The organism is Microbulbifer litoralis, assembly GCF_023634065.1.
GTDB classification, from domain to species: Bacteria; Pseudomonadota; Gammaproteobacteria; order Pseudomonadales; family Cellvibrionaceae; genus Microbulbifer; species Microbulbifer litoralis.
In genome coordinates, this window is sequence record NZ_JALKCV010000013.1 from 115,343 (window position 1) to 169,428 (window position 54,086).

General features: G+C 62.5%; 28 protein-coding genes (1 of these 28 cut by a window edge). 8 read left to right on the plus strand and 20 right to left on the minus strand.

Features of this window, described 5'->3' with window-relative positions; all coding sequences use genetic code 11:
- Positions 1–1,294, plus strand: partial view of a cellulose binding domain-containing protein gene (locus MWN76_RS17010; protein WP_250463552.1) — the final stretch only. The gene continues 1,415 nt to the left of window position 1, outside the view; 1,294 of the gene's 2,709 nt are visible here — the last part of the coding sequence; the start codon falls outside the window, past its left edge; it ends in the stop codon at positions 1,292–1,294.
- Between the two features lie 78 nt (positions 1,295–1,372).
- Here the strand turns inward: MWN76_RS17010 and MWN76_RS17015 are convergent, their stop codons facing one another.
- The 9 genes from MWN76_RS17015 to MWN76_RS17055 form a co-directional block, all read right to left on the minus strand.
- Entirely contained in the window at positions 1,373–3,103 is a 1,731-nt protein-coding gene (locus tag MWN76_RS17015; RefSeq protein ID WP_250463555.1) for a glycoside hydrolase family 43 protein, read from the minus strand.
- Positions 3,104–3,279: 176 nt separating this feature from the next.
- Positions 3,280–4,860, minus strand: a complete 1,581-nt coding sequence (locus MWN76_RS17020) for a sodium/sugar symporter (RefSeq protein ID WP_250463558.1) — start codon at positions 4,858–4,860, stop codon at positions 3,280–3,282.
- Between the two features lie 23 nt (positions 4,861–4,883).
- Positions 4,884–7,112 carry a beta propeller repeat protein gene (locus MWN76_RS17025; RefSeq protein ID WP_250463561.1) on the minus strand — a complete coding sequence of 743 codons (2,229 nt, stop codon included), beginning with the start codon at positions 7,110–7,112 and terminating at the stop codon, positions 4,884–4,886.
- A 130-nt stretch (positions 7,113–7,242) separates the two neighbouring features.
- Positions 7,243–8,748, minus strand: coding sequence for a tryptophan halogenase family protein (locus MWN76_RS17030; RefSeq protein WP_250463564.1), 1,506 nt, complete (start codon positions 8,746–8,748; stop codon positions 7,243–7,245).
- Positions 8,745–10,715, minus strand: a complete 1,971-nt coding sequence (locus MWN76_RS17035) for a glycoside hydrolase family 97 protein (protein ID WP_250463567.1) — start codon at positions 10,713–10,715, stop codon at positions 8,745–8,747. The genes MWN76_RS17030 and MWN76_RS17035 overlap by 4 nt, the downstream gene beginning before the upstream one ends.
- A gap of 98 nt (positions 10,716–10,813) precedes the next feature.
- Positions 10,814–13,729, minus strand: a complete 2,916-nt coding sequence (locus tag MWN76_RS17040; RefSeq protein WP_250463570.1) for a TIM-barrel domain-containing protein — start codon at positions 13,727–13,729, stop codon at positions 10,814–10,816.
- A 316-nt stretch (positions 13,730–14,045) separates the two neighbouring features.
- Positions 14,046–15,746 carry a GH35 family beta-galactosidase gene (locus MWN76_RS17045; RefSeq protein WP_250463573.1) on the minus strand — a complete coding sequence of 567 codons (1,701 nt, stop codon included), beginning with the start codon at positions 15,744–15,746 and terminating at the stop codon, positions 14,046–14,048.
- A 61-nt stretch (positions 15,747–15,807) separates the two neighbouring features.
- Complete coding sequence (locus MWN76_RS17050; RefSeq protein ID WP_250463576.1) at positions 15,808–18,792, minus strand: TonB-dependent receptor; 2,985 nt, start codon at positions 18,790–18,792, stop codon at positions 15,808–15,810.
- A 67-nt stretch (positions 18,793–18,859) separates the two neighbouring features.
- The gene (locus tag MWN76_RS17055; RefSeq protein WP_250463579.1) at positions 18,860–21,364 is read right to left on the minus strand and encodes a glycoside hydrolase family 95 protein; all 2,505 of its coding nucleotides are present in this window, start codon (positions 21,362–21,364) and stop codon (positions 18,860–18,862) included.
- Between the two features lie 358 nt (positions 21,365–21,722).
- Between MWN76_RS17055 and MWN76_RS17060 the strand changes: the two genes are divergently transcribed.
- Entirely contained in the window at positions 21,723–22,460 is a 738-nt protein-coding gene (locus MWN76_RS17060; protein WP_250463582.1) for a FadR/GntR family transcriptional regulator, read from the plus strand.
- 92 nt (positions 22,461–22,552) lie between these two features.
- Here MWN76_RS17060 and MWN76_RS17065 read toward each other — a convergent pair whose 3' ends face one another.
- The 5 genes from MWN76_RS17065 to MWN76_RS17085 all read right to left on the minus strand — a co-directional run bounded on the left by MWN76_RS17065 (position 22,553) and on the right by MWN76_RS17085 (position 31,677).
- Positions 22,553–24,277, minus strand: a complete 1,725-nt coding sequence (locus tag MWN76_RS17065; RefSeq protein WP_250463585.1) for a glycoside hydrolase family 43 protein — start codon at positions 24,275–24,277, stop codon at positions 22,553–22,555.
- Between the two features lie 62 nt (positions 24,278–24,339).
- Positions 24,340–25,968, minus strand: coding sequence for a GH35 family beta-galactosidase (locus MWN76_RS17070; RefSeq protein ID WP_250463588.1), 1,629 nt, complete (start codon positions 25,966–25,968; stop codon positions 24,340–24,342).
- 17 nt (positions 25,969–25,985) lie between these two features.
- Entirely contained in the window at positions 25,986–26,963 is a 978-nt protein-coding gene (locus MWN76_RS17075) for an aldo/keto reductase (protein ID WP_250463591.1), read from the minus strand.
- A gap of 54 nt (positions 26,964–27,017) precedes the next feature.
- Positions 27,018–28,994, minus strand: coding sequence for a sialate O-acetylesterase (locus MWN76_RS17080; protein WP_250463594.1), 1,977 nt, complete (start codon positions 28,992–28,994; stop codon positions 27,018–27,020).
- 115 nt (positions 28,995–29,109) lie between these two features.
- Complete coding sequence (locus MWN76_RS17085) at positions 29,110–31,677, minus strand: glycoside hydrolase family 9 protein (RefSeq protein WP_250463597.1); 2,568 nt, start codon at positions 31,675–31,677, stop codon at positions 29,110–29,112.
- 353 nt (positions 31,678–32,030) lie between these two features.
- Here MWN76_RS17085 and MWN76_RS17090 point away from each other — a divergent pair, with 353 nt between their 5' ends.
- Complete coding sequence (locus MWN76_RS17090) at positions 32,031–32,873, plus strand: helix-turn-helix transcriptional regulator (protein WP_250463600.1); 843 nt, start codon at positions 32,031–32,033, stop codon at positions 32,871–32,873.
- Between the two features lie 153 nt (positions 32,874–33,026).
- A complete protein-coding gene (locus MWN76_RS17095; protein ID WP_250463603.1) occupies positions 33,027–34,466 on the plus strand; it encodes a ThuA domain-containing protein in 1,440 nt (479 codons plus the stop codon).
- A 508-nt stretch (positions 34,467–34,974) separates the two neighbouring features.
- Here MWN76_RS17095 and MWN76_RS17100 read toward each other — a convergent pair.
- The 3 genes from MWN76_RS17100 to MWN76_RS17110 all read right to left on the minus strand — a co-directional run bounded on the left by MWN76_RS17100 (position 34,975) and on the right by MWN76_RS17110 (position 43,131).
- Positions 34,975–36,780: a PQQ-dependent sugar dehydrogenase gene (locus MWN76_RS17100; RefSeq protein ID WP_250463606.1), complete on the minus strand. Its 1,806-nt coding sequence runs from the start codon at positions 36,778–36,780 to the stop codon at positions 34,975–34,977.
- 137 nt (positions 36,781–36,917) lie between these two features.
- Positions 36,918–39,797 (minus strand): glycosyl hydrolase 115 family protein, encoded by a 2,880-nt coding sequence (locus MWN76_RS17105; RefSeq protein WP_250463608.1) that lies wholly within the window; start codon positions 39,795–39,797, stop codon positions 36,918–36,920.
- Positions 39,798–39,942: 145 nt separating this feature from the next.
- Positions 39,943–43,131, minus strand: a complete 3,189-nt coding sequence (locus MWN76_RS17110; protein WP_250463610.1) for an endo-1,4-beta-xylanase — start codon at positions 43,129–43,131, stop codon at positions 39,943–39,945.
- Between the two features lie 480 nt (positions 43,132–43,611).
- On the opposite strand from MWN76_RS17110, the gene MWN76_RS17115 reads away from it, so the two are divergent.
- Both MWN76_RS17115 and MWN76_RS17120 read left to right on the plus strand, forming a co-directional pair.
- Entirely contained in the window at positions 43,612–46,800 is a 3,189-nt protein-coding gene (locus MWN76_RS17115; protein WP_250463612.1) for a TonB-dependent receptor, read from the plus strand.
- A gap of 211 nt (positions 46,801–47,011) precedes the next feature.
- Positions 47,012–48,529 carry a tryptophan halogenase family protein gene (locus MWN76_RS17120; protein ID WP_250463614.1) on the plus strand — a complete coding sequence of 506 codons (1,518 nt, stop codon included), beginning with the start codon at positions 47,012–47,014 and terminating at the stop codon, positions 48,527–48,529.
- 124 nt (positions 48,530–48,653) lie between these two features.
- On the opposite strand, the gene MWN76_RS17125 is transcribed toward MWN76_RS17120, so the two are convergent.
- Positions 48,654–49,550, minus strand: coding sequence for a LysR family transcriptional regulator (locus MWN76_RS17125; RefSeq protein WP_250463616.1), 897 nt, complete (start codon positions 49,548–49,550; stop codon positions 48,654–48,656).
- 114 nt (positions 49,551–49,664) lie between these two features.
- On the opposite strand from MWN76_RS17125, the gene MWN76_RS17130 reads away from it, so the two are divergent.
- Positions 49,665–50,591, plus strand: a complete 927-nt coding sequence (locus tag MWN76_RS17130; protein ID WP_250463617.1) for an NmrA/HSCARG family protein — start codon at positions 49,665–49,667, stop codon at positions 50,589–50,591.
- A 228-nt stretch (positions 50,592–50,819) separates the two neighbouring features.
- Positions 50,820–51,101, plus strand: coding sequence for a DUF2798 domain-containing protein (locus MWN76_RS17135; protein WP_250463619.1), 282 nt, complete (start codon positions 50,820–50,822; stop codon positions 51,099–51,101).
- 99 nt (positions 51,102–51,200) lie between these two features.
- On the opposite strand, the gene MWN76_RS21050 is transcribed toward MWN76_RS17135, so the two are convergent.
- Together MWN76_RS21050 and manD are read right to left on the minus strand one after the other, a co-directional pair.
- Complete coding sequence (locus MWN76_RS21050) at positions 51,201–52,667, minus strand: glycoside hydrolase family 11 protein (RefSeq protein WP_284500646.1); 1,467 nt, start codon at positions 52,665–52,667, stop codon at positions 51,201–51,203.
- 453 nt (positions 52,668–53,120) lie between these two features.
- On the minus strand, positions 53,121–54,086 hold a 966-nt coding region (gene manD, locus MWN76_RS17150), incomplete at its 5' end, for a D-mannonate dehydratase ManD (RefSeq protein WP_250463621.1).

Below are 54,086 nucleotides of genomic sequence, written 5' to 3' on the forward strand. Positions count from 1 at the left end.
CAAACACACCGACCTGGATGCGGTGCCGGACCTGATGTACCAGATGCCGTACCTGACCAGCACTACCGGTATCGATTTCGCCGCGCTGGATCCGTCCATCATGGTGCGGGTCGGCAATGCGGATGAGGCGCATATCGGCGTTTCCACCTCCGCCGGCGACAGCTGGTGGCAGCCGCAGGAACCGGCCGGCGTGACCGGCGGCGGCAATGTGGCAACCAGTGCGGACGGTGGCAGCATCGTCTGGAGCCCCGAGGGCGCAGCGGTGCACTATTCCACCACCTTCGGCAGTTCCTGGACCGCCGCCAGCGGCGTGCCGGACGGCGCGCGAATCGAGAGCGACCGGGTAAACCCGGGCAAGTACTACGGTTTCGCCGGCGGTACTTTTTATGTTTCCACCGATGGCGGTGCGACTTTTACAGCCACCGCTGCCAGCGGCCTGCCGGAATCCGGCAAGTTCCTGGCCGCACCGGGAATCGAGGGCCATATCTGGCTCGCCGGTGGCGGTGTCGACACCGACGGCACCGAGGTGACCGGCCTGTGGCGCTCTACCGATTCCGGTGCCAGCTTCGGGAAAGTCGCGACTGTCGGCGAGGGAGTGAATATCGGCCTCGGTGCAGCCGCCCCGGGTGCCGCTTACCAGACGCTCTACCTGGTGGGCACGGTAGACGATGTGACCGGTATCTTCCGCTCCACCGATGAAGGCGCCAGTTGGGTGCGCATCAACGACGACCTGCACCAGTACGGCAATATGGGCGAGGCCATCAGCGGCGATCCGCGCCTCTACGGCCGCGTCTATCTCGGCACCAACGGCCGCGGCCTGCTGTATGCCGATCCGGTGGGCGGTGGTTCCAGTTCGTCGTCCAGCAGTTCCAGTTCATCGAGTAGTTCCTCGTCCAGCTCGAGCTCTTCCAGCAGCAGCTCGTCCAGTTCGAGTTCCTCGAGCAGTTCCAGCTCGTCGAGTTCCAGCAGCTCCTCGTCGTCCAGCTCCGGCGGTTCCGGCGAACTCGCCTGCGGTGTCGGTGCGCTGAACGACTGGGGTGGCGGTTTTGTACAGAACTTTACCGTGACCAACGATGGCAGTACGGCGGTGAGCGGTTGGACGGTACAGCTGGATTTCGGCCAGTCCGTGACCGTCACCAACGCCTGGGGGATCAGCCTGGGGGCTACCAGCGGCAGCCTGCTGAGCGGCGGCAATGTCGGCTACAACGGCGAGTTGCAGCCCGGCGACAGCGCCAGTTTCGGGGTGCAGGGCAATCCCGGGGATCTGGGTACCGTCAGTTGTACTGCGCAGTAATGCCGGGATCTGCTTAACGACGGGAAAAACAGTTGTAGGTTTTCCCTGGACATCAGGGCCGGCTTAGCGCCGGCCCTTTCAATCGGACGCAGCGCTTCCCTCCGCATACATTCCCACCACAGCACCGACAAAACCGCCTGCCATTGCCGAAGTCAGTACCCTGGCGTCGGCGTTGTCGAGCAGCACCTGGTAGTTCTTCCGATCGAGGCTGTAGGAGAAGTCCAGCTCTGCGTTGTCCACATCCATACGCAGGTAGATCGGGGTATCGGGTTCGATGGCAATTTTCGCCTCGGCAATGGTGTCGCCGTGGGTCGCATCGTCCTTGCCCGCCTTCTTGCGTACCCGGAGAACGGTCTCGCCGGAGGCGTTCCTGCCCAGGCCGAAGACGTAGAAGTAGTTGTCGCCCTGCAGCGCGAGTAGCCCGGCCTCGTCGCCTGGATCCCGCGGATTGAAATACATCTCGGTAGCGAAGGATGCTTTCATATGGGCCAGCCTGCGGCCGACGAAAGAGGGTTGTTTGCGTTCACCGATGCGATCCTGCCGGGCCCGCAACTTCAGCGCCCCTTTTCCCGTACTCCACCAGCGGGAATCCGGTGTGCGGATAAACATCCAGTGCGGGTCGAGTGTCTCGCGGGTAAATTCCTCCCGCACGGAGAAGTTGCCGGTCATGGCGCGGTCGGCAGGCCTGTCCTGCGGCAGATCGGGTTTCTTGACCGTATAGGGAACTGCGCGGCCCTTTTCCAGGATTACCGGCCAGCCATCTTGCCAGTTTACCGGCAGCAGGAATGTCTCCCGGCCGGTATGAAAATTGCCGGGATCCTGCGGTGGCGTATCCAGGTCGTAAACGCGCGTGCCCAGGAATACCGCCCACCAGTCGCCGTTGCTGTCCCGGAACATATCCGCGTGGCCGGTCGCGGTCACCGGATATTTACGATCGTCGGGCAGGCCGTGCTGGGTGAGTATCGGGTTATCCGGGTTGGCGGTATAGGGCCCGAAGACATCGTCGGACCTGAACACCAGTTGCTGGTGATAATAGCCGGTGCCGCCACCCGGTGCAGACAGGTAGTAGCTGCCGTCGACCTTGTAGAGGTGCGGCCCCTCGAGGTAGTCCGTATTCCAGCGCGGCACATCGCCGCCGTCGACCAGCAATACATCCTCGGACAGCGGTTTGAAGGTACGCGGGTCCACCTCGACGACGCGAATGGCGGTATGTGCCGGATAGCGTTTCTTCTCCGGCTCGCCGTGATGCACGACATAGGTCTTGCCGTCATCATCGAAGAAAATGGAGGGATCGATGCCGTCCAGGTACGGCATCCAGATCGGGTCCGACCAGGGGCCCGCGGGGTCGGTTGCGGTAACGACAAAGTTGCCGCCGCAGCCGACGCAGGTGTTGATGACATAGAAGGTGCCGTCGCTGTACTCGATCGCCGGCGCATAGACGCCGGCGTTGGTGAGCGGCAGGCCGTCAAACGAAACCTGGCCCGGCCGGTGCAGGGCGTTGCCGATCTGTGTCCAGTTGACCAGGTCGCGACTGTGGAATACGGGGATGCCGGGAAAGAAACCGAAGGTGGAGTTGACCAGGTAGTAATCCTCTCCCACACGCACGACGCTCGGGTCTGGGTGGTAGCCGGCCAGGATCGGGTTGCGGTACTCGTCCTCCGACAGCGGCATCTTGAAGACGTCGTCGTCGCCGCTGTATTCAAACCACGAAAAGCGGGCCTCGGCAGTGTCGCCGTCCCGGCCGATGGCGGCGGGGCCGGAAAACAGCGGTGCCAGACAGAAAAAAACGATCAGAAGGTTTTTATTCACTGAAATACTCCGGGAATAAGGTGCTGTGTTCGGCACACCGCGAACTGTGCGAGAGGGGCAACGGAGCGCAGCGACGTGCCCATCTTCCGCCGCCTTGATGGATACGCTGCGCTTTGTCCTTCTTGCGAAAACTGCCATGTCACCGCTTGGCTCCATACCTTCCGGTTTGGGCTGGCTCACCACCAGGTAGCGTAGAGTGCCGCCAGAATCAGCGTCACGCCCAGGGCGGCCAGGTTGAAACCCTGGCTGGTGGTGAAACTGATCTCGCCGATGGCGACCGCCTCGCCGCCGCCCCGATGAGTTGCTGCGGTATCGCGGGTTTCCAGCAGCGAAATGATCACCGCCAGCACCAGGCAGATCAGGAATACCAGCCCCATGCGATCGATAAACGGCAGCTCCGGCCACCATTTCCACATTACCAGTGACAGCAGCGCCGAGCTGATGGCGGCCACCAGGGCGCCGTTGGCGGTTGTGCGCGACCAGAAGACACCGAGTACGAACAGCACGGTAATACCCGGTGTAAAGAAGCCGGTGAATTCCTGGATATACTGGAAGGCCTGCTCGAATTGCCCCAGCAATGGTTGCGCGCAGATCATGCCCAGTACCAGGGAAATCACCGCGGCGGTGCGGCCAACGCGCACATAGTGTTTTTCACTTCTGCCCGGCTGGTAGCGGGCGTAGATATCCATTGTGAAAATGGTGGAGATGCTGTTGGTCATGGATGCCAGCGAGGAGACGATGGCGGCCACCAGCGCCGCGAACACCAGCCCCTTGAAGCCGACCGGCATCAGGTTCATCAGCTGCGGATAGGCCTGGTCCGGCCGCTCCAGGTTCGGGATCAGCACCACGGCGGCGATACCCGGCAACACCACGATCAGCGGCATCAGCAGTTTCAGGTAGGCGGCGAAGGCGATGCCCTTCTGGCCCTCCTCGATATTCTTTGCCGCCAGCGCCCGCTGGATGATGTACTGGTTGAAGCCCCAGTAGGCGAAATTTACCACCCACATGCCGCCGAGTAGTACCGAGAGCCCCGGCAGGCTCATATAGTGGGGATTGTCTTCCGCCAGGATCATGTCGAATTTTTCCGGCGCCCGCTGCGTAAGCTCGATAAACCCGGCAATGATACCCCGGCCGTCCGCAATCAGGTCCAGGGCCAGGTAGGACAATACCAGCCCGCCGAGCACCAGCAGCACCACTTGGATGATATCGGTCAGAGCCACGGCCTTGAGTCCGCCGTAGAGGGAGTAGGCCGCCGAGAACAGGCCCAGGAACAGCAGCCCGAACAGTAATTCGACGCCGGCGATGGCATTGATGGCCAGGGCACCCAGCCACAGCACCGAGGTCAGGTTTACGAACACATAGACACCCAGCCAGAAGACGGCCAGCACGACTTTTACCCGGCTGTCGTAGCGCTGCTCCAGGAACTGGGGCATGGTGTAGATGCCCTTGCGCACGAACACCGGCAGGAAATACTTGCCCACCAGGATAAGAGTGATTGCGCCGATCCACTCGTAGGAAGCGATGGCCAGGCCGATGGCATAGCCGGAACCGGACATGCCGATGATCTGCTCGGCGGAGATATTGGCCGCGATCAGCGAGGCCCCCACCGCCCACCAGGGCAGGCCCTTGCCGGCGAGGAAATAATCCCGGGTGTTTTTCTGGTGGCCGCTTTTCTCCCGCGACACCAGGTAGCCGATGGTGATCAGCATCGCCACGTAGGCGATAAAGATCAGCAGGTCGATGGACGCCAGTTGCATGGCTCTCACCTCTCTCGTGTTTACTATTGTGTACTGCCGCCAGCGGCAGCCGTTCTTTTATCCTGCCGGGAAGCCGTCGATGGCTGTGACGGTTCGCCCATCACGATGCCGCGACCGTCGGTGCCGACATAGACGCGGCCGAAGTGGCGCGGATCGCCGGCCAGGGTGCGGTAGCGCCGGCCGTACTCGCTGTCGGCGCCGTTGATGCGCTGCCAGTTTCCATCTGCGTCGTCCGAGCGCCAGATGGCCCGCAGTCCGTCGCGCGTGCCGATGGCGAACAGCGCCGGGTGGTCGCGGCCGGGAGCGGCCTTGCCGAACGCCATTTCCTCCACGGCGATGTCGCTCTGCAATTGCCGAAAATTGCGGCCGCCGTCAGTGGAGCGGAACAGCCCCTTGTCCGATACCAGCCACAGCTCGCCACTGCGTCCCGGCGTGGCCAGCAATGGCCAGGCCTGTTCGCGGTTTTTTGGGGCTTTCATCCCCGCGGGCAGGCCCTGTGTGTTGAGCGGCTCGAAGGTGCGGGCCGCGTCGTCGCTCGCGTAGATCTTGCCGCGGGCAAAATCCAGCGCGTAGAAACGCTCGCCGTCGACGCGGTCGGCCACCGGGCGCAGGCCTACGGGCAGGTTCTTTACGGCTTGCCAGTGGCGGCCGCGATCGACGCTGCGCTGGGGCCGCGGCGCCATGAACACGAAGGTATCGCCATCGGCGGAGACGGTGATCGCGTCGTCACCGCTCAGGTCATAGCGCCGGGATTTTCCGTTCACGGAGACCGGCGGCACGGTCAGTGGCTGCCAGTGGCGGCCGCTGTCGGCGGACCAGGCCAGCGTCGGCACCGGTCCCTCGGCGCGGTGTGGCGGTGTGCCGCTGCGCACGACGATTTCCGGTGCGGCACCGGCGTAATCGATGTTATTGGTGTTGGCAAACACCGGCGTTGTCAGCATGGTCCGCGGCGAGCGGTCGAAATCCTCGTGCACAAAGCCGCTGATGTCGCCGAAGCCGCTCAGTAGTTCCGGCCCCTGTGGCAGGCTGGTCAGTGTGATCACCGCGGTCTGTTCGATACCGGCGACCCAGGGGCGCCAGGGCAGTTTCCGTGCGGCCAGCTTTTCCGTGCGGTAGACCGTGGCGCCGGTGGTATAGACCAGGGTGTGGTCGTCGAACGGATCGAAGGCCAGGCCGGCGATCCACCAGCCGAAATCCGGCTCGTCGTTGCCCCAGTAGAGATAGGGCGTGGCGCTGACATCGCGCTCGCTGCGGGATGCCAGTTCCCGCCAGCTTTCGCCGCCGTCGCGGCTGACAAAAATATTGTCGCGTGGCTGCCAGCGGTCGACCGTGGCCACGGCGACGACATCCGGATTCTGGCCGCTGGCGCTGAGCCCCATAAATCCACCCTCGGCGCCTTTCGGTGGCGGGGTGATATCGCTCCATTGTCCGCTGTCGGTATCGAGCTTGTAGACGGCGCCGCCGTGGATGCCGTTGGGGCCGATATCGTCGCTGTAGGTGATATACAGGCGGTCGCCAGCGGCGGCGGCCTGGACCGGCAGCAGCGCCTGTGGTCCGCCGGCAATCCGTTTCCAGCTGGCGCCGCCGTCGCCGGAGCGGTAAATACCCGCGGCGGGTCTATCGGCCACGCCGGCGAAAATGTTGCCATGGGTAAACAGTACAAAACTGATACCGCCGCGACTGCTCCAGCGCTCCTGTGGCTGGCCGAGCCCGGCGTGGGGAAAACTGTCCAGCTTTCGCCAGCTGGCGCCGCGATCAAGGCTCTGCCAGAGGCCGTCGAAGCGGGAGCCGAACAACAACTGGTCCGTATTGTCGGGGTTGATCGCCAGCCGCTCGCCCAGGCCGCGGCCGTCCTCGTTGCCGCCCATGGCGAAGGGGACTCGTATCACCTTCCAGCTGCGGCCGCGGTCGAAGGAGCGCAGCATCGCGGCCGGGTAGTGCTTGTACATGCCCGCGGCCATATGTACCACGTCCGCATCGCCCGGGTCCGCGGCGATACTCTCGATACCGAAATAACTGGATTCGGCCATGCCGTCCTGCAGTGGCATCCAGCGCTGCCGTGACTGCTCCCAGCGATAGGCGCCGCCCATGTCCGTGCGCAGGTAGGCGAGGTTTTCCTCCGCCCGGCTGAAAACGATATTGGGCGCAAAGCCGCCGGCACCGACGGTGATATTGCGCCAGTGGTAGTTTTCGCCCGCGGCGGTTGTGCCGGCGATAAACAGCAGAATTGTGGGTACCAGTCTTTTCAACATCTTGCAATCACCATAATTCTTGTAGAGCTCCGGCTCGGCAACGCCGGCATAGCCGGCGCATTATTGGGCGGGCCTGCGGCCCGCAAGCCGAACTGGAGCTCGGCGCGCCCAGGATGCGGGCCCGGAAAATTCAGCCGGCCTCCAGCTGCGCCAGAAACTCACCGTGGGTGGGCGCACTGTCGGCGCCCGCGGCCACGGCGCGGCGCATTTTCTCCAGTACCTGCGCCAGCTGTTCCGTGTCCAGGCTGTCCACCTCCGGCAGGTAGCGGCGCGGGCGGTAACCCAGGCCGTTGTAGAGGGCGAGCCAGCTGGCCTCTCTGAAAGACTCCTGTTCGTAGACCAGCATACGGCCGTCCTCGGCGAAGGCGTCCAGTTTGGCCTGCAGGGAATCCGGTACCGGCATGGCGCGCATCTCGCGCCAGAAATCGCTGTCGTCGCGGCCGTTCAGCTTGTAGTGCAGGATGATGAAATCCCGCAGCCGCTCGTACTCCTCCCGGTTGAGGCGGTTGGCCTCGCGGATTTTTTCCGGTTCCGGTACCAGCTCGGGAAGGAACTGCAGCAGCTTTTCGATCCCGGTCTGGATCAGGGAAATACTGGTGCTTTCCAGCGGTTCGATAAAGCCCGACGCCAGCCCCAGTGCCACACAGTTCCGGTGCCAGAACTGCTTGCGCATACCGGCGGTAAAGCGGATCGGGCGCGGTTCGCCCAGCGGCGGGCCGTCCAGGTTGCTTAACAGCGACTCGCGCGCCCGATCCAGTGTCATGTGGGCACTGGAAAACACGTGGCCGTTGCCGCTGCGGTGCTGCAGCGGAATCCGCCAGCGCCAGCCGGCGGCAGTGGCGCTGGCGCGGGTGAAGGGGGGCGGTGCGGAAGTCCGACGGCTCTGGACCGCCAGTGCGGTGTCGACCGGCAGCCAGTGGCGCCAGTCCTCGTAGCCCGTCTCCAGCGCCTGTTCGATCAGCAGTCCGCGGAAGCCGGAGCAGTCGATAAACAGATCGCCGTCCAGTTGGCTGCCGTTTTCCAGGTGCAGTGTTTCGATATCGCCGCTGTGCGGGTTCAGGGCCACGTCGGTCACCCTGCCCTCCACCCGGCGCACGCCGCGCGTCTCGGCATAATCGCGCAGCAGGCGCGCATAGCGACCGGCATCGAAATGGTAGGCGTAGCTGTACAGGGCCAGCGGAGTCGCAGCGCTGTCGTCCGGTTGCGCGAAGCGGCCGGCCTTGGCCATGGCGGCGGACAGGCAGTACTCCTGCAATGGTGCCGCGCGGCCCTCGCGGTGCAGCTTCAGCCAGCAGGGGAAAAAGGGCAGCCCGGCGACTGGTGCGCCGAAGTCGGCAAACGGGTGAAAGAAACTGTGGCCGGGTGTACGCCAGCCGCAGAATTCGATACCCAGTTTGAAAGTGGCGCCGGTGGCGTTGACGAACTCCCGCTCGTTGATGCCCAGGTACTGGTTCAGGCTGATGATGCTGGGCACCGTCGCCTCGCCGACACCCACGGTACCTATCTGATCGGATTCCACCAGCTGTATCTGCAGCGCGTGTTGCCGGTAGTGGTGGGAGAGTGTCGCCGCGGCCATCCAGCCGGCGGTACCACCGCCGACGATGGTGATTTTCTGTATCTTCCCCGTCGCCATCATTCGACAACCATGACGAAACCGCCGTTGGCGGCCATGGACAGTTGCAGGTTTTCGCGGGATTGCAGCGCGCCCCGGCTGGAGGCGAAAGGTTGTTCCGGGTCGTCGTGCAGCAGTAGTGTGCGATTGCCCAGCCGATCCAGTTGGCTGATGTTCAGCTTCAGCGATTTCGCTTCCGCCTCGCCATTGATACCGGCAATATACCAGCGCTCTCCGCTGCGGCGCGCCAGTACTGCGTGCTCGCCGGGGTAACCGGCCAGCAGGTGCGTCTCGTCCCAGGCGGTGGGCAGTTTTTCCAGGTAATCGCGGTAGTCTGCGGGCAGGGCGCGGATGGATTCGGCACTGTCGCCGATATGCTGGACGCCGGATTCAAACACCACCAGCAGCGCGGCCTCGTGGGCGCTGCTGGTGCTGCGCCCGGCCAGCGGTTGTGAAAACAGTGCCGGCGTATAGTCCATGGGGCCGATTGCGTTGCGCGCGAAAGGCAGGGTGCTGTTCTGTCGTGGCGCCCGGTCGTCGTAGTCGGTTTCCTTCTGGAAGGTATAGAACTCGGCGCCGCGCACGGCTTCCATGGTGACCAGGTTGGGCCAGGTTCGGCGCCAGCCCCGGGGAATGGTGCTGCCGTGGAAGTTGACCAGCAGCTGGAAATCCGCCGCGTCCTGCAGAATGCCCTGGTAGAGCCCGATCAAATCCTGCTTGTCGCTCTGGAAAAAATCCACCTTGATACCGGCCACACCCAGCGCCTGCAGCCGGGCGAACTCCGCGCGGCGCTTGGCGCGTTTGTGGATGCGGTTGCGCGGCTGTTCGCCGATAAAATTGTGGCGGCCACCGGAGTTGTACCAGAAGAACAGCCTGACATGCTTCTGCTTTGCGTAGGCAACCAGTTGCTCCATGGCGTCCGTTGCGATGATATTCCAGTTGGCGTCCATCAGCGAGTAGCGCCAGCCCATTTCCGCGGCCAGGTCGATGGAGTTTTTCAACGCCCCCAGGTCGCGGCTGCTGCCGTGGTCCGACAGCCAGCTCCAGGAGGCGATACCCGGTTCGATCCAGTCGGTATTCCCGATACGGTTGGGCGGCGACAGATGGTAGGCGAGATTGCTCTCGACGAGTTCGGCGAGGCCGCTTCCGGCAATGGCGAAACGCCAGGGCATTTTCCACGGCAGTGTGGCGGCGGGGATATTCAGCCCGTGCCCCAGCGCGCTGCCTTCCGAGGGGGGCGCGATGCGGTAGTTGCCGCCGGGTGCCTGTGCCCGCAGGTGGGAGCCGTGAAAGTTTTCGTTCAGGCCGGCCTCGTGAATCAGTAGCCAGGCGCCGTTTTTCCGGAACAGGGACGGGAAACCCCAGCCGACCCCCAGGTCCGCCGGCGTCGCGCTGCCGCTGGGCAGGTTCAACCAGGCGGTTTCGTAGGAGGGGTGATAGGCGGTGGTGAAGTCGTAGGGCTGGCCCCAGAAGTCGGCGCCAGTGCCGACATTGAAGGCCGTTTTCTCCTCCACCATCTGGTAGTGCAGGTCGCTCTGCTGCGGCAGCACATAGCGGAAGGCGAGGCCGTCGTTGTAGGCGCGCAGTTGCAGATCGAGCGCCATGCCGGTTTCCGCGTCCTCGAACGACAGCGTCAGCGCGCGGTAGCGGGCGCGATTCTGCAGTCGCTTGCCGGTGGCCAGCGTGTAGCGGTCTTCTCCGCTGCCCGCCTCCCTGCCGGTGAATTTCACCGTGCTGGAGAAATCACTGACATCCGCTTCCAGCGGTCCCTGGCTGAGCCTGAAACCGCGGATCATCGGGCCCAGCCGGGACCAGTCCAGTAACTCGGTGGTGTTGCCGTCACCGTGGAGCAGCATACGGTATTCGAGACCTTGTGCCCGATCCTGGCGCACCTGGATTTCGCGGCTGCTGTCCGGGGACTGCAGGGACCAGTCGGCGAGTGCCGGTGTCGCGATGGCGAGGAGCAGGGCTGTGGACAGGGTCAGTTTCATGGCTTGCCTTTTTTATTCTGTGCCTGCAATCGCCGGCCCCTCCCGCCGGTCACTCCCCGAAAGTGGAGAGCGCAGTGGCAAGAGGGGCCGCCGGGCGGTTATCCGCGCTTCAGGGTTATACTGCCGCCGCTGTACTGCACGGTTTTGGCTCCCTTGGCGTCGAAGTCGGACGGCTCGTCCCCCTCGCCGATCCAGCGCACTCTGATCTGGCGTTGCTCGGCCATGCCCTCGAAGTTGCCGATGCGCTCGCCGATGGTCAGTTCGCCGCTGGCTTCGTTGTAGCTCAGCGGGATGCGCGACCACTCGCCGTCTTCATAGCCATAGCTGCTGCCGTCGTCCTCGTAGATTTCGAATGCGCCGTCGGCGCCGGTAAAGACGTTGATGGTCAGCGGTGCGTTCAGGCTCTCACCGGTGGACTGGATTTCCGGACCGGTGGGCAGGATGCTGCCGGCTTTGACGAACAGCGGCATTTCTGTGTAGGGAGCGTCCGCATCGATGTGCTGGCCGCCGCTGTATTTCTCGCCGCTGTAGAAGTCGTACCAGTCACTGCCCTCGGGCAGGTAGACATCCCGCGAGCGAGCGCCGAATTCGTACACCGGGTTGACCAGCAGCGATGGGCCGAACAGGTACTGGGTATTGATGTCGCGCACTTCCGGGTCGCCGCCGAAATCCATCGCCAGGCCGCGCATCATGGTGCCGTCCCTGTGATAGGCGTCGCCGGCCAGGGTGTAGATATAGGGCATCAACCGGTAGCGCAGCCTGGTATACCGGACCATGCTGTCGTAGGTGTCGCTGCCCTCGTCGGCGATATTGTAGATCTCGCGGTAGGGATTCTGGCCGTGGGCGCGGAACAGCGGTGTGAAGGCGCCGAACTGGAACCAGCGCAGGTTCAATTCCTGCCATTCTTCCCGCTCGCTCTCCGCCATCTCGTTGACGTTGCCGACGACGATATCGCCGTTGTAGCGATAGCGGTCTTCCGGCGTGAAGCCGCCGATATCGAAAGTCCAGTAGGGCATGCCGGCCATGCCCACGCCGATGCCCGCGGCAATCTGCTCCTTCAGGTTGGACCAGCGGGAGACGACGTCGCCACTCCAGATGGCGGAGCCGGTGCGCTGGATACCGCCGAAGCCGGAGCGGGTCAGGATAAAGCTGCGCTTGTGGCCATCGGTTTCGCGCTCGCCCTTATACACGCTTTCCGCATGGGGCAGGGCATAGGCATTGAACGCCTCGGCGCCGGTCCCGAGTGCGTTGGGGGTGATCAATTCCTTGCGGTGGGTGAAGCTCAGGTTGGAGTGGATATCCGGTTCCACCGCGTCCAGCCACCAGGCGTCGAAGCCCAGGGTGTTCAGGCTGTCGCGGATCTGGCTCCAGTAGATATTGCGGCACTCGGGATCGTAGGCATCGTAGAAGGTGTTGAGGTAACCGGGACCGATCCAGTCGAGGTTTTCCTCCTCGATGTTCTTGTTGAACATACAGCCCTGCGCATTGAGTTCCTTGTAGTGTTCCGTGGTGGGGTAGAACTTGGGCCATACGGAAATCATGATGTTGGCGTCCAGCTCGTGTACGCGATCCACCATGCCTTTCGGGTCCGGGAAAAACTCGCTGTCGAAGTCGTGGCTGCCCCAGGCGTCCTCCGGCCAGTAGGACCAGTCCAGCACGATATTGTCGATGGGGATATTGCGTTCGCGGTATTCCTCCAGCGCACCCAGCAGTTCGCCCTGGGATTTGTAGCGCTCGCGGCTCTGCCAGAAACCGAAGGCCCACTTGGGCAGCATGGTGGCCTTGCCGGTCAGCTCGCGGTAGCCGGCCACCAGGTCGTCCTTGTCGTCGCCGGCGACGAAGTAGTAGTCCACCGCTTTGCCGGTGTCGGCGGCGAACGAGAGTTGCTGCGCCTCCGCGGCCGGGCGCGGGCCGTGTTGCAGCAGGCGCATATAGCCGCCCTGCGGCTGCCAGTCCAGGTCCAGTTGATACTGCCTGCCGGCCTGCAGGTCCACTTCGGCATTGTGATACCAGGGGTTCCAGTTCATGCGCCAGCGGTCGAGCAGCTCCTCGCCATCGAGGGACAGGCTGGCGTAGCCGCTGGAGTACATCCTGAATTCGTGTTCGCCACTGGTTTTCGGCTCGATATGGCCGCTCCATTCGATGCGCAGGTTTTCGGCATCGGCCACCTCTTCCGGCATCGGTACTTCGCGCACACTGCCGTGGGACAGGAACTGGTAGTTGAGGTCCGCCTCGGTGCGTTCCAGTTTCAGTTCCTCGCCGTCGTAGTAGCGCGCGGTCAGCCCGCCCTTTTCGCCGTGGGCATCGTAGAGGTCGAAAGCGGCGGACAGTAGCTGCGGCGGTTCGGGATCGCCCAGGCGACTGATGCCGGTGTTGTTCCACAACAGGCCGTAGTTGCGGCTGGAAACCAGGTAGGGGATGGCGATTTCCAGGTTGTAGGTGGTGAGTTCGACGTTTTCACCGGCGTAGTTGACGTCGCCGTCCTGCTGTTGGCCGAGGCCGTAGAAGGCCTCGTCCGGCAGGTGCTCGAACCGCTGGCGCAGGGCGTAGGAGTCCGCGTCCACCGGGCCCGGGTCGCGGGTCACCGGTGCCAGGCTGCGGCCGGCTTCCGAGAGCAGCGTTTCGCCCTCGGCGTTTTTGAATTCCACTTCGCCACTGGCGAGATCGACTTCGGCGGAAATCTCGCCGGTTTTTACGACCAGCTCGCCATCGGCTTCGGTAACAGAAAAGGCTGCCTGCTGCGGTTTGGCGGTGACCATCAGGGTATCCGGCAGGTTGGTGAAGCCCTGTTGCGGGGTGGCGGTGACGCGAATGATTTCATCATCGATCACCTGCAGGCGGACCTTCTTGAAGTCCCCCTCGCTCGGGGAGACGATGGCGCCGTGGGCCGTCTGCTGCCAGTTGGACGCAGCCGCGGCCTGGGTATCCTGTTGCTGGCCGCCATCGCAGGCGTAGAGCCAGGGAAAAAGCGCGATTGCCAGCAGTGGGCGGGTGAAGGTTTTGTGTTTATTCATGGTTCGGCTCCGGCCTGATTTCTTATACTGTCTTCAGAATGAGCAGGCTGCGCTTGGCCCATCCTACGGATTTTTCTATCTAGTGGTCCATGCGGAAAGTTGTGTAACTGTTCGCGTCGCCAAAGCGTCCAGCTCTGCGTTGAGAAAGCTTGAAATAGAACCACTATTCCTGCGCTTTCTCGCCTTGATCTGAACACTTTGGCTGTGCTCCTTAGTCACCAAACTTTCCGCATGGACCACTAGGGTCCTACTGCACAATCCCGCTAGTCCCGAGTCCCGAGTCCCGAGTCCCGAGTCCCGAGTCCCGAGTCCCGGGTTAATCGGTCTTGTAAGTCGCGAGCTTGACCTTGAGCACATGGGGCCGGTAAATGAAATTCAGCCCCCAATCGGTCTGGTCGCCGTTCCATACGCGCTCGAAGACCCACTCGCCGTCTTCGAAGTGCCCCTCCTCGACGCGCTCGAACAGATATTGCTCGCCCTCCAGTGCTTCACTGGGGGAAAAGTTCACCCGCGCGTGGTAGCCCACCACCAGGTACTCGTCCTCGCCCAGCTCCGCGATCACCGCGCCGCCGGAGGCCGGGTCGTTGCCCTTGGGTGGTTCTATCCAGAACGCCGGGCGGCCGTAGGTGATCTCCGCGGTCCAGTCTCCCAGGTCCTGGCGCTGGGTATAGTCCTCCGGGTCCTTTTCAGCTTTCTGCCCGCCGTCGCTGCCCTTGGCGTTCCACAGTTCGCCATCCTGCTTGTAGGTGTCGACCGGCTCCGAGAAACCCCAGGTGCGGTTGTTCAGCGCAATCTCGGCCCACTCGGAGCCCATGGAACCGAATACCTTGTAAAGGTCTGCAAATGGTTTGATGACCTTTTCATCCATGGTCTCCGCGCCGAGGGGGTAATTGGAGTACTTGGTGTCGTCCATGCCGAAGGGCGCAAAACCCAGCGCACCGTGGCCGATGGCGTCGAAGAAGTAGCGGACGTAGGGCTGGTCGTTGCCGATCTCGGCGATATACAGCGGATTGTCGTCCCGCGCGTACAGGTCCATGACCCGGGTCGCCGTCTTGTGATCGCGAAAGTAGATATCCGGCGAAATCATATCGATATGCGGCGCCGCCGATTTCCAGATATGGATCACATTGTCCGTTCCGCCGCCACTGGAGTACTGTCCGGGCTCGCCCGGGTTGAAGGGGTTGCGCAGGGCCACGTTCACATACATGGGCAGCGGATATTCCGCCTTGCCTGCTTCGGCAATTTCGTCGACATAGCGGCCGATATGCCAGGCGTGGAAGAATTCGTCGGCATCGTCGCCGAAGACTTCGCGCCAGCTACCCGACGCCTTATCGACATCCGACAGCAATTCCTCCGGTACCGGCTGCCGGAAGATCTTCTCCGCCCTGTCGGAGAAATCCCGTGCGGAACCGTAGGTACCGACCTCGTTCTGCACCTGCACCATGATCACGGTGCGTTGTTCGTCGACTTCCTCCAGGTGCTGCATCAACTGCACGAACGCTTTCTTGTCGGCTTCCAGCGTACTGCGATAGTGGGGCGACAGGGAGTTCAGGGTTTTGCCGTCCTCGGTCTTTACACGGGGAAAACGCTGGTTATCCAGCTTGACCCAGGAAGGCGCGTAGTGCGGGGCATTGTTCTTCCAAGTGGCGAACCACAGCAGTACCAGCCGCACCTGTTTTTCCCGGGCCTGATCGATCAGGGTATCGACAAACGAGAAATCGAATTCCCCCTCTTCGGGTTCCACCTGCTCCCAGGCGACCGGGATCACCAGGGTATTGGCCTGCATCTGTTCCACCACCGGCCATACGTCGGGCAGTGCGGCCGGGTAGTTGGCGGAGTTGTTGGTCTGGGCGCCGAGGATCAGGTAGGGGGCGTTGTCGACCATCAGGGCGTAGCGGCCGTTGTTTTCCTCGATCGTGGGGAGCGGTTCCGCCGCGCATACCGACCCCGTGGAGGCTGCGATAAGTATGCCGATTAACGGCGAAAGCAGTTTTTCGATATTTTTTTTCATCAGCATAAGCGTTCAACTTGAAAAAAGGGGGCCCTTGCGGGCCCCGCAGGCGGTTCTTAACCAGAGGTCAGAAAGTCACCCTCACACTGGCTGCGTAGCGCACATCCTGGGAGTAGGTGTAGGCATGGCGCTTGCCTATTTCACCCTGGTCCATCAGGCCGACGGTTTCTTCCTTGGTGAGGTTGGCGGCCTCGAAGTTGACCGAGACGTTATCGGTGATGTTGTAGCCCATGGACAGGTCCAACTGGCCGTAGTCATCGTTGTAGATGGGCAGTTGCCAGTTGATACCATTGGTGGTGCCATTCCAGCCGGTGGGACCGACCGCAACCAGGTATTCACTGCGCCAGTTCCAGGCGAGACGAGCATAGAAATCGTAGTTCTCGTACATGCCGACCAGGTTATAGGCGTTCTCGGAAATTCCCTCTGCCGGCAGGTCACTGTAATTGCTACCGTCGGTATTGGTGCCATCCGGGCCCTGGAGGCTGCTGTCGATATAGGTGTAGTTGGCCTGGACGCCGAAACCATCCCAGGGCTCCGGCAGGAAATCGAAGAACTTCGTGAAGCCGATTTCCGCGCCCTGAAGGTCGGCAGTGCCTGTGTTGTCGACCCATGTGCTGACGACATCGAACCCTTCGACAGTTGTATTTTCCACGCCGGTAGTGAAGTAGTTGGAAATGTCCTTGCGGAACAGGCTCAGGTGGGCCATGCCACCGTTGTCGTCAAAGTACCACTCGGCAGACAGGTCGTACTGGTCGGCCTCCATCGGTTCCAGATAGGGGTTGGTTTCGTCTGAACTCAGTGTGAACTGGGCCAGCCCCAGGTTCTGGAGGTTTTCCAGGGTTATCTGGGACGGGTCTGTGGGCAGCTCTGCCCCTTCCCTGAGTCCGCCCGACAGGGTCAGCTGCGACTTCAGTTGCCAGAATTCTGGCCGCCATATGGCCTTGGACGCTGCAAAACGGAATACCAGCTCGTCAGATGCGTGCAGCCGCAGGTTCAGGCTGGGCAGCAGGTGATCGTAGTCGTTCTTTGCCTTGAGGTCGGAGCTTTGGGCCGGCAATAATTCTATGGTTTGTAGGTTGCCCGCCTCTTCGGAGCCGACATCGACGGTCCACTGTTCGATATTGAAGTCACCGTCAGCCACATTTTCCGTGCGCACATAGCGCAGCCCCAGGTTGCCGTCCAGCGGCATGGCCAGGTCTTCGAAAGCGAAGTTGACACGTGTGTAGAGTGCCTGGGTGGTTTCTTCCTGCTCGTTGATATTGCCCGGATTGTCCGTCAGGTTGAGAGCATTGTCCCAGTCGAGACCACAGCAGCCCCCGGGAGTGTTCGCGACAATACGATCAGTGCTGGCCCTGAAATCATCGAGCAGTGCCGGGTCCAGCAGGAAAGCCGACGAGGGTACGTTTGCATCGCCCCTTTGGAAACTGCCATAGGAGAAGGGGATCAGGTCTCCATCTGCGACATCAGGAAAAGGGTAGTTCCCACTGCCTGCATTCCAGGGCTGGTAGCGGGCAGCCCAGCTGCTGCCTTCCCGATTGGTGGCTGATTTGTCGCTGTAGCGGGCGCCGGCCTGTACGGACCGCACCAGGCTGTTTTCAAATTCGTATTCCAGGTCCAGGCGCGCGGCAGTGGATTCGCCCTCATTGTCGGATGGAAGTGACTGTATCTGGCCGTAGCTATAATTTGTGGCATCCGAGAGAAAGCCTTCACCTACGGAGACTGAAGGCGTGTCGTTGAGATTGCCCACGCGAATGCTTTCCGGAAAGGCAACCAACCCGAGGGTATAGTCATCGGTTACCGAAGTGGATTCTACCCGTTGGAGATCGGCTTTTACTGCCAGGCGTTCGGTGGCCTGCCACTCCATGCCAAAGGCGAAGTCCTTGGTTTCCGCAGTGTTCTGCGAGTAACGGGTGCTGGTGCCGAAAGGCATGCCCCAGAGTTCGCCGACTTTTGCTTCCGTTCCGTCGTCAGGGTTGCCGTTAAGATCCTCGTACAGGTCGGAGATTTTGGCCCTAAGGGTGCCCGAGATAAGGGCGCCCTGGTCATCGTAGACCCAGTCATCACCTTTCATCAGGCTATTGGAATCGAAGGCATCGACGAAGAATGCCGCTTCGTCCCAGTACTGCTCGTGCTTGGAACGAAAGGCCGTAGCATAGAGTTCCAGCTCGTCGTTGGGGGCCCATTGAAGAGCCAGGTACTGACCATCGCGTTCACGTTGGTAGTCGTTGCGGCGCCAGTCGGACCCGCGCGGCACCCATACGGTCTCTCCTTCCTCGATGTTGTCGCGGGGATGATACGCACGGGTGTAGATATTATCGGCACGGCTCGACAGGTCTGAGGTGGACAGGTTGACCAGCAGGCCAAATTCCCCGATGTCGGTTTGCCATCGGTCGCTGAACAGCGCGGAGTACTCGCCGTTGGTTTCCTCGATCTGGTCCCCGTAATTTCCTTTAACCGTTGCACTGAGCAGTTGCTCGTCGCTGTCGAAAGGCATGCGAGTACGAAGGTTGACCACGCCGCCGAGGCCGCCCTCGATCATGTCGGCCGTTGGGCTCTTGTAGGTGTCGATTCCGGCCATCAATTCTGCCGGAACATCGTCGAAGCTGAGGCTGCGACCGCCATTGGCGGAAAAGACGTCGCGGCCGTTGAGTTCGCTGCGTACCTGGGACATGCCGCGCACGGCCACCCCGGCTCCCTCGCCGGCAAAGTGCTCGGGATCGCTCATATTGTCGTAGCGGGTCACTGTGACACCCGGAACACGTTGCAGGGCCTCGGTAATACTGCGGTCCGGAAGCTTGCCGATATCAGAGGCGACGATGGAATCGACAATCTGGCTGGCGTCGCGCTTGATATCCTGCGCGGATAGAATGCTGGCCCGCTGGCCGGTAACCACCACCTCCTCGAGCAAGGTGGCGTTGTACTCGGCCTGATCGTCGGCTTGCTCCTGGGCCAGCGCCAGTGTGCCCGCCGCCATCAGCGAAATACCCGAAGCCAGCTTGATATAGTGCGGCAGTTTCTTTCTGGTAAACGCCTCTTTGTTTCTGTCAATCACTCTTCTTCTCCCATCATTATTGGTTTATTGATTTAACCCTAAGACTTTTCTCCTGCTGCTTTTTTCGCTATCTCCGCGCTGCCGGCAGGGCAGTTGTTCTGTCGGCGGTTAGGAGATAGCGCTCTCCGGCTTGCGCTTGAAAGGTTCTTGTGTTGCCTTCCTGGCGCAGGCCGAGAATTTTGTTGTCGCCGGTGCGGCGCAGTGTGTATTCGCCGTCGTCGGGTAACTGCAGGTGCAGTGCAGCGGAGTGGCCGCTCTCGATTTCGGCCTGTTGCAACCGGCCTTGCCGCCACTGCATGTCCACGGTGATATCGCCGCGGGCACGCAGGCCGGTTATCGATCCGTTGGCCCAGGCTTCCGGCAGGGATGGCAGCAGCCGGATCTGTCCGCCGTGGGACTGCAGCAGCATTTCCGCCACCCCCGCGGTCGCGCCGAAGTTGCCATCTATCTGGAAGGGCGGGTGGGTGCTCCACAGGTTTGGCAGGGTGCTGTCTTTGAGTTGCGCGGCGAGAATCCGGTGGGCGCGGTCGCCGTTCTGCAGGCGTGCCCAGAGGGCGATTTTCCAGGCGCGGCTCCAGCCGGTGCCGGCGTCGCCGCGGGCCTTGAGTGAAGTGCGTGCGGCGTCCAGCAGGTCCGGTGTCTGTGTGTCGATGCGATCATCGGGGAAGAGGGCGTAGAGCTGGGACACATGGCGGTGCTGGTTCTCCGCATCGTCCAGGTCCGTCTTCCACTCCTGCAGTTGTCCCCAGCGGCCGATGCGCAGACCCGGGTCGAGGTTTTCCAGGGTGCGGTTCAGCTCGCCGACAAAGGCGGAATCGCCCAGCAGGCTGGCGGCGTCGCGGGTGTTGCGCAGCAGCTCCGAAACCAGCTGCTGGGACATGGCGGCACCCATGGTGAAATCGCCGTGTTCCGGGGAGTAGCTGGGGGAGACCACCAGCTTGCCGTCGCGCGGATCCTTGACCAGTGCGTCCAGCCACAACTGTGCGGCGCCCTTCATGACCGGATAGGCGCGCTCGCGCAGGAACTGTGAGTCTTTGCTGTAGCGGTAGTGCTCGTAGAAGTGGTCTGCCAGCCAGGCGCCGGCCTCCGGCTGCCAGAAGGCAGTGGGCCAGTCGATAACGCCGGAGAAGCCCCACACGTTGGTATTCAGGAACAGGGTCCAGCCGCGCGCGCCGAGCAGTTTTTCCGCCGCCTCCGAGCCGGGTTGCTGCAGGCTTTCGACAAAGTCGAACAGCGGCGCGGTGGTTTCCGCCAGGTTGGTGACTTCCGCCGGCCAGTAATTCATCTGCAGATTGATATTGGCGTGGTAGTCGGCGTTCCACGGCGGCGTGGCGGAATTGTTCCAGACGCCCTGCAGGTTGGCGGGCAGGGAGCCGGCGCGGGAGCTGGCGATCAGCAGGTAGCGGCCGAACTGGAAATACAGGGTTTCCAGGGCGCGGTCGGCGGTTTTATTGCCGCTACCGTAATTTTTCAGCCACTGGTCGATCGGTGGCATCGCTGTAGGAGCCTGCTTGCAGGCGAATGTTTCGGTGTCTTCGGTCTGACGCTGTTTGCCTGTAAGCAGGCGCCTGCAGGGGAATTCTTGCAGGTTCAGGGCCACGCGCTCGAACAGGGACTGGTAGTCGGAAATATGGTCTGCGCGCAGGGCCTCGTAGCCTTTGTCGGTAGCGCTGTCCACACGGGATTGGACTGCCCTGTGCGGGAGTTGGCCGCGATATTCCGGGTAGTCTGCGGCGTAGTCGGTGCCGGCGGCCAGCAGCAGGGTGGCGCTGTCGGCGCCGGTGACCCGCAGGGTGCCGTCTTCGGCGGTGGCGATGTGGCCTCCATCGGCGATGACCTGCAGCTGGGTTTCGTAGTGCAGGCCGTTGTCCTCGAGGGCTCCACTGACCGTGATGCGCCGGCCCTCTATCCGGGTATCGGCGCTGCGGTTGTCGGGGATGTCCAGGTGGGCAGTAAAGCTGATGCTGTCTTTGCGGTCCGCGCTCAGGTGCACGGCGATCACGCCATCCGGATAGCTGGCCAGGTATTCGCGCGTGTAGTGAATACCGCCGGCCCGGTAGCTGACGCTGGCGGTGGCAGTATTCAGGTCGAGTTCGCGGCGGTAGTCGGACACCGCTTCCGGTTGGGGAAACTGCAGTTGCAGGGTGCCGAAGCTCTGGTAGTTGCCGTAGCCGGTGATCTCGCGGCCGAGCACTTCGGCCACCTGTTCCGGTGCCTGCTGCCCATGTTCGCGCAGGGCCTGTTGTACCTGCTGCAGGGGGCGGGCCTGCGGTTTCTCCGGCAGGCCGAAATCGTAGCCCTGCTGCGAGCCGGGGCCGCCGGTCCAGAGGGTCTTTTCATTGAACTGCAGCTGATCGACGGCGATGCCGCCCTGGACGGTCGCGCCCATGGCGCCGTTGCCGATCGGCAGGCTCTCTTTTTCCCAGTCCTGCGCCGGCCGGTCGAACCAGAGTGTCAGTGGCGTGTCCGCGCTGGCAATTGCCGGAACGCAGATTGCCGCCCATACCAGCAGGCGGGCGAGACTGGGGCGAGGTCCGGCCGCCAGGGGCGCTCGGAGATCTGTTCGGCTCATCGCTGTGTCACGCTCGTTATAGGTTTTGTCTTGTGACGTCTGGCGCAGTTTGGCGCCAACATTATTTTTTTGGCTATCTTGTGGCTGTTCGTGGCTACCCGGTGCAGAGGCAGCTATCCAGCGTATCTGCGATCAAGGTATCATCGGATGTAAACGTTTACAATATTTATATCAATTATATGCTAATTGGCTGGTAGCTCAAGCATCGGACAGCGGGGCCCGGTGCTGAATATGTGTATGAACTATGGGATTTAAGGCACAAATAGCCGCGCAGCGTGGGATAATCTGATCCCGGCCGCTTGGCGGTGGCCCATTTATTTGTCATATTAATCGATTGCCGACGAAGGGGACCTGAATCGTGGACAGACAGCAGAGTGGACGCAACCTGACCCAGCAGCTGGTGCATGTGCTGGGCGCAGCCATCGCCAACGGCCGCTACCGGCCGGGGGATGGACTGCCGTCGGAGGCGAGCCTGTGTGATGAGCACGGCATCAGCCGCAGCGCCACCCGCGAGGCGATCAAGATGCTGACGGCCAAGGGGCTGATCACTTCCCGCCCGCGCCAGGGCATCCGCGTACAGCCGCGCGCGCGCTGGAACCTGTTTGACCCGGATGTGCTGGGCTGGATCCTGAACGCCAGCCCGTCGCTGGAAATGCTGCGGGAGTTCCTGCAGCTGCGCATGGCGATTGAAAAGGAGGCGGCCGCGCTGGCTGCCGCGGATCAGGACCGGCAGAAAGTTGCGGCGATCGGCGCGGCGCTACAGCAGATGAAGGAGGCGGAGGAAGGGCTGCGGGACCCGGTGGAGGCGGACATCGCTTTTCACATCAATATCCTCAATGCGACCAACAATCCCTTCTATGTCCAGCTCGGCAGCTTTATCGAGACGGCCCTGCGGGTCAGTATCCGCTTTACCAACCGCATCAAGGGCGTGGAGACCGCCAGCTACGCCAATCATAAGAAGCTGTTCGATGCCATCGACCGGGGCGAGATCCTCGCCGCGCGCGCGGCCTCCGGTGCCATGCAGGCGGAGGCGTTGGCACTGATCGAGGGCGAACTGGACCGCCGCGAAATAGAAGGGAGCGTGGCCACGGCGTAGCCCGGATGGAGGCGCGCAGCGCCGGAATCCGGGGGCCGACATCCCGGATTCCGCTGCGCTGCATCCGGGCTACGTTTGTTGATCGCCTGTGGTTAGCCGGGCTTATTCTCCCGGTGGGCGTAGAGCCCGATTACCGCACCGACAAATCCGCCGGCTTCACGGGTGCTGAGCAGTGTACCGTCCGCATCCTGTAACAGCGGGATCCAGCCATCGCCAGTGCGGTAGCGGAAATCGTAGTGCCTGCCGCGGGCGTCGATACGCAGCTCCAGCTTTTCCCCGGCCTCCTGTTCGAGCGCGGTGGCGGCAATGACTTTGCCGGCTGCGGGATCGCCGGGCCCGGCGCGGCGCGCGACGATCAACTGCGTTTTCCCCTCTGCGTTTTTCTCCACCCCGAAGAAATAGAAATAATCGTCGCTCTGGAAGGCGGCCATACCGGCCCTGTCACCTTCCTGTGCCGGGCGGTAGTACATGGCCGTGGAAGCCGAGGCGTGGAGATGCTGCTGGCGCCGCGCCAGGAAGGACGGGCGGCCGTGATCGCCCAGCCCGTCGCCGCGGGCGCGGAGCGCCAGCGAACCGGGGGTTTTGCGCAGGCTGTGCCAGGGCTTGTCCTGCGGCTGCCGGGGCGACAGCCAGTAGTCCGCGAGTTTTTCGCGGTCGAACTCGTCGCGCAGCGTGAAATTGCCGCTGGTCGGTATCGATGCACCGGGCTGCGGTTCGAGCTGCGGCCGCGCGGCGGTGTAGGGCACCTGTTGATCTGCCTCGGTAATGACCGGCCAGCCATCGCGCCACTCCACCGGCATCAGGAAGGTCTCGCGACCGGTGTTGTAGAAATCCCCCCGCTCGCGCTCGATAAGATAGGGTCGCACGCCGAGAAAAGTCGCCCACCAGTTGCCCGCACCGTCCCGCACGAAATCCGCGTGGCCGACCGAGGTGATCGGGTTCGCGCGCTCCGGGTCCAGGTCCCGCTGGGTCAGGATCGGGTTTTTGTCCCAGGGCTCGAAGGGCCCGAATACCGAATCCGCCTTGAACACCACCTGCGAATGCTGCAGCGAAGTGCCGCCCTCGGCGGCGATCAGGTAGAGCTGGCCGTTGCGCCGGAACAGGTGCGGTCCCTCGATCCAGACCGGTTTCTGCTCGATATCCACGCCGCCGTTGACCACCAGTTTGCGCGGGCCGACCAGCTCGAGTTTTTCCGCATCGAATTCCTGTACCCACAGGGCGCGGTGGCCCTCGTAGCGTGGCTCACCGATGGGGGCGTCGTTGTTGATGATATAGGCGCGGCCGTCGTCGTCGAAAAACAGCGACGGATCGATGCCGCCCATATCCGGCAGCCACACCGGGTCGGACCAGGGGCCGGCGGGGTCTTTTGCAGTGACGACAAAGTTGCCGCCGCAGTCGACGCAGGTGGTGACCAGGTAAAAAGTACCGTCGTGATGGCTGATGGCCGGCGCGAAGACGCCGCGGGAAATACCGAGATTCCCGAAGTCCAGCTGCGACGGCCGGTCGATCACATTGCCGATCTGGGTCCAGTTGACCAGGTCGCGGCTGTGGAAGATCGGGATGCCCGGGAAATAGGAGAAACTGGAATTGACCAGGTAATAGTCCTGGCCGACCTGCACTATGCTCGGGTCCGGGTAGAAGCCCGCCAGGATCGGGTTGCGGTACTCCTCCCTGTCGGCCGGTTTATCGAACACCGGATCGCGGCCGCTGTACTCGAACCAGTCGAAGGTGGCGTAGGTGCCGGCCTGCGGCTCGGCGAGGGTCGCGTCCGGGAACAGCAGCGCGGCTGTCAGTGCGGCGGTGATGAATTTATACATTGACGGTTTCTCTTATTGTTTTTCGGTTGTTCGGCGATTGGGCAAATACCGGGTTGCCCCAATCAATACCGGTACAGCTTCAGCTTCTGGATCTGCCACTCGCCGTCGGGGATCCGCAGGTGCCTGCCCTGGTGGCTCTGGTCGCCGTTCAGGCGGCGGCCCGGTTGCCACTCGCCATCCTCGAACTCACCTTCGTAGAGCACATCGATACCGGCGCGGGCGCCCTCGCTGGCCCCTTCGCTGGCCTCCCCACTGGCGAAGGTGAGCACCACGCCGGTGCCGGCGACGATAAAGTCCTCGGGCCCGGTCTGCAGGACCATGGCGCCGGCGTGGGGCCACTGGTCTGCATCGGCGCCCGGCGACCAGCCCAGGGTCAGCTCGTGGCGGGCGGTAAAGCGGTAGTCGCCGAGCTGGAACGTCATTTGCGGTTTGTCTTTGGTGAGCCACACGCCCTCGGAGGCGATGCTGCCGTCGGCGATGATCTCATCCAGTTGTGCGATCAGTTCGTAGCTGTGGCGGAGGCTCTGCCGCGCTTCGTCCCGGCCGGTCTCGATGGAAAAGGGCGAGAAGCCCAGCGTGTTGTAGCGGCCGAAGGCAAACATCGCCTTGGCACCCACGTCGGGGGTAAAGCGGATTTCCGGAATAAACAGCGGATCGCCCTGGCGGGTGTAGCGGTCGTTCCAGTGCTGGAAGCGCGGGTTGTAGAAATCCGGTACCAGCAGGTCGACAGCCGGTGCGGCGGCTTTCCAGACATCCATCAGGTGTGGCAGTGGACCGCCGCTGGGATAGTCGCCGGGTTTTACGCCGGGACGATTCAGGGCCGCGTTGACGTACATCGGCAACGGGTACTCCGCCTTGCCGGCTGCGGCCACCGCATTGGCGTAGCGGGCGAAATGCCAGGCGGTAAAGATTTCCTCGGCCGCCGGACCCTGGCCGAAGACTTCCGCCCAGCTGCCACTGGTGCTGAAATCGCTGCTGCGCCAGGCATCCAGCAGCTCCGGCTCCAGCTTGTCGCGGCGCTCGTCAAGGTAACCGAGCAGCACTTCCGGTACTTCCGATTCGAAGGCGCGGTCCGCCAGCGGGTGATGGTCGCGGGCACTGGGCAGCATGCCGATCTCGTTTTCCACCTGGACCATCAACACTGTGTTCCGGCGCGCATCGACTTTTTCAATAAAGCGCAGCAGTGCGGCGAAGGCGCGGCTGTCGGCGGCGACGTTTTCGGGGCCGAAGGGCGACAGGATTTCCTGCGGCTGCCCGTCTGCGGAGCGGGCGCGGGGAAAGCGCTCGCTGTCGCGCTTGACCCAGCTGGGTACATAGGTGGACATGCTGTTTTTCCAGCTGCCGAACCAGAGGAATACCAGTTTCTGCTCCTCCCGGCGGGCGCGCTCTATCAGCCCCTGCACCAGGGAAAAGTCGAATTCGCCCTCCTGCGGTTCGATCAGTTCCCAGTAGACCGGCACCAGCAATGTGTTCAGGTGCATCTCTTCGGCCTTCGGCCAGACGACCTCCATATAGTCGAGGCTGGACGAGCTGGAGTTGCCCAGCTCGCCGCCGCGCATGGTGAACGGGCTGCCGTCCACCAGCAGCTGGATATTGTCGCCATCTTTATGCAGGTGCGGTATCGCCGCCGCCGGCAGGGCCAGCAGTGCCAGAGCGCTGCCGGCGAGGAAATTGCGCAGTATTTTTTTCATGGTCATACTCTTTTCGATCATACCTGGCCGCGAATAGCGGGTTTGACCTGTTCGTGGTAATAGCTTGCCAGGGCCTCGTGCCGCGCTGCCTCGAGCCGCGGCAGGGCGGCTGCGCGGACATTGCTGTCGATCTGTTCAGGCCGCGAGACGCCGGCGATGACGGTGGATACCGCCTCGTGATCCAGGATCCAGCGCAGCGCCCACTGCGCCATGCCGGCGTCGCCGGGCAATAGCTCGCGCAGGCCGTCGACCAGCTCCACGCCTTTTTCGAACGGGATACCGCCGAAGGTTTCGCCGACGTTGAAGGCCTCACCGTCGCGGTTGAAATGGCGGTGATCGGAGGGATCAAAGTGCGTCTCCCGGTCGAACTTTCCGGACAGCAGGCCCGAGGCCAGCGGCAGCCGCACGATAATGCCCACGTCTTTTTCCCGGGCCTCGTCCAGCAGTCCGTGCGCGGCGTCCTGGCGGAACAGGTTGAAGATGATCTGCAGGCTGGCGAGGCCGGAATGCTGCAGGCACAGCCGCGCCTCGTCGATGGTCTCCACGCTGGCGCCGTAGTGGCGGACCAGGCCCTCGGCTTTCAGGTCGTCGAGCCAGGTAAAGATCTCGCCGTCGCGCATGACGTCGACCGGTACGCAGTGCAGCTGCGCCAGGTCGAGGGTATCGACCCCGAGCCGCGCGGCCGAGGCCTGCAGGCTGTCGCGGATACCGTTTTTGCTGTAACCGTGCGGGTAGAGTGCCGGTGAGCGCCCGACTTTGGTCGCCGTGATCAGCTTGTCTGGCTTGCGATCGAAATCGCCGATGCGCTGCTCGCTCAAGCCACCGCCGTAGACGTCGGCGGTGTCCCAGAAGTTGATGCCGTTTTCCGCGGCGCTACTGAGAATGGCCCTGGCCCGCTCCCCGTCGAGCGGGCCGAAATCGCCACCCAGCTGCCAGCAACCCAGCCCAATTTCACTGACCTGGTAACCGGTTTTTCCGAGTCTGCGTGTCTGCATTCTGTACCTCTCTGTTGCTTTCTATCGGAGCGGAAAATGTTCTGCCTGCTGATATCAATGCCCGCTTACCTGCATGTCCGTATCCCGTGGCCAGTCGTCGGTGCGGAAAGGTGCGGCCGGCAGGCCGGCGCTGTTGTAGAGGTTGGCCCCGTCCGGGTTGTCGGCCCAGGCATAGCGCACCGCGACCGGATTCGGCACCCGATCACTGTGTAGGGCGATGCGGTCGCCGACGATATCGGCCTCGGCCCAGTGGAACTGCCGGTCCTCGCCGGCCAGGGCAAATGTGCGCGGCGGGCCGCCGCGGGCAACCAGTCCCCCGGCGGTATCGGAGAACGCCAGCAAGACGCGGTCGCCATCGACTTTCATCGATTCAAACTGCGGTCCGCTGCCGGTGACTTCGCTCGCGCCGTAGGCCAGTTCCTGTGCCGCCAGTGCCAGCCGGTCGCCGACAGTCTTTTTGTCCAGTGGGTGAATATCGTTCCACTCGCCGATATCGATGGTGACCGCCATGGCGGTATCCGGCAGTGCCAGCGCGCTGACCTGGGCTTCTCGTAGGCGCGCCCAGTCGCTGTCGCCGGGGCTGTCTTTCGCTTCGAGGAAATTGGCCAGCTGTACGAACAGGAACGGAAAATCACTGTGCCAGCGGTTGCGCCAGTCGCGGATCATCGCCGGGAAGAGTTTTTTGTACTCCGCCGCGCGGCCCACATTGGATTCGCCCTGGTACCAGATGGCCCCTTTGACGGGATAGTTGAGCAGCGGATGGATCATGCCGTTGTAGAGGCCGGTGGGTTTCCAGCGCACGAAGGTCTGGCCAGCCAGCGGATCCATCTGCGCGCCGACCCGGTACTGCCAGTCGCCGCGCAGGTCGATATATTTGTAGCCGAAGCGCAGCTGGTAGGGTTTGTCGGCAACGAAGCCACCGCGGCCGCGCTGGTTGAGCACGCGGATGGCGATGGTATTTTCTCCGGCGCGGAGCAGTTCCGCCGGTACCGGATAGCGCCGCCGGGGATAGAGGTAGGTAGTGTTGCCGACCTTGTGGCCGTTGATATAGGTGGTGTCCGCGTCGACGATGCGGCCCAGCGCCAGTACCGCGTCCCGGCCGCTCAGGTGCCCGGGCAGGTTGAAGGTCCTGCGCAACCAGACGGCGCCATTGACGGCTTCGCCCTCGGTATCGGCCCAGTATCCGGGCACACCGAGGGTTTTCCAGCCGGATGTATCCAGTGCCTCTTTCGCCCAGACGGGGGTATCGCCGTCCAGGCCGGCATCGCGTGCGTCTACCTCGCGGTACCACTGGTCGCTGCGCTTTTTGTCGGCCCGCTGGATTTTCTCGATCAGTGCGTCGTCCTTGAAACGCTGCAGCTCCCGGTAGTGCTGCGGGAATTTCTTCAGTTCCGTTTCACTGAGCCAGGCCTCGGCCGGCGAGCCGCCGAGGCTGGCATTGATCAGGCCGATGGGTACGCCCTGCTGTGCGTGCAGACGCTCGGCAAAGAAGTAACCCACGGCGGTGAATTCCGGCAGCTTTTCCGCGCTGGCCTTCTGCCACTGGCCGCCGTCCAGGTCTTTCTGCGGTTGTTTGAAGGCGTAGCGCTGCGGCACCGCGAACTGGCGGATCTGATCCGTGTAGTGCAGCTCGATCGGCTCACCGTAGGGCGGCAGTATGCGCCGCAGCGGATACTCCATGTTTGACTGGCCGGAGGCGAGCCACACATCGCCGACCAGGATATCGTCGATGGCAATGGTGTTATCGCCGCGGATTTCCATGGTATGCGGGCCGCCGGCGGGCTGCTGCGGCAGTATCACCTGCCAGTTGCCGCTGTCGTCGGCGTCGGTGCTGTAGGTTTCGCCATCGAACTGTACCGATACGGCCTCGCCGGGATCCGCCCAGCCCCAGATTTTCAGCTCCGTCTCCCGCTGCAGCACCATGCCGTCGGCGATCAGTTTCGGCAGGTTGACTTCGGCATGCAGGGGTGCCGACAGCAGCGCACAGGCGAGTATCGACAGCAATCGGTGTGGGGATTTGTTGTGAGACATGTAGGCACTCCGAAAAAAGCCCTCTCCCGCGGACGGGAGAGGGAAGCTACTACTGCGGGGACATCAAGAGAGTTCTTTATTCAATCGATTCGGTATCGGTGTAGGAGCCTGGCGATTATTCCTCCTGCAGCAGCGACTGCGCCGCATTGGCCAGGAACAGGTAGCTGGCGCCGACGGTAATCACATATTCGTTCTGGCCCCAGAAGAATGGCCAGTTGTCCCGGTTCTCCGGCAGGTCCGGCGGCAGCACCAGCACGCCCGGCACCACGCCGCCGGGAATAAAGGAGAAATCCGCGCGGTTGTTGCCGTAGGCCACCGTCTGCGAGCGGGCGCCGACGCCGGACACGAACGAGTAGCTGCCGCCCGGGCGGGTGCCGAACAGGTAATCGAGGCCGCGGTAGACGCGCCCGGCGTCCACCAGTTCCGGGAAGGCGCGATGCAGGTAGTAGTTGGCGATGGATGACTGGATCACGCTGCCGTTGCCGGCCCAGCCGAATTCGGTGATGGGCACGCCGAACGGGTTTTCATCGTCCATTTGTCGCTGGTTCTGCGCGAAGTCTTCGGCCAGTTCGCGGATCTGTGTGCGGTAGTCGCCGTCCATCAGCGGCATGGCCGTGACCAGCTCGGGAATATTGAAGGCGAAATTGTCGCGCACCGCCGGCAGCAGCTGGCGCAGGCCGTCGGCATAGGTTTTGTCGCCGGTGGTTTTCAGCAGTTCTACCGCGGCTTTCAGCTGTTCCTCCTGCAGGCGGCCGCCGGTGGTGTTGCCAAAGCGGAACAGGAAGGGGTCGCGGCTGTGCTCGTCGCGCCAGACTTTTTGTGCGGTCTGCAGGCACTCCTCCGCCAGTTTGTCGTTGTAGCCGCGCAGCGCGCGGCTGGCAGCGGCCAGCGCGGCGGCGGAGCCGTAGTCCAGTGCCGAGCTGCGGTTGGTGAAGGCCCAGCGATCGTCGAAGGCGCCGCTGAATTCTCCGTCGCGGTTCATGACCCGCCTGGCCGGGCGCGGTGCATTGGTGTCGGCGTCGAACTGCTTGCCCACGGTGCGCTCGCCGGCAAATGGATCCAGCTCCGGCCTGTAAACCAGATTGTCGGTTTTGGTCGAGCCCTCGCCCAGGTGCGGGTACTGGTACAGGTGCGCGGCGACGATGCCGGGAATCGCGTGACCGACGGCGCGATACTGAGCCAGCAGTGCCAGGGTGCCGTGCTCGATCTGCTGCAGTATGTCCTGCTTGCCGTCCGGCAGGTGGATTTCCGCGTAGCGTTTTTCCTGGCTGACGGTGGTGTTGTCCCGCGCGATGCCGAATTCCTCGTAGGCGTGCACCAGTTGCCGTATGGCGGCGTACTGGGACTGGGTGCGGATATCGTAGTCGCCGGCATCGTACCAGCCGCCGCTGTCCAGCCCGGGAATATGTTCGAAGGGTTTGAAATCCGTGTCCGTCTGCGGGCCCTGGGCGTAGAGATCGAAGTGTTCGTAGTTGACCGGTGCCTGCAGCGCATCGTCCAGGTGCGAGGCGCCGTGCCAGACGCGGTAGGCCTCGCGCACGCGCATATGATCCATCTGCACCGGGAAGAAGACGTCCAGCGTCGGTTGCCAGACCTCGCTGAAAATATCCGCGGCGATACGGAAGGGCGCGCTGCGCTGGTCGCCGTACTGGATCTGGTAGAGGCCGGGCTCGGTGACACCACTGAAATCGAACTCGGCGTAGTCGTAGCGCAGGTAGTGGCCGCGGTCGCGCACTGCGCTTTTGAAAAACTCCTCTCTCTGGCCGTCGGCATTGATGCGCAGCAGTTTAGCCGGCGGCCGTGCGGTGTCGTTGCTGTCCAGCTCGATCAGCGCGCGCTTCTGTTGCCGCGGGTGGTAGCCCACCTGCGAGTGTGCGATCACCGGCGCGCGCAGCCAGTCGGGCTGCGTGTTGATTTCCAGCTGCCACTCGGCCACCACACCGGTGGCGTCCGCCGGCAGCAGGCTGCGCACCACGTACCAGCCGTTCTGCGCCTTGGCGCGGCCGTCGAACAGCATCAGGTCGGCGGTGGCGTCGCCGGCGCGGATACGCACGCGGCGCTGCGGGTCTTCCGGCGCCAGCACCAGCTGTCGGCCGGAGGCCAGTGGTTTGGGCGCCGTCCTGCCGTTGTCGTGCAGCGTCATGCCGCCGGCCGCGGCACGCGGCAGCAGGCCGCTTTCGCTGTCCATCAGGTAGGCGCGGCCGAAGTACTCCGATGGGATAAATTCCAGGTTCAGGCCCGCGCGTCCGGCCAGTTGGTCCGGCAGCGGCTGGTCGAGGATCACGCTGAGCGCAAAGCCGCCGTCGCGCGCCTCGCCGCGGATATGGTAGGAGAAATCCAGTGCCTCGTAGCGCATCTCCACATCAATGCGCCGGCCCTCGCGGTGTACTTCCCGCGATACCATCGTGGCCATCGGGTCCCACTGTTCCGGGGTGTTGTGCAGGCGCACGTCGCCGTTGGTGGCGGTGCGCACGCCGTGCTGGACTATCTCGATACCACTGGTCTTGGCGTCGTTGAAGGTGCCTCCGGGCGGGTTGCTGAATACCAGCACATTGGCACCGCGGGTTTCGAAGTAGTCGCGGTCATTCAGGGCCAGTTGCTGGGCGGCCGCCGGTAGTGCGGCGCAGGCAAACAGGGCGGCGAGCAGTGCGCGCGCGCCGCGGGCGGAGGGTCGGTATTGCATGGGGTTTTCCGTCGATCGCTGTGGGGGCGGGGAAAGTGGCGGAAACCGGCAGCTACAGTGCTGCCGGCTCCGCGCGCTTTCACCATCCTGTGGGGATTCGGTGCGCCGGGCGGGGATGGATTTCGGATCCAGGTCGAAATAAATCATCGCCGATACGTCTGGTTATTTTCCGGGTGCCGGACTCGTAGAGTCGGTCCCGCTCTGTTATTTTTGATAACGCTACCATCAGGTGTAAACGTTTACAAATGAAATGTGCGCCAATCGACCGGATGCGATGAATGGAGGCCGTCCGGGAATCCGGCTGCGTCGGACAGTGCACCATTCGGGAAAAACGGGTCACGGAGATCTCGGCTATGCGGTATCGGGAAATACAGCCGGCGCGGGGGCTGCGGCCCTTCGTCAACTGCTTCTGGATGATCAGCGCGCCGCAACCGCTGGCGCTGAGCGACCGCACCCTGCCGGACGGCTGCCAGGAAATCGTGTTCAATATCGACACGCGCGTGCTGCGCCGCGACGGTGAAAATGATTTTCACGCCAATCCCGATGTGGAGCTGGTCGGGCAGATGAGCCGGCCCTACGAACTGCGCACCCGGGGCTGCCAGCACTATTACGGGATCAAGTTCTTCCCGCACAGTTTTTCCGTCTTTACCGACGAGCCCATCTGGGACCTGCGCGACCAGTCCATCGACCTGCGGCTGCTGTTCGGCGATGCGCTGGCGCCGCTGGTCGATGTCGCTTTTGTGCGGCCGGCACTGGAGCAGTTTGCGTTGGCGGCGGAGAGGCTCCTGCTGCAGCGCCTGGCACACAGCGGCGGGCCGGGGCGCGGTTACCGGCTGGTGGACAGTGCCGTGCGCGCGCTCTTTCACACTGCCGGGCCGCGGATCGAGTCCCTGTGTGCGGCGCTGGGTGTCAGTGAGCGCTATCTGCAGCAGCAGTTCAGGCGGCGGGTGGGGCTGACGCCGATGCAGTTGCTGAAGATGGTACGTTTCCAGAAAAGCCTGCACGGCCTGACCCGCTCGCGCGTATCCCTGACCGAACTGGCGCACCGCTGTGGTTATAGTGACCAGGCGCATTTCTCGCGGGATTTCCGCACGCTGGCCGGCGTCAGCCCGTCCGAGTACCGCCGGCTGGAAACGCCGCTGACCGGTTTCTTCCTCGGCGAGGAGAGCCGCGCCTACCTGTGCGGGCTGGGATGAGCGTGTCTCTTTGATCCCTGACGTCAGGGGGTCTTCCCTTCGCTTTTCTTCAAGCTTGCCCCTATTCCTCCGTGGTACTGATGGTGCTGCCGCCGATTTCCGGCGGTTTTCCGGCAAACGGAAATCAACCACTGATCTCGAGGAAAGGGAAAAATGGCGGGCAATAAACACTATCGACTGGCGGCCCTGCTGGTGGCAATCGCACTGCTGTACTGGGTGCCGGCGCGGGCGGCGGAGCTGCCGCGGGCGCTGCTGATTACCGGCAACGGCGAGAGTCGCCAGCAACACGGCTACCCGGACTGGCAGCACGAGTTTTTCAACCGGGAAATCGCGCAGGCGCTGGACGGTATCGCCGAAGTGGAAGTCAGCGAGGACCTGTCGCTGCTGAACGAGCGCACGCTGGCGGATTACCAGTTGGTGATCAATAACTCGATGTTCCTGACGCCGTCGCAGCGGCAACTGGATGCTTTTTTCGATTTTATCGCCGGGGGCAAATCCTACCTGGCGATGCACTCGGGGCTGGCGAGCTTCCTGAATTCACCGCGCTATTCCGCGCTGATTGGCGGTCGCTTTGTCAACGCCGACAACCATCACGAGTTCGAGGTGTTCACCTTCGACGCCTGGTACGGCTACGACTACAACGACCAGCGACAGCACCCGGTAACCCGGGGCCAGCCCAATTTTCGTATCGAGGACGAACTCTATCTGGTGCAGACCAATACCGATGCAATCGAGGTGATCGCGCGCGCGGAAAATCACCCGGTCCTCTGGTGGCGGCCGTGGCGGAAGGGCCGGGCCATGGCTCTGGCGCTGGGCCACGGTCGCAGCGCGATTGAAAACCCCGGCTACCGCCGGTTGTTGCGCAACAGTGTGCGCTGGCTGCTGGGCTACCCAATTGTGGAACAGGTGGCCGCGGGCGTTTTCCCGCAGGGCATTGGAGAGGTGAATGACTATTTCGACCTGGCGCGGATCAGCCACCTGGCCGGCGGCAACGAAGCGCTGCGTTTTCGCATCGCCGGCAATTCCAACCCGCAACTGGTGCGCGCCGCCATCGACGACGATAACCGCATCGACCTGGAATTTACCGGCGGCAGCGGCTCGGCCAGCCTGAAAGTCGAAGCGCTGAGCCCGCGGGGCCTGGTGGGCGAGACGACCTTCGAGGTATTGCTGCGGCCGCCGGGCAGCGGCAACCTGGCGCGCTACCACGGCGTCTCCGCGGTCAGTTCCTCCAGTGAGGTGCGCAAGTACACCGCCGACCCGGGCTACGTGCGCGACGGCGATGGGGATTCCCGCTGGTCCAGCAACTACGACGATCTGAACTGGATCTACCTGGACCTGGGGGAGACCTACCGCATCGACAGGGTCAGGCTGCTGTGGGAGGGCGCCTTCGGTCGCGACTACGATATCCAGGTTTCCGACAACGAGCGCGACTGGTCGACGGTGTACCGCCAGCCGAATAGCGACGGCGGTATCGACGAGATAGAACTGGATCCGGTCAGTGCCCGCTATGTGCGCCTGCTGGCCCGCGAGCGCGCGACCCGCTGGGGGTATTCGTTGTACGAGTTCGAGGTCTATGGCGGATTGCCGGATTAAAAAATGGTTGGTGCGAAAATTCGTGTAGGGTGCACCGTGCGCGCCGGCCCGACTATTGTCGGGAAAGAATATCCAGACCAGAAACGAAGGTCCTGCTGCCGGGGACTGTTTGTGAAACGATTATAAAGGATCTCATAATTGTATTGACCGTTATCCAGAATCCTTTTGACAACCGGCAAGCCCTGTGTTTACTCCCTTGAATCGTCATTCCGGACTCGATCCGGGATCCAGGATGACGGGGCCTCTTCGCTGGATCCCGGATCGAGTCCGGGATGACGACTGCGACAGGCGGTTTGGGTCAAAACAATTTTGAGAGAACTAATAACTCGGGGCATCCATGTCCCTCGCCCTTCGGATGCCTACAGCGTTCAAATCGACTATTCTGCCGATTTGTGTCGATGAGATTATTGAGCAAATAGCTCCCGGCAGCAGGGTCGCCCCGATATCTGTTTACGGGATCCAAGGGAGAATAAGCGCAGGTTGGACTGAGCTGCGCGAAGTACAACACTTATCCCCCCACCGGCTCCAGCCGATAGATCCCATCGCCCATCACCAGGTACGGATATCCATCCGGCCCACTGCGCACATCGCGGATGCGGTTGGCGTTGTCCAGCAGTATTTCGTCGTCGGTAACTTTGCCGTTTTCAATTTGCAGCAGGCGCAATTGCTGGCTGGCGAGGCTGCCCACCAGCAACTGGTCACGCCAGGCCGGGAAACGGTCGCCGCGGTAGAAATCGATCGCCGATACGCCAATGGACGGCGTCCAGTGGTGCAGCGGTGACTCCATGCCGTCGCGCTGCGTGTGTTCGGTGATGGTGGTGCCGTCGTAGTTGATACCGTGGGTGGCCAGCGGCCAGCCGTAGTTGCGGCCGGCGTGCAGGCGGTTGATCTCGTCGCCGCCACGGGGACCGTGTTCGGCGGACCAGAGAGCACTGGTGGCGGGCTGCAGTGCCAGCCCCTGGGGATTGCGGTGGCCGTAGCTCCAGACACTGTTGCCGAACGGATTGTCCTCCGGCAGACGGCCGTCTTCGCGCAGGCGGTGGATCTTGCCGCGCGGGTCGCCGGTGTCCTGGGCGCTGTCGCGGTTGCCGCGGTCGCCGACACTGAAAAATACATAGCCGTCGCGCAGCAGCAGGCGCGAGCCGTAGTGGTGCGTGGTATCACTGTGGAAGCGCGCCGGTGCGCGGTAGATCTCCTGCTGGTCTGTCCATTGAAGATCCCGCAGCCGACCGCGCACCACCCGGGTCATGCTGCCGTCCTCTGTCGCGTCGGCGAGTGTCAGGTAGAGCCAGCCGTTTTCCGCGTAATCCGGGTGCGCGGTCACTGCCAGCAGGCCGCCCTGGCCTTTGTAGTGCACCGCGGGAATACCGCGCACCGGGCCGCGGCGCTCGCCGTTCCTGAACAGCCACAGGCGGCCGTCCAGTTGCGTGGCAATCAGTTCGCCGCCGGGCAGGAAGTCCATTGCCCACAGCTCCCCCGGCGCGATGGCAACCCGCTCCGCGCGAAAGCGGTGGCCGCCGCCGGCAATCGTTTTGCCGGTGTAGCCCGGGGTCAGGTAGCCGTCGGTATTGAAACTGAACTGCCGGGTAATGGCGCCGTGCTGTGCCGGGCGGGAGGTGGGCGTAAAGCTGCGCAGATTGAACACGCCGCTGCCATAGACACCTGCGAAGCAGAGCCGGTGCGATCCCTCGAGTCGCCGAGCCAGGCCCACGCGCAGATCGCGGAATGTCTCCCAGCCGCCGGTGACCGGTGTTTCCCTTTCGCCGAGATGAATGATCTCCCCGCTGCTGTCGATCGCCAGTAGCGCGAAGCGGCCGGGGTCCGTGCCGCCGTGGGCGTAGTCCAGTTCCAGGCTGGCGACACCGTCCAGTTCGATGTCGTCGTAGCACAGGCTGTCGCCGGTATTGAAAAATCCCAGGTAGCGCAGCTGCGGATCCGTTTCAGACGTCAGCACCCGGTAGCCGGAAGAGCGCTCCGGATTCAGCGCCAGTGCCGGTACCGCGCGGCGCTGCCCGCTCCCGCCGAGATATTGCGCCAGCGAGCGGATTTCAACGCGATCCAGGCTACCGCCGAAAGCGGGCATGCCGCGCGCGGGGCGGCCGTCGCGAATGATCTTTTCCGCCGCCGCTATTGTCACCGCCGGCGGGGCATTGCCGTGGCAGCCGCTGCAGTGATTCCGGTAAAGGTTCGCGGCGTTTTCGGCCCAGGCCGGTGATACTGTTACCGCCAGTGTCACAATCAACAGTGACCGCACGAGTGGGAAACGCCTGCCGAAAACCCGCTGAAGGATTGTCGGGGTTCTAGAGATGTTCATGGCTTCAGTCCGTCGGTTGCTCCATGTCGCGACAGACTAGAAGGGGCCCGGGCGGGAAGCTTGAATAAAACCGAACAGAAACCGGGCTTCGTGAACCCGTGCCGTAGGAGCCTGCCCACAGACAGGCTCCTAAAGAGCTATCGCGCGATATACCGGCTCTGCGGCGGACCCAGGTAGCTGTGTTGCAGGCCTCCGGTATCGATAACCAGTTTCTGCAGCGTTACACCCGGGTCCAGTGCGTAGATGCGCAGCCGGTGCCGGCCCGCCTTTTCTATCGTGTGACGGCTGCTGCTGCGGCGCACGCCGTTGCGCACGGCTTCGGCCCAGGCGGCTTTGGACTGGTTGCGCAGGATATCGATCACCTGCGGCTCGCCGCCGTCGATGGACACCGCGTAGCGCAGGCCGCGGCCCGGGGCGAAATCCAGGCTGGGGGCGAAGAGGCCGTCGATGCGGATATTGCCGCTGCTGAACAGGTAGAGGTCGTACTCCACCCAGGGCGCGTCGGTGACTTTGTCGTAGCTGCGATCAGTGACCGGAAATACCGAGATCGACGACGCCGTTCGCCCGTGTAGTTCGATTTCCTCCCAGCGGTTGCCGTGCGCATCGCCTTTGCGGTTGAAGTTGGCCGCCTCGATGGCGATGTGGCCGCTGGCCTCGACAAAGCCGCGCACATGTTTCCGTGTGCGCACATCCGGCTGAAAAGTTTTCACTGTGATCGAGGCGCCGCCCCAGCCGGTGCCCTCTATCTGTATCCTGCCGCTGCTGTGGCCCACCGGCGCCTTGTCCCAGTCGATGGAAACCCGCAGGCGCTTGCCGACTTTCACCGCGCCCTCGGTTTTGCTGACCCGGATCCAGTCGGCACTGGGCGTCGCGGTAAAATCGAAGGGCGCAGTGCCGCGGTTGAAGACGTCGATGTAATGATTTTCCGGCCCGTAGGGGCTGAACGGCGGCAGTGCCAGTGCGCCGCTGGCCGGCCAGTAGTCGGCGCTGCCCTCGACGGCCACGCCCATATCCGCCGCGTCGTGCGGACGGTAGTCGTAGGTGACCGGCATGGTATTGCGCGGCGGGTTGTTCCAGTGGGTATAGCCGATATGGGTCTGGTCCATAAAGTGATTCCACTTGCCGCCGTTGATGCGGTGGTAGCGCTTCGCCAGTGCGGCGTCGGCCTCGAACAGCGCTTTGGCGTGTTTGGCATAGTCGCCGGCACTGGCGCGACCCTGCCGGGCGTAGAGGCGATTCTTGGCCGTGGCATTGTAGAGTTCGCTGATGATCTGTGTCGCCCTGACCGGGTGCTGCACCAGTTGGAAAAATGCGTCCCGGTATTCTTCATCCAGCTGCCGGTCAATGCTTTCCGCCTTTTCCACCATCGCCGCCAGCTCCGCGCTGATGCGGTCCGCCTCGCGGTAGTGGAGCTGGCTGTAGGTGTCGGGCGCCATCAGTTCCGGTTTGCGGCGGCCGTTGTGGCGGCTGTAACCGGTGACCAGTTCCCCGATTTCCGCGGCGTGCTCGGTGCCGAATTCCCGCGCGGCCCAGAGTTGACCGAATTCCTCCAGCCGCTCTTTCGGCCAGTCGGCGGGGTCCCAGGCCAGGCGCAGGAAAAACTCCGTGGGAAATTCCTGCGGCTTCAGGTCGCCGACATTGACCAGCCAGATGCGGCGCGCGTCATACTGGTAGGCCAGGTTCATCTGTTCCCAGACCTTGGCGATGGGAGTGACATTGATCCAGCGATAGGAGCGCGGCCCGCCCACATAGTCGAAGTGATAGTAGACCCCGGCGCCGCCGCTGCGGTCGCGCTCCTCCGCGGTGGGCAGGCGGCGGAGATTGCCCCAGTTGTCGTCGGACCACAGCAGTGTCACGTCGTCCGGGACGCGCATGCCATTCTCGTAGTAGCCCTGCACCTCCTTGTACAGCGCCCAGACCTGCGGCACCTCGCTGATGTCCCGATCGTCGAAGACGTCTTTCAATATCTCGCGCTGGTCGCGGACGATGGTTTCGAGCAGCCTGATATTCTGCTCTTCGCTCATGGGCGTATCTTGCTGGCCGCGCATGCCGAGGGTGTAGATACTGTCGTAGGGTTTGTTGCGGCGCGCGCCCTGTTGCCAGAATTGATACAGGTTTTGCGGGTTGGAGGCGTAGTCCCAGTCGCCCGTGCCGTGGCGGTTCCATTCCTTGTCGGCGCGCATCATCGGCTCGTGGTGGGAGGTGCCCATGACGATGCCGTACTGGTGGGCGCGCACCATATTCAGTGGATCGTCGTCGTTGAAGGCGTTGTTCCACATGGCCGGCCATAAATAGTTGGCCTTGAGGCGCATCAGCAGTTCGAACACGTGTTGGTAGAATTCGTGGTTGTAGTCGCCGAACTTCTCCTGCACCCAGCCGGTCAGTGCCGGCGCCTCGTCATTGAGGAAAATCCCGCGATACCTGACCTGCGGCCGGTCGACGATGCGGGTATCCGCCTTGATAAACAGGTTTTCGGATTTTTTTACCGGCACATCGGCCCACCAGTACCAGGGCGAGACGCCGATCTGCTCGCTGATGGTGTAGAGGCCGTAGGCGGCGCCGCGGCGATCGCTGCCGGCAATGACCAGCGCCTGCTCGACGCCGTCGAACGGATTGCTGAGCGCCCGGATCAGGTAGCCTTCCCACTGGCCTTCGATTTCGCCGATATTGATTTTTTTCTCCGCAACCAGCCGGTCGATCAAGGGGCTTTTTCCGATTTCACCGACGATGATCGCCTGTGTGCCGAGTCGCCGCGGGTCGGAGACCAGCGCCGGCCGTTCGCCCGTCACCCGCTCGATATCCCGCTGCAGGTGGCCGAGGGCCAGGGCGATGGCGGTGTCCGCGTTGGTATCGCGGTAGAGGGTGGCGGTGTTGGCACCCTCTACAATGCGTACGGCGTTTTTGCCGGGGCTGTCGCTGACGAAGGACGGATCGCCCAGCGCCGCGGCGCGTCCGGCCAGCAGCAGGGCGGCCAGGAGAAGCAGCAGGCGGGGCAGCAGGTTGGGACTGAGTTTCATAATTCGATACTTCTGGTTAAAATTTCGCAGGGTGCGTTGTACGTATTATTGGAAGTGGTGGCCTGGAAAAAGGGCGCCTGTCGGCGCCCCGGGATTACCACACTGGATATGTTTCCGTTTTACTGCGCGATCACCGAAACCTCGTCTATATAGACGTCCACACCGGCAGGCGTGTTTTCGAAATAGAGCTGTACCTCGGTAATATCGCAGACCGGAATTTCCAGCGGCAGGTCGGAGAGTTCGGTCCAGGTCTCCGCTGCCACCGCCTCGTTGTTGTGCAGCCACTGGTAGTCATCGCTCTCGCCGTCGCATTTGACCAGACCGACGAGGCGTACGGGGGTGTCTCCGGTGCCGTTGTGCCACACCCGCGCGGTGACCGAGTAGCTGGGGCTGTGACTGCGTCCGTCAGCATGTAGGCGGCGTAGGCGCCGCTGTCGCCAAAGCCGTTGGCCTTGAGGCTGTGGTTGCCTGCACTGGCCTGCTCGGTGGATCGCGCCACTTCACCGCCGGCCCATCCCGCGCCCCAGCCGTCGGCATTGTCTTCAAAACCGCCGTTGGGGATCAGGTTGTCGGGTTCCGGTTCAGGCTCCGGTTCAGGCTCGCCGTCGGCGGACAGGACCGATAGGTCGTCGATATAGAGGGTCTCCACGTCGAGCGGTGTTCCCTCGAAGTAGAGACGTGCCTCACTGGCATCGCAGCCCGCCGGTATCTCCAGTACACCTTCGAGCCTGACCCACTGGTTGGCCGGCAGGGGATCCTCGGTGTCGCCATCAAAGATACGCGGGTATTGCTCGCCATCGGTACAGGCCAGCTTGGCCGACAGGGTCACCGCTTCGGCGTCCGCGCCGGTGTGGAATACCCAGGCACTGACCGGGTACTGCTGGCCGTTTTCCACTTTGCCGGTCAGGTTGTAGGAGGGATTGGAATTCTCCTGGCGGTTGGAGACTTTCAGGCTGCCGGTTCCCGACTGGAAGCGTTCGGAGGTCAGCCCGAGTACAGTGCCGTCCGTGTACCAGGCGCTCCAGTTGCCATCCAGCGAATCGCCTTCAAAACCGCCGTCGTTTACCAGGTTGTCGTCTTCCTCGGGCTCCGGTGCAGAGATGCCCCAGCCCAGAACCTCCACGTCGTCATAGTAGAGTGTTTCCACGTCGAGCGGCGTATTCTCGAAATAGATACGCACTTCGTTGATAACGCCGCAGTCTGCGGGGATTTCCAGTTCTCCGGAGAGTTGCGTCCATTCATTCGCGGTTACTTCGCTGTTGGCATCGATACCGTGGTAAGTGGATTCCTCGTCCGGAACATCATTGCAGCGCAGCTTGTAGGAGAGCGTGACCGGGGCCACATCGGGGCCTGAGTGCGTAACCCGGGCGCTTACCGGATAAGTCACGCCAGTTTCTACTTTACCGGTCAGGTCGTAAGAGGCGCGATTGGCACCGGTGTTGGTGCGGCCGGACAGGCTCAGGCCCTGGCTGCCGGAATTCGCCATGTCGGTGAGCGCGAGTTCGCCAGTATCGGTGTACCAGATGCTCCAGCCGGAGTCGATGGTGTCACCCTCGAAGCCGCCGTCTTCCACCAGGTTTACTTGTGTCACTGCCGAAGGCAAGAAGCGCAGCCAGTCGATATTGCCCACGTTGGCCACGTCCATAAAGCGCAGGTAGACATCGTGCCCGTCGTCCATCGGCGCCCAGTCGATATCGACAGTACTGAAGGTGTTCCAGCCGCCGGTGGGGGGCAGGGGAACGCTGGCGACTTCGCTGCAGCTGTTGATGTTGTCGCAGTCCAGGCGCACGGAGATTCTGCCGGTCGTGTCCCCGCCCTTGGCGTAGCGCACCTTGAGGCCGTCCCAGCCCTGCCGGAATTCCACGCCCTGGAATGCGATCCAGTCTCCGACGTCGACGTTGGAGATGATGTTGCCGGAAGCCAGCAGGCCCTCGCCCCGATCGAACAGTTCCGCTTCCAGTGTCACACCGGATTCGTCGCCGGCCCAGCCGGCGGGCGTATATTCCGGCACCAGGTGGTCGCAGGCGGGTGCTTGCGGTGACGTCGCGTCCTGCTCGCTGTCGGCGAATTCCTGCAGGTAGCAGTTCAGCCACGCCAGCGCCGGGCGCTCGGTGTCGTCGCTGTTCAGCAACCAGGCGTTTTCGCGCCACGTGGCGCCCTCGCGGTAGCCCCAGTGGGTGACGCCGGCGACCGCCGGGTGGTTCCAGAAAATACTGAACAGCTGGCGCAGCTTGTTGGCCTGGCGGGCGTCGTCGGCGTAGTTGACGTCCAGTTCCGAGATGTAGATCGGCAGGCCGGCGGAGGCCAGCAGGTCCAGGTTCCGCTGCACTTCGCTGCCGGACACCTGCTCCAGGAAGTGCGCCTGTACGCCGATGCCGTCGAGGAGGTCGAGATCCCGCAGCAGTTTCACCACCATCAGGTAATCTTCGCTGTTTTCCTCCAGGTTCAGGATGTTGTAGTCGTTGAGGATCAGCTTTGAATCGGGGAAGTGTTCGCGGGCCAGTTCGAAGGCAGTGATCAGCCAGTCCCAGCCGGTTTCGCCGTCGCCGCCGAGCGCCTCTTTGTAGGCGGGCGGTGCGTGCAGGGGCTCGTTGACCACATCGATCATGTCCAGCGGCATGCCCTCGTCGGGGGCATAGCGCTCCCTGACCGCGACCAGCCACTCCCCGATTTCCGCGCGCTGTTCTTCCACGCTGAGGTCCGCCAGCCAGCCCGGCTGCTGCTGGCCCCAGAACAGTGTGTGGTGCTTGTAGCGGAGGTTGTGGTTCTTGGCGAAGTCGTGGGCGGTGTCCAGGCCCGTCCAGTCCATATGGTCGCGGGTGGCCTCGACACTGCCCCACTTGCCGGCGTTGCCCGGGGTCACCTGGTCGAAATAGGTGAGCAGATCCAGGTAGTCGTCATCGTTCTCGGTGGCGGTGCCGAAGAACCTGTCCTGCTGCGGCCACACGGTGACGGTCACCGGGTCCGCCTCGCTGGTGGCGCCGCCGTCGTCGCCGACGCGCAGCTCGAATTCCAGTCTTGTCGCCTCTTCGGTCTGCGGGGCGGTGAAGGTGGCGGTGCCGTCGCCGCCGGCATCCAGCGTTACCGAGGGGCCGCTGACCTGGCTCCAGTTGTAGCCGGTGACGGTGCCGTCGCTATCGCTGCCGCTGCCGTTCAGAGTCACGGATTGGCCGGCGCTGGCGATTTTGTCCGCGCCGGCCTCGGCGATGGGCGCCGCGTTGTTATCTGTTGGCGCGGTGGTGTCCGGGCCCTCGGTATCCTTGTTGGTACAGCCGGCCGATGCCACGGCGAGGCTCAGCATCGCGATCCTGAACAGGTCTTTTCTCATGGTCATACCCTTCCCGTTTGCCCGTTGTTGCGGGTTCTGTTGTTGTGGATAACCCTGTATTCGCGGGCGGTGCCGTTGCGCACAACGGCGGCCACCCGCGGGGAGTCGACGCGGAGGGCGGGCACACTGGTGGTATCGGTCGAGTGTGTCATCGCTGGAATCGCGCAAGTCCGACTTACTTATTCTTTTCGTGGCGCAACGGCGCCCGGCTTGCTGCTCGCGGTCCCGGGACTGCGCCCCGGAGCCGATTGCGTTAACGCTAACATCAGGTGTAAACGTTTACAATATTGCTTGTCAAGTGGCATTCCGTTTGCGCGAAAGGGCTTGACAGGGCGAGGCAAGCTGTTTGATTCTTTTAATTGTTAGCGGTACCAATAAGAGAAACAAGCCGACGCCGGCATAACAATAACGAACCGCGGTAGTTCCGTCGGGCCCCGCCAGCCGGGCCCGTGAGCATACGGCGGAAAAGCGAGATGGGAGCAACCCATGTTCAAGAAGAACAAACTCTCCGAGGTGATCATCACCCTGGCCGCTACCACAATCGGCGCCCAGCAGGCCTTTGCCCAGGACAGCGAGGACACGGAATCCCAGGGCCCGGCGGCCATGGAGGAAGTGATCGTCAGTGGCGTGCGCTACAACCTGCAGAGTGCCCAGGAGACCAAGCGCAACGCGGATACCTTTGTCGATTCGATCTCCTCGGAGGATATGGGCTCACTGCCGGACCGCAGTGTGCTGGAGGCCATGCAGCGCATGCCCGGGGTTTCCATCGAGCGCTTTGCCGGCTCGGACGATCCGGACCACTTCAGTGTGGAGGGCTCCGGCGCCATTATCCGCGGCATGACCGCGACCCGCTCCGAATTCAATGGCCGCGATTCCTTCACCGCCAATTCCGGTCGCGGCCTGTCGTTCCAGGATGTCCCGCCGGAACTGATGGGCGGGGTGGATATCTACAAGAACCAGTCGGCGGACATGATCGAGGGTGGTATCGGCGGCACCGTCAGCCTGCGCACCCGCAAGCCGTTCGACAGTCCGGAACAGACCTTTTCGGTTTCCAGCGATTATTCCCTGGGCGACCTGGACGAGGAGGGGACACCGACGCTGTCCGCACTCTACAGCGACCGCTGGATGACCGGTGCAGGGGAGTTCGGCCTGCTGCTAAACGTCGCCCATTCGGAACTGAAGGGCACATCCCACGGCATCCAGTCGGATACCTACCTGGAATACGACGCCGCCGGTCTGCCCGGCGCCGAGGGTTTCGACACCGTCTGGGTACCCAATGCCTCCAACTTTTTCAAGAAACACGACGATCGCACCCGCAAGGGCTATGCGGCCGCTTTCCAGTGGGCGGACCCGGACGAAACCCTGCTCGCCACGGCACAGTTCATGCGCTCGGACGCGCGCCTTTCGTGGGTTGAGAACGCGGTCAAGTACCAGGGCGATTCCTACGACGGCGCGCGCAATGTCGGCGCCCTGGACGGCACCGAGTTTTCATTCAATGACGACGGTGTTTTCGAGCAGGGCGCCTTGGTCACAGAGGACGGTTGGCGCGGCGGTTACGCGCCGGACGACGGCCAGTTCGGCACCAAATTCCAGACCGATACCCGCTACAAGGACACCCACACGGTGGTGGACGATTTCGCCCTGAACCTGAAGGTGACGCCCAACGACAACTGGGAATACAACTTCGACCTGCAGTATATCCAGGCGGAAACGGCCGACGACGACCTGCAGGTGGCGCTCGGCCAGTGGATGGCGCAGGACTATGACGCCAGCGGCGAGACACCGGAACTGGTGCTGCAGAATCCCTACGCGCCCTACGACGGCAGCGACGATCCCAATTGGTTCAAGAACCCGGACAACTACTGGTGGCGCTCGGCCATGGACCACTACGAGCGCTCCGAGGGTGAATCCATCGCCGGGCGGTTCGATGGCACCTACCACTTCAGCGAGGAGCCTCTGGGACTCGTGCGGGCGGCAAAATTCGGTGCGCGTCTGGCCGAGCGTGAGCAGACGGTGCGCAGTACTTCCTATAACTGGGGTGCCATCGGCGCCGAGTGGAACGAGGCCATCTACCTGACCGACGGGCGCGTCGCGGACCAGGGTTACGAGTATGTGAGCTTCAGCGATTTTCACCGCGGCGGTGTGCTCAGCGTGCCCGGTGGCGGCTTCCTGTTCCCCGACGCGGATTTTGTGAAAGCAGTGGCCAAGGGCCAGCGGGAAATCTATATCTCTTCGCTGGGGGAACCCTGGGAGCCCTATCCGTCCCGCGACGATATCGTCGCCAACGGTATTTTCCAGGCTCCGGAAGTGTATGACACCACCGAGACCAACCGCGCCGCTTACCTGCGCCTGGATTTCGGCTCCGACGAAACAGCGCTGCGTTTTGAGGGCAATGTGGGCCTGCGCTATGTGGAACTGGAGCGGGAGGCACTGGGTTCGATCCAGTACCCGGACCTGCTGGGGCTGCCCTACCCGGATGGCGCGCCGGTGGACCTGGACGACTACGACGCGGTTTACGCCTGGGGTGAACAGGCGGTGGCCGACGGTCGCTATGAAACGGTAAAGGAAGCCATTGCCTACGCCCGCGATCCCAACAACTGGCTTACGGCCTCGGAGAAAGCTTTTGGCAACGACGCCTTTACCGAGGAAGAGGGCTGGAGCAAATACAGCACCGTGCTGCCGAGTTTCAACCTGAAACTGGAATTGAACGATGACCTGCTGACGCGCTTTGCGGTGTCCAAGGCGATTGCACTGCCGGATATGTCGGAAGTGAAAAACCAGGCCGTGCTTGGACTGCGCCAGCTGGGTGTGGTGCGACTGTCGCCGGACGAACTCTCCCCCAATGCACCGGAGCCGTCCGGCGATGGCGAAGACGATATCGGCACCGATATCAAATCCGTGGCGCCGGTGAACTGGACCGGTTCCGGCGGCAACCCCTACCTGTGGCCGATGGAATCCATCCAGTACGACGTGTCCCTGGAGTGGTATTTCGCCGAAGTGGGCTCCTTTACCGGTTCACTGTTCTACAAGGACCTGAGCGACACCTTTATCAAGGGGGCCTTCCCGCGGGATTTCGCCAACCCGGCTACCGGCCAGGTACAGACGGTGGATTTTGAAACCACGGTCAACGGCGGCGACGGCTTTATGCAGGGCGTGGAGCTGGCCTACCAGCAGTTCTACGATATGCTGCCGGCGCCTTTTGACGGCCTGGGACTGCAGTTGAATTACACCTGGATCGACTCCGGCCTGAAGAACACCGCGCAGTCGCAGTTGGCGGCGCCGGTGACCGGGGAAGAGGAGGAAGAGCGCTACCCGTTACCGGATATCACCCAACTGCCGCTACGGGGCGTGTCGGAACATACCTACAATATCGTCGGCATGTACGAGAAGGGCCCCTGGGCGGCGCGCCTGGCCTATAACTGGCGCTCCAAGTACCTGCTGACCACCCGCGACGAAATCAGCAAATACCCGATCTTCAACGACGACGCCGGCTACCTGGACGGCTCCCTGTTCTACCATTTTGACAACGGCGTGACCGTCGGCCTGCAGGCCACCAACCTGCTGGATACCCAGGCCGAGACCCTGATGGTGCTCGATAACGACGGCACTGAGGCGGCGCGCTCCTGGTTTATCCAGGACCGCCGCTACGCGCTGGTCGCCCGCGCCACTTTCTGACCTGGCTACACCGACGTAGTCATCTCTCCGGTTGCGCACTGTTTCGGCAGTGCGCTTTTTTTTGATTTAATGAAGGCTGGATGTCCAACGTTGAGATCCAGATCGAGCAATCATCGATTCGTCATACCGGCGCATGCCGGTATCCAGTGCAGGCCGGGGCGGGTTAGCTCCGACCCTTTACTGGAGTGGCGGTCGATTGTCGGGGTTTGCCATGACTGACAGGAACATAAGAAAAATCCTGATTGCCGGCGGTGGCACCGCCGGCTGGATGACCGCCGCCGCGCTGGCAAAAATATTCAGGGAACGCGGTTGCCGGATCCAACTGGTGGAATCGGAGGAAATAGGCACTGTCGGTGTCGGTGAGGCGACAATTCCGCAGGTACAGCTCTACAATCGGCTGCTGGGCCTGGACGAGGACGACTTCCTGCGACGCACCCGCGGCACCTTCAAACTGGGCATCCAGTTTGTCGACTGGTACCGGAAAGGCAGTTCCTATACCCACGCCTTCGGCGAAGTGGGCAGGGATATGGAGGCGATTCCCTTTTACCACTACTGGCTGAAGGAACATCTGGCCGGACGCGCGGGCGCTATCGGCGATTACACCCTGGCTGCGCTGGCGGCGCAGCAGGGGAAGTTCATGCGCTCGATCGATGCCGGCAACTCGCCGCTGTCGAATATCGTCTACGCCTTCCACTTCGATGCCGCTCTCTACGCCCGCTATCTGCGGGAGTTTGCCGAACAGCGCGGGGTGGTGCGCACCGAGGGCAGAATCCGCCGCACCAATCTCAACCCGCACAATGGCTTTATCGAGTCGGTGGCGCTGGAAAGCGGCGAATCCATCGGGGCGGACCTGTTTATCGACTGCACCGGCTTCCGCGGCCTGTTGGTCGGCGAGGCGCTCGGGGTCGGCTACGAGGACTGGCGCCACTGGCTGCCCTGCGATCGCGCCTGGGCCGTGCCCTGTGAGAGCGCCGGCGATCCCGTCCCCTATACGCGCTCCACCGCGCGGCCGGCCGGCTGGCAGTGGCGCATTCCGTTACAGCACCGCACCGGCAACGGCCACGTTTACAGCAGCCGCTTTATGGATGACGGCGAGGCCCGGGACATGCTGCTGCAGAATCTCGACGGCGCGCCGCTGGCGGAGCCCAAGCTGCTGAAATTTACCACCGGCAAGCGGCGGAAATTCTGGCACAGGAACTGTGTCGCTATCGGCCTGGCCAGCGGCTTTATGGAACCGCTGGAATCCACCAGTATCCACCTGGTGCAATCCGCCATCGCGCGGCTGTTGACACTGTTTCCGAACCGCCATTTCGATGTGGAGGATATCGACGAGTACAACCGCCAGACGCACTTTGAAATGGATCGTATCCGCGATTTCCTGATCCTGCACTACTGCGCCACCGAGCGCGACGATTCGGAGTTCTGGCGTTACTGCCGCACGATGGAATTGCCGGAAACCCTGTTGCAGAAAATCGGCCAGTTCCGGAAAAACGGTCGTATCGTGCGTGTCGACGGCGAGCTGTTCAATGAATTGAGCTGGATGGAGGTGATGGTCGGGCAGGGAATCATACCGCAATCCTATCACCCGCTGGTGGACGTGATGCCGGACGAAATGCTGGCGGCGCGGATGGCGGAGATCAAAAGCGTAATCGACAGGTCCGTGGAGGCGATGCCGGCGCATTCAGAATTTATTGCCAAGCATTGCGCCAGACCTACTGAAGAAGGTTAAGGCTGGAGCTGGAATTGGGGTTTCCGATCCGCTATGCGATCAGGTTGTATACGCTTCTCCGTGCAACCGCGATAGCCAAACCCCGGTAGGTATTTGCATTCCAGCAAGGTGTGGCTCCAAAGCGTTATGCCAATCCGATATCCTGCCAGTGCTCCACAAGATAGTCCTTGAATATTCGGGTTTTCGCCAGCGGCGATCTGCCTGGGGGCCAGATAATATGTACCGGAACCGGCGGGGGCTCGAACGAGGTGAGGATCAATTCGACCTTGCCCTCCTCGACAAGGTCGCGAATCTGCCAGAGCGGAGAAAAACCGATACCCAGCTCGTGTGTTGCGGCGGCGTAGATGGCTTTCATCGTATCCGCGCTGAAGGACCCGGATACCTGTATTGAATAGGGTTTGCCTTCGATCTGGAATGTCCATGTTCCCGGACGCCGGTCAACTGTTCGGAGTATGCACGCGTGATCTTTCAGGTCGGCAGGATGTTGTGGTCGGCCGCAACGTGCGAAATATCCCGGCGCGCCGAATGTCACCCTGCGCAGTTCGCCCAGCCGCTTGGCTTTCAGGTCGGAATCGGGTAGGTGACCGATACGGATCGCGAGGTCGAGCTCCTCCTCCGCGAAATCGACGAATCTGTCCGACAGTTTGAGCTCGACGTCGACCTTTGGATAACGTTTCATAAACTCTGCGACGAGAGGTACCAAGTAGACAGGTGCAAACAGCACGGGTGCCCCGATACGCAACAGTCCCGACGGTTCGAGGCGGTTGTCGGCAGCTTCGAGTCGCGCTTCCGCGATTTCTTCGAGAGCCGGTTTGACTCGGCGGTAGAAGGCGAGCCCCGCCTCGCTGGGTGTCGACCTTCTCGTTGTTCGTTGCACCAGTTCAATACCCAAGCTCTTCTCCAGACTGGCAAGGGAACGGCTCACCGCTTGAACACGGCGATCGAGCCGCCGGGCTGCGGCCGTCAATCCGCCTTGCTCCACCACCGCTATGAATGCTTCGAGGTCTTCCAGGCGTTCCATGTTGATTATCCTGATCTCCGGGAAAGTGATTCTCAATATAAAGGGATTATCACTGATAGCGAATAGATTAGCATCGTCACTGTGCCCCTGAAAGAGAACTACAGGAGACTAGCTATGGGTAACTTCAGTCCTACCATTCTTGTTGTCGGTGCGACCGGGCGCTTCGCCGGCCTGGTGGTCCCCGCGCTGGCCGAGCGCGGGGCCCGGGTAAGAGCTTTGGTGCGCGATCCGGGCAGGGGTGGGATTGTTCGTGAACGTGGTGCCGTTGAAATAGCGATCGGTGATCTGCGGGACAGGGGGAGCCTGGCCGAAGCGATGCGGGGAGTTGACGGTGTGTTTCACATCGGTCCGGCCTTTGAGCCCGATGAGGCGGAGCTGGGGGTCACCCTCGTGGATGTGGCAAGAGCGGCGGGGGTGCGTAAGTTCGTTTTCTCATCCGTGATCCAACCTACAAACAGTCAGTTGCCGAACCATATCAGTAAGATCCCGGTCGAGACGGCACTGTTCACGTCAGGAATGGAATATACGATTCTGCATCCCGCCAATTTTTTCCAGAACATCGGGGCCACCTGGGATTCCGTGGTCAGAGACGGTACTTTTGCCGAGCCTTTCCCCACTACGGTAAGGATTGCCAGAGTTGACTACCGGGATGTTGCGGAGGTGGCTGCTATTGCACTGGTCGAGGATCGCCTGGCCTATGGCACATTCGAACTGTGCGCTTCGGAGCGGCCGAATCGTCGGGAAATCGCCTCTCTCATGAGTGGGGCATTGGGACAGCGGATCGAGGCCGCTGCTCCGGGGTTTGAGGCCTGGGCTGGCAAGGTCCAGTTGCCCTATAGCGGGGAGAAGCTGCGGTTGCTGGCCAACGTTCATGATCACTATGCCGCTTACGGGCTTGGTGGCAATGACTTGACACTGCGCACGATTCTGGAACGTCCACCACGTTCCCTGCGCACTTACATCGAGGAGTTGGCGCAAGGGTTTTCTGGTGGAGAGATCGCGCAGAAATGGGATGTCTCAAGGCATCTTCCTTCCAGTTAGTGATATATGAGTGAAACCTGACAGTGGGGGAATTACCCAGATGGTCAGCCCAAAACGGGAAGGTATGGGGTCGAGTACTGATTCGGAATTCCCTGATGCAAATCTGGTTGAAATATTGTGGTCTTGCTCATTTTCAGACACTTTCCCGTATTCGCATTGTCTGCCAGGCTATCTGCTTTTTATTTCTCTATGCTGTTACATAACGCTTTGTCGTCAAGGACTGTCATCATGTCGAATATTCGAACTTCATTTTTTAGAAAACCCGGAAAGCTTCCGGCTCGCTACAACGCTGCCGTGATGCCTTTGGTGCTGTCGGTTCTTATGTCCTGCATCGTTTCTGGCATTTCAACACTGACCAGTGTCGGTCTCTCCGGCGATTTCCTGGCGGATTGGATGAATGCCTGGCTCATGTCCTGGCTGGTCGCTTTTCCCTGTCTGTTGCTTGTACTCCCGTTGGTACGTCGCATTGTTTCGGCGCTTGTCCAGAAACCCGGAGGGGATGGTCGCTGACAGTGGAAAGTGCCGTAACTCAGGGCTATTCGTGAGCATCGATTTTACGGTGAGGTTATAAAGAACGGGCCGCAATGCGGCCACGCTCCTTTGGTTGGGCTACTGGCTGTCGCCAAAGCCGATCACGCCGTTGCAGTGCATCGTCTCCGAATAGGAGCCACCACCGCATTCGCCGTCGTAGGTGGCGGTGTTGTACTCCATGTTTTCCGCCTGGCGGGTTTCGCCGTTGACGACGATATAGTCGAGAATCACATCCCGGTCGCCGCCGTCGTTGTCGAACTGCACGTTGATATCGCCAGAGGCGCTGCCGGTGTAGGTGTAACTCTGGTCGCTGGTATTCAGCGTCCAGTCGGCCACGGCGCTGCCATTGACCAGCAGGTTGATATGCTCGCCGCCGGCGGTGCCGCGCGCGCGCACGGTGATGGTGGTGTCGCCGGAGCCGCCGCTGCCACTGCCCCCGCTACCGCCACTGCTGCCGCTGCCACCACAGCTGCCACTGAAACAGTCGCCGGTGCCGCCGAAACCGATCACACCGCTGCAGTGCATGGTCTCCGAATAGGAACCGCCGCCGCACTCCCCATTGGCGTAGGTGGCGGTGTTGTATTCCATATCCTCGGCCTGGCGGGTTTCGCCGTTGACGTAGACATAGTCCAGGGTCACGTCGCGGCCGCTGGCGTCGTTGTCGTACTCCACCTGCAGGTCGCCGGCGGCGCTGCCGTAGTAGGTGTAATCCTGCATGCCGGTGCCCAGGTTCCAGTCGGCGACGACGGTGCCACCGACGCGCAGGTTGAGATGCTCCTGGCCGCTGGCGCCCTGGGCGCGCACGACGATTTCCGTGCTGCTGGGGGTGGAACCGCCGCTGCTGCTGCCGCCACTGCCTCCACCGCTGCTGCCGGTGCCACCGACGGTGATATTGGAATTGCCGCTGCTCTGGTAACCCTCGGTCGCCAGCACCATGTAGTCGTGGTTGCCCAGGTTCATGCCGTAGCTGGCCCAGGCGTCGAAGTGGTTGCCGGTGGTGATGGTGCCGCCGGTCCGCTTCTGCTGGCGCACGCTCCAGTACTGGTAGAAGGTGGCGGTGCCGTCGATGGAGGGCTGGTTGACCCGCTGGGTGCGGTAGATATCGTAGGTACCGCCATCGCTGGTCACGGTGCCAAAATAGGTGCCGCTTTCACCGGGCCGGTAGCTGCCCCAGTTTTCGACAATGTAGTACTCCACCAGCGGGTTTCTCGTCCAGCCGTACAGGGCCAGGTAGCCGTTGCCGGATGGATTGAAGGTGCCAGAGTAGTTGACGCTCCTGCGCCCGCCGGGATTCCAGCCCTTGCCGCCGACCCAGTTGCCGGTGTTACTCCAGGAGGAGCTGTAGTTGCCGCCGGAGCCCAGCGTCATGGATACCGTGCCGGGGGCGTCGGTCCAGAACGAATAGAAGTAACCCTGGTGGGTACCCGTGTCGTTCTGGGTCAGCGTCTGGGCACCGGCCGCCGCCGCAAACAGCGCGGCCACCGATGTGATGAATACCGCTACAGTGAGTCTGAGATTATTACCTCTGGTCTGGTTAAAGCGCATGGTTTTTCTCCCATTGTCGCTCTCGCACCAATGCTGCCGGTAGAGGAGGAGTGCTTTCTGATTATGCCCGCCCGTTGCGGACAGGCTTTTTATGTCCGGCCCACTAATTTTTTACTCAAGTTTCGGGGTTCGGATCGGGGCGCCGGGTGGCGTGGCCCTTTGCGGGACACGAGCTAGGCGCCCCCCAGCAAGTACGTCCCTGTAGGCTCTAATCGACATCCCTGTCTCATAAGGTCCCTCAAAGGGCCACGCCACCCGGCTTTGTGCCTGTTTTCAAGGCTTCTCAACTCCGAAACTTGAGTTCTCATTAAAAGGCCGGGCAATCCTTTTAAAATGTAAACGTTTACATTTCTTTTGAAAAAAATAGCGCTATCAGTGGCGTCGGGCGGGGGCCCATACGCCGCCTTGGCGCCGGGCCCGGCTATTCGCCTGCGTGGTCCAGCGCTGCGCCGCTTACCAGTCGTGCATGCTGCCGTCCTGCAGCCGGTTTACCGGCAGGTAGGCGCGCCGGTAGGGGAAGGCCCTGGCCGCCTCCTCGTCGATATCCACACCCAGGCCGGGCTGTTCTCCCGGGTGCAGGTATCCGTCGTTGAAGCTGTAGCCGTGCGGGAATACCGCATCGGTTTCATCGGTGTGCCGCATATATTCCTGGATGCCGAAATTCGGGATCGACAGGCCGAAATGCAGCGCCGCGGCCATGGTGACCGGCGACAGGTCAGTGGCGCCGTGGCAGCCGGTGCGCACCTTGTACAGGTCGGCGAGGCTGGCGATGCGGCGCATCTGGGTGATGCCGCCAGCGTGCAGTACCGTCGCGCGGATATAGTCGATCAATTGCTCTTCGATCAGCTGCTTGCAGTCCCAGATACTGTTGAACACCTCGCCCACGGCCAGCGGTGTGGTGCTGTGCTGGCGGATCAGTCGGAAGTTTTCCTGGTTTTCCGCCGGCACCGCATCCTCGAGCCAGAACAGGCGGTAGGGTTCCAGGTCTTTTGCCAGTCGCGCCGCCTCGATTGGCGTCATGCGGTGGTGGGCGTCGTGCAGCAGGTGCACGTCCCAACCGAGCTGTTCCCGCGCCGCGGCGAAGAGTTCCGGCGCGCTGCGCAGGTATTTTTCCGTCGACCAGAGGTTTTCCGTGGGCAGGTCCGCGTCCGCGGGCTCGTAGAAATTCTTGTCCCTGGAGACGCCGTAGGTGGATTTCAGCCCGGGTACGCCGCTCTGCAGGCGCACGGCGCGATAGTCCATCTCGACATAGCGCCGGGCCTCCTGCACCGTTTCCTCGATGGTCTCGCCGTTGGCGTGGCCGTAGACCATGCAGCCCTCGCGACAGGCGCCGCCGAGCAGTTGGTAGAGCGGCAGCCCCGCCACCTTGGCCACGATATCCCACAGCGCCATATCCACGGCGGCGATGGCGCTCATGGT

Coding starts and splice junctions, on each gene's coding strand:
- MWN76_RS17020 (WP_250463558.1), bottom strand. CDS start 4,860: ATGCAACTGGCGTCCATCGACCTGCTGATCTTTATCGCCTACGTGGCG.
- MWN76_RS17135 (WP_250463619.1), top strand. CDS start 50,820: ATGTCGAATATTCGAACTTCATTTTTTAGAAAACCCGGAAAGCTTCCG.
- MWN76_RS17040 (WP_250463570.1), bottom strand. CDS start 13,729: ATGAATAAACACAAAACCTTCACCCGCCCACTGCTGGCAATCGCGCTT.
- MWN76_RS17035 (WP_250463567.1), bottom strand. CDS start 10,715: ATGAAACTGACCCTGTCCACAGCCCTGCTCCTCGCCATCGCGACACCG.
- MWN76_RS17120 (WP_250463614.1), top strand. CDS start 47,012: ATGACTGACAGGAACATAAGAAAAATCCTGATTGCCGGCGGTGGCACC.
- MWN76_RS17130 (WP_250463617.1), top strand. CDS start 49,665: ATGGGTAACTTCAGTCCTACCATTCTTGTTGTCGGTGCGACCGGGCGC.
- MWN76_RS21050 (WP_284500646.1), bottom strand. CDS start 52,667: ATGCGCTTTAACCAGACCAGAGGTAATAATCTCAGACTCACTGTAGCG.
- MWN76_RS17100 (WP_250463606.1), bottom strand. CDS start 36,780: ATGAACATCTCTAGAACCCCGACAATCCTTCAGCGGGTTTTCGGCAGG.
- MWN76_RS17025 (WP_250463561.1), bottom strand. CDS start 7,112: ATGTTGAAAAGACTGGTACCCACAATTCTGCTGTTTATCGCCGGCACA.
- MWN76_RS17085 (WP_250463597.1), bottom strand. CDS start 31,677: ATGCAATACCGACCCTCCGCCCGCGGCGCGCGCGCACTGCTCGCCGCC.
- MWN76_RS17075 (WP_250463591.1), bottom strand. CDS start 26,963: ATGCAGACACGCAGACTCGGAAAAACCGGTTACCAGGTCAGTGAAATT.
- MWN76_RS17030 (WP_250463564.1), bottom strand. CDS start 8,748: ATGATGGCGACGGGGAAGATACAGAAAATCACCATCGTCGGCGGTGGT.
- MWN76_RS17080 (WP_250463594.1), bottom strand. CDS start 28,994: ATGTCTCACAACAAATCCCCACACCGATTGCTGTCGATACTCGCCTGT.
- MWN76_RS17125 (WP_250463616.1), bottom strand. CDS start 49,550: ATGGAACGCCTGGAAGACCTCGAAGCATTCATAGCGGTGGTGGAGCAA.
- MWN76_RS17090 (WP_250463600.1), top strand. CDS start 32,031: ATGCGGTATCGGGAAATACAGCCGGCGCGGGGGCTGCGGCCCTTCGTC.
- MWN76_RS17065 (WP_250463585.1), bottom strand. CDS start 24,277: ATGTATAAATTCATCACCGCCGCACTGACAGCCGCGCTGCTGTTCCCG.
- MWN76_RS17095 (WP_250463603.1), top strand. CDS start 33,027: ATGGCGGGCAATAAACACTATCGACTGGCGGCCCTGCTGGTGGCAATC.
- MWN76_RS17115 (WP_250463612.1), top strand. CDS start 43,612: ATGTTCAAGAAGAACAAACTCTCCGAGGTGATCATCACCCTGGCCGCT.
- MWN76_RS17110 (WP_250463610.1), bottom strand. CDS start 43,131: ATGACCATGAGAAAAGACCTGTTCAGGATCGCGATGCTGAGCCTCGCC.
- MWN76_RS17070 (WP_250463588.1), bottom strand. CDS start 25,968: ATGAAAAAAATACTGCGCAATTTCCTCGCCGGCAGCGCTCTGGCACTG.
- MWN76_RS17105 (WP_250463608.1), bottom strand. CDS start 39,797: ATGAAACTCAGTCCCAACCTGCTGCCCCGCCTGCTGCTTCTCCTGGCC.
- MWN76_RS17045 (WP_250463573.1), bottom strand. CDS start 15,746: ATGCTGATGAAAAAAAATATCGAAAAACTGCTTTCGCCGTTAATCGGC.
- MWN76_RS17055 (WP_250463579.1), bottom strand. CDS start 21,364: ATGAGCCGAACAGATCTCCGAGCGCCCCTGGCGGCCGGACCTCGCCCC.